This is a genomic window from Bartonella numerosa, from assembly GCF_037070845.1.
Lineage (GTDB): Bacteria > Pseudomonadota > Alphaproteobacteria > Rhizobiales > Rhizobiaceae > Bartonella.
In genome coordinates, this window is record NZ_JAYMZI010000004.1 from 1 (window position 1) to 57671 (window position 57671).

The window sequence follows — 57671 nt, forward strand, 5'->3', positions numbered from 1 at the left end:
TTGCTATGGATGTTTCTTTGATTGTTCCGATTGCAATGGAAGAAAAATTGCGTTTTGCTATTCGTGAAGGTGGTCGTACTGTCGGTGCAGGTATCGTTTCTAAAATTATTGAGTAGTAATGGTTTTTAAAAACAATCTAATTTTTTAGAGACGTTTTGCGTGACAGGGAAATAGAGATCATGAACAGTCAAAATATACGAATTCGCTTAAAAGCGTTTGACCATAGAATTCTTGATGCGTCGACGCGTGAGATCGTGTCAACCGCTAGGCGGACCGGTGCTGATGTCCGTGGTCCTATTCCGCTTCCAACGCGGATCGAGAAGTTTACGGTTAATCGTGGTCCGCATATTGATAAGAAGAGTCGTGAGCAATTTGAGATGCGTACACATAAGCGTCTTCTTGATATTGTCAATCCAACTCCGCAAACGGTCGATGCCCTCATGAAGCTTGACCTTTCTGCTGGCGTGGATGTTGAGATTAAGCTCTGAGGTTTGAGGACGGAAGGAACAGACCCGATGCGTTCAGGTGTAATAGCACAGAAGCTGGGCATGACCCGTATTTATAATGATGCTGGTGAGCATGTACCGGTAACAGTACTTCGTTTGAAGAATTGTCAGGTTATCGCTCAGCTAACAGTTGAGAAGAACGGCTATACTGCTGTTCAGTTAGGTGTAGGATTTGCCAAAGTTAAGAATGTTTCGCGAGCTCTTCGTGGGCATTTTGCTAGGGCTTTCGTTGAGCCAAAGGCTAAAGTGGCTGAGTTTCGTGTTACTCCCGATAATCTTCTTGATGTCGGTACCGAGATTACGGCAGGGTATTTCGTTCCGGGTCAAAGAGTTGACATAACGGGGACCACTATAGGTAAAGGGTTTGCTGGTGTTATGAAGCGGCATAATTTTGGTGGTCACCGCGCTTCACATGGTAATTCGATTACACATCGTGCTCATGGTTCGACGGGGCAATGTCAGGATCCGGGTAAGGTATTCAAAGGCAAGAAGATGGCTGGTCATATGGGGCAGGTGCGTGTAACTACGCAGAATATTGAAGTTGTTTCCACGGATGTAGAGCGTGGTTTAATTTTGGTGCGTGGTTCTGTTTCAGGTTCTAAAGGAGCTTGGATTTTTGTGCGGGATGCTATAAAAAAACGTGCCCCTGATAATGTTCCTGACGGGGCTATCATTCGTCGTTCTGTGAAGGATGGAGCGGGAGCGGTGTCTCCGGCGACAGAAACCTCTAAGTCTGAGGGGGTTGAGTAATGGATATTATAGTTAGAACTCTTGATGGTAGTGAAGCTGGTAAGGTGGAAGTTTCTGAGAGTATTTTTGGTCTTGCTCCTCGCGAAGACATTTTGCAGCGTGTTGTTCGTTGGCAGCTTGCCCGCCGTCAACAAGGAACACACCGGTCACAAGGGCGGTCGGATGTGTCACGGACGGGGGCTAAGATGTTTAAACAAAAAGGGACTGGGCGTGCGCGGCATTCGTCTGCTCGTGCCCCGCAGTTTCGGGGTGGTGGTAAGGCGCATGGTCCTGTAGTGCGGAATCATATACATAATCTTCCCAAGAAAGTTCGTGCACTGGGGTTGCGTCTTGCTTTATCATCAAAGCTAAAAACAGGTGACTTAGTTGTAGTTGAGAATTTAAGCATTAAAGACTTTAAGACGAAGACACTTGTTTCTAGTTTGTCTAAGTTTGGGTTTACTAATGCTTTAGTGGTTGGTGGTAAGGAAATTGATGTTAATTTTTCCCGTGCTGCTTTAAATATTCCTAATGTTGATATTTTGCCAATTCAAGGAATTAATGTTTATGATATTTTGCGTCGTAGCAAGCTTGTTTTATCAAAAACAGCTGTTGAGACCCTTGAGGAGCGTTTTCAATGATTGATCTCCGCCATTATGATGTAGTCGTCAGCCCGGTTGTTACTGAAAAATCGACTATGATTTCTGAATGTAATCAGGTCGCTTTTAATGTCGCGCTGGATGCAACCAAGCCTGAGATTAAATCTGCAGTTGAGGCGCTCTTTGATGTGAAAGTCAAGTCTGTTAATACGATGATCCGTAAGGGTAAAGTCAAACGTTTCAAGGGTATTGTTGGGCGGCAGAGCAATATCAAAAAGGCAATCGTTACGCTGGCTGAGGGCCAGTTCATAGATGTTTCTACAGGTATTTGAAATATTCGGAGATAAGAATAATGGCACTTAAGCATTTTAATCCGATTACCCCTGGGCAGCGTCAGCTTGTTGTTGTAGATCGTTCTGGTCTTTATAAGGGGAAACCTATAAAAGCTCTGACCGAGGGGCTGTCATCGAAAGGTGGGCGCAATAATCGTGGTCGGATTACAGCTCGATTTCAAGGGGGGGGACATAAACGGTGTTATCGTTTTGTTGACTTTAAGCGTCTTAAGCGTGACATTTCTGCAAAAGTTGAACGTTTGGAATATGATCCAAACCGTACTGCTTTTATTGCTTTAATTCGTTACGAGGATGGGAAATTGGATTATATCCTTGCACCACAGCGTCTTGGTATTGGCGATTCGGTGATTGCTGGTTCGAATGTTGATGTCAAATTGGGAAATGCTATGCCACTCGCTAATATGCCGGTGGGGACAATTATTCACAATGTTGAGATGAAGCCAGGGAAAGGTGGTCAGATTGCACGTTCAGCTGGAACTTATGCACAGTTGGTTGGGCGTGATCAGGGTATGGCTATTCTTCGTCTCAGCTCTGGTGAGCAACGTCTGGTACCTAGTGGTTGTTTTGCCACTGTAGGTGCTGTCTCAAATCCTGATCATGGGAATATTAGTAATGGTAAAGCAGGTCGATCTCGTTGGCGTGGCAAGCGCCCACATGTTCGCGGGGTTGCTATGAATCCTGTTGATCATCCGCATGGTGGTGGTGAAGGTCGTACGTCGGGTGGGCGTCACCCTGTGTCTCCTTGGGGTAAACTTACAAAAGGTAAACGTACGCGCTCTAATAAAGCTACTGATAAGTTTATTATGCGTACGCGTCATCAACGCAAAAAGTAAGAAAGGTAGTCTGAAGTGGTTCGTTCGGTTTGGAAAGGTCCGTTTGTTGACGGCTATCTTCTTAAGAAGGCAGAGAAGGTACGTACAAGTGGGCGTAATGAGGTTATAAAAATATGGAGTCGTCGCTCTACTATTTTGCCGCAATTTGTTGGTTTGACTTTTGGCGTTCATAATGGGAATAAGCATATTCCTGTTTCTGTTTCTGAAGAGATGGTTGGGCATAAGTTCGGCGAGTTTGCTCCAACTCGGACCTACTATGGGCATGGTGCAGACAAAAAAGCGAAGAGGAAATAGGGATGGGTAAAGCTAGGGTTGCGCGCCAGCTTAAGGATAATGAGGCGAGAGCTGTTACTCGCATGATTCGTGTTAGTCCGCAAAAGCTTAACTTGGTTGCGGCTATGATTCGTGGAAAAAAAATTAATGTTGCGTTGGCTGATTTGATGTTTTCGCGTAAACGCATCGCTGTGACGGTTAAAAAGACTCTTGAATCTGCGATTGCAAATGCGGAAAATAATCACGATCTTGATATCGATTCGTTGGTTGTTGCGGAGGCTTATGTTGGGAAGTCCGTGGTGATGAAGCGTTTCCATGTTCGTGGACGTGGTCGTGCTAGTAGAATTCAGCGTCCATTCTCACATCTCACTATTGTTGTTCGTGAAATTGCAGAAAAAGTGGAGGCTGCGTAATGGGTCAGAAGATAAATCCAGTGGGGCTTCGTCTTGGAGTTAATCGGACTTGGGATTCACGTTGGTATGCAAACAGTGGCGAGTATGGCGTTCTTCTTCATGAGGATTTGAAGATTCGTTTGTATGTTCTTGAGGAGTTGAAGCAAGCTGCTATTTCCAAGGTTGTTATTGAGCGTCCTCACAAGAAGTGTCGTGTAACGATCCATTCAGCGCGTCCGGGTCTTATTATAGGAAAGAAAGGTGCTGACATTGAAAAGCTTCGTCGCAGGCTTTCTGAAATGACGAATGCCGAGACTTCGTTAAATATAGTGGAAATTCGTAAGCCTGAAATTGATGCGACAATTATTGCTCAGTCTATTTCTCAGCAACTTGAGCGTCGTGTTGCCTTTCGCCGTGCGATGAAGCGTGCAGTTCAATCGGCTATGCGTCTTGGAGCGGAGGGTATTCGTATAAATTGTTCTGGTCGCCTTGGTGGTGCCGAGATTGCTCGTATGGAGTGGTACCGTGAGGGTCGTGTTCCGCTTCACACTTTGCGTGCCGATGTGGATTATGGTACAGCGGAGGCTAAGACTGCTTATGGCATCTGCGGTGTTAAAGTTTGGGTCTTTAAGGGTGAGATTCTTGAGCACGATCCTATGGCTTCTGAGCGTAGGGCTATGGAAGGTGATCATTCTGGCTCTTCGTCTAGTCGCCGCCGCGAAAGTGCTTAGTTTTTTTGATTGCATTAGAATTTGGAGTAAAGAGTAATGTTGCAGCCAAAGCGCACAAAGTTCCGTAAGCAATTTAAAGGTCGTATTCATGGCGTCTCAAAAGGCGGTACGGATTTAAATTTTGGCGCTTATGGTTTGAAGGCAGTTGAGCCGGAGCGTATCACTGCTCGTCAAATTGAAGCAGCGCGGCGTGCTATCACACGTTATATGAGGCGTTCTGGTCGTGTGTGGATTCGTATCTTTCCGGATGTTCCGGTTACGTCTAAGCCGACTGAGGTTCGTATGGGTAAAGGTAAGGGGAGCGTGGATTACTGGTCGTCCCGTGTTGCTCCAGGTCGCGTCATGTTTGAGCTTGATGGGGTTCCTGAAAGTGTGGCACGCGAAGCACTGAGATTGGGTGCTGCGAAGTTACCTATTAAGACGCGTTTCATTCAGCGTATTGCTGAGTAAAGAGGTTATGTGATGAAAGCTAAACAATTACGGGTTCAGTCTCTAGACCAAATGAAAGATGAATTGGCTAGGCTTAAGAAAGAGCAATTTAATTTGCGGTTTCAGAAAGCAACAGGCCAATTGGAGAAGACTTCGCATGTCAGGAAGGTTCGCCGTGATATTGCACGTGTTAAGACTTTTCTCCATCAAAAGATAAATGAAAGCAAGGTTTAAGGAAATAAAAGATGCCTAAACGCGTTTTGCAGGGTATTGTCATCAGTGACAAAAATGAGAAAACTGTGGTTGTTAGAGTAGAGCGTCATTATTCGCATCCGCTTCTCAAGAAAACTGTTCGGAAATCTAAGAAATATCAGGCGCATGATGAGAGAAATCAATTTAAGGTTGGGGATCGGGTGTTCATCGAAGAATCAAGGCCGATTTCGAGGAACAAGCGTTGGATTGCTGTTGAGGGCAGTGCGGTGTAGCTGAGCTTGTTGTTTAAGAAAATGACGGTGATTTTGTTTATGTTGATGGGTTTTTGGTGGTGATTTTATCGTTGTTTTGTGGGTGGTTTCGTGTATCCTTAGAAGCACGGTTTGTTGTTGGCATTTAGAGAAGAAGGTAGCCAGTTATGATTCAGATGCAAACAAGTCTTGACGTTGCAGACAATTCTGGTGCCCGTCGTGTTATGTGCATTAAAGTTTTAGGTGGTTCAAAACGGAAGTATGCTTCTGTCGGTGATATCATTGTTGTTTCGGTTAAGGATGCTATTCCTCGCGGTCGCGTTAAAAAAGGTGATGTAATGAAAGCGGTTGTTGTTCGTACAGCTAGAGATATTCGTCGTGCTGATGGTAGTGTGATTCGTTTTGATAATAATGCTGCCGTTTTAGTTGATAATAAAAAAGAGCCGATCGGTACACGTATCTTTGGACCGGTTCCTCGCGAGCTTCGTGGTAGGAGTCATATGAAGATCATTTCGCTCGCTCCTGAAGTGTTATGAGGAGTGATGGTTATGCAGAAGATTAAAAAAGGTGATAAAGTCATTGTTTTATCTGGTAGGGATAAAGGGTCCAGTGGTGAAGTAATTAAGGTAAATCCGAAAGAAAATAGCGCTTTTGTTCGCGGAGTTAATGTGGTTAAACGTCATCAGCGTCAAACGCAAAAGCATGAAGCTGGGATTGTTTCGAAGGAGGCTCCGATTCATTTGTCTAATTTGGCGATTGTTGATCCTAAAGATGGTAGGCCTTCTCGTGTGGGTTTTCGTGTAGGTGTTGATGGTGCAAAAGTCCGTTTTTCTAAGCGTTCAGGAGAATTGATCAATGGCTGAAGAAAAACAAGAGCCACGTATGAAGAAGCATTATTTTGAAGTAGTTCGTGGGGTGCTTAAAGAAAAGTTTGGTTATAAGAATGAAATGCAGATCCCGCGGCTTGATAAAATTGTGGTTAATATGGGAGTCGGTGAAGCGACTGTTGATTCCAAAAAACCATCTCTTGCTGCTGGTGATCTAGCATTGATAACCGGTCAGAAGGCTGTTGTGACTCGTGCGCGTAATTCCATTGCAAGCTTTAAGGTTCGCGAGGGGATGCCACTGGGGGCTAAGGTTACGTTGCGTAGGGATCGTATGTTCGAGTTTTTAGACCGTTTTATTACGATTGCGCTCCCGCGAGTTCGTGATTTCCGCAGTTTGAATCCAAAAAGCTTTGATGGTCGTGGTAATTTCGCTGTGGGAATTAAGGAGCATATTGTGTTTCCAGAGATCAATTATGATAAAGTCGACCAGATTTGGGGTATGGATATTGTCGTTTGTACGACAGCGAAGACGGATGATGAGGCGCGTGAATTGTTGCGTGCTTTTAATTTTCCGTTTCGTTCGTAACGGCAGGCGTAGTGAGGTGATGTTATGGCCAAAGTGAGTGCCGTTAAAAAGAATGAGCGTCGTGAAGTGATGGTTAAGCGTTATGCAGCGCGTCGTGCGCGTTTGAAAGCGATAGTTATGGATCATAGTATTTCTCTCGAGGAACGCTTTAAAGCTTCTGTTCAGTTGGCGGGTTTGCCGCGTAATTCTGCTAAAGTTCGAGTGCGTAATCGTTGTGAGGTTTCTGGTCGCCCACGGGCCTATTATCGTAAGTTGAAGATGTCGCGGATTGCATTACGCGAGCTTGGTTCTTTAGGGCACATTCCCGGTATAGTTAAATCTAGTTGGTGAGGAGAGATTATCTAATGTCTATGTCAGATCCTCTTGGTGATATGTTGACGCGTATTCGTAATGCGCTTCATCGTAAAAAGAGTAAGGTAGCTACGCCTTCTTCAAAGCTTCGCGCGCGTGTTCTCGATGTTCTTCAGTCCGAGGGTTATATTCGTGGGTATAGCCAAGCTAATCTCAGTGATGGTAGTTCTGAGATTGAGGTTGAGTTGAAATATTTCGAGGGATTAGCTGTCATTCGTGAAATTTCGCGTGTTTCGAAGCCTGGTCGTCGCGTATACGTTTCAGCTAAATCCATTCCTCAAGTAGCGAATGGTCTAGGGATTTCGATTTTGTCAACTCCTAAGGGGGTGATGGCGGATCATCAAGCGCGTGAACAGAATGTTGGTGGAGAGATTCTTTGTCGTGTTTTCTGATTGATTGTGGGAAAACAGAAGAAAATAGGTTGGTGTGATGTCTCGTATTGGAAAAAAGCCCGTTTCAATTCCTTCTGGGGTTACTGTCGCTGTCGAAGGTCAGCTGGTTAAAGCGAAGGGCCCAAAAGGTGAACTCAGTTATGTCGTGAACGATGAAGTTTTTGTCGAGCTTGGGGAAGGTTTTGTATCAGTTGCGCCACGTGATAAATCGAAGGATTCTCGCTCTAAATGGGGCATGTCGCGTTCAATGATTGACAATATTTTTTGCGGCGTGAAGGATGGCTTTGAGAAGAGACTTGAGATTAATGGTGTTGGTTATCGTGCTGCTTTGCAAGGTAAAGATGTCCAGTTATCGTTTGGCTTTTCTCACGATGTTATTTATAAGGTGCCATCGGGTATTGTTGTGACGGTTCCAAAACCAACGGAGATTGTTGTTTCTGGAGTTGACAAACAAAAAGTTGGTCAGGTTGCAGCTGAAATTCGTGATTATCGTAGACCTGAACCTTATAAAGGTAAGGGCGTTAAGTATGCAGATGAGCGTATTTTCCGTAAAGAAGGCAAGAAGAAATAGGGATTTTGTATTATGTTTTCATCTAAGGACATTATACAGCGTCGTGCACGACGTGTTCGTCGTCGGATTAAAATGACCTCTAACGCTCGTCCGCGACTCAGTGTTTATAGGTCAAATCAGAATATTTATGCTCAGATTATTGATGATTTTCGCGGGTTTACGCTTGTTTCTGCGTCCACTCTTGATAGCGATCTGAAGAAGTCTTTGAAGCGTGGCTCTGATAAGGAAGCTGCGTTTGCTGTTGGTGCGTTAATCGCTGAGCGTGCAAAAAAGGCTGGCGTTAGTGAGGTGGTTTTTGATCGCGGAGCGTATCTTTACCACGGTCGAGTGAGGGCCTTAGCTGAAGCTGCGCGTGAGGGTGGCTTAAGCTTTTAAGGTATCTTTCTTAAAAGTTTTTTTGTAAGGTATCTTCTTAGGTGTTCGTGTACGGGTTCTTTTGGTTTTATGTTGGAACTTTGTTGGCGTGCTTCCGGAAAAGAAAAAGGAATTAGGAATGGCACAAAAAGAGCGTAGTGAGCGGGATGAACGTGACGTTGAGTTTATTGATAAGCTCGTTCATATTAATCGTGTTGCTAAGGTTGTAAAGGGCGGTCGGCGTTTTGGTTTCGCGGCTCTTGTTGTTGTTGGAGACCAAAAGGGACGCGTTGGTTTTGGTCACGGCAAGGCACGGGAAGTGCCTGAGGCTGTTAGAAAAGCTACTGAAGCTGCGAAAAATGAGATGATTCACGTTCCACTTCGGTCGGGGCGGACACTGCATCATGATCTTGAGGGCTGTCATGGATCAGGTCGCGTTTTGTTGCGTTCTGCTTCTGCGGGTACTGGTATCATTGCCGGCGGTCCTATGCGGGCTGTTTTTGAAACTCTTGGTGTGCAGGATGTTGTTGCAAAGTCACTAGGGTCGTCGAACCCTTATAACATGGTGCGCGCGACATTTAATGCGCTAAAGAGGCAGATGCATCCCAGAGATGTTGCAGCGCAGCGTGGTATAAAATACTCGACTTTGCAAGAACGTCGTAAGAATTTGATTGATGCGGAATGATAATTTCTGAGGTTATTAGATAGAGGAATTAGGAAATGGTTCAGAGAAAATCTCAGAATAAGACTGTGACGGTGGAGCAGGTTAGGAGCGCAATTCGGAATTCAAACTCAGGTATTCAACGTGCGACTTTGAAGGGACTTGGATTGAACAAAATACGGCGTCGGCGCACCTTGGAAGATACGCTTTGTGTGCGAGGTATGATTGCGAAAGTTCGACATCTCGTTCGGGTTATAGATGAAGATTAAATAGGTCTTGGGAGTAAGGTTATGAAACTCAATGAGCTGCGTGATCGTGAAGGCGCAACCGGGGGTCGTAAGCGCGTTGGGCGCGGTATCGGTTCCGGGAATGGGAAAACTTGTGGTCGTGGGGTTAAGGGGCAAAGGTCTCGTTCTGGCGTTTCGCTTAACGGTTTTGAGGGTGGGCAGATGCCTATTTATCGTCGTTTACCAAAGCGCGGGTTTAAAAATTGTTTTGCTAAAGTCTATAATGAAGTTTCGTTAGGGCGTATTCAGTTGGCAGTGGATGCGGGGAAATTGGATGCTCGGATTCCTGTCGACTCTGTTGCACTGAAAAAGGCTGGTGTTATTCGTCGTATGAAGGATGGGATTCGCCTCCTTTCTGATGGTGAGTTAAAAGAGAAGATTACATTTAATGTTTCCGGTGCTTCTAAGGTTGCACGCCTGAAAATTGAGAAGGCTGGTGGTCAGGTCCTCTCTTCTTGAAGCTATTAGGTAGATTCTGTGTTAATGTGGTTTTAACGCGTGTACTTCTCCGCTGATTATATTTTCCGGGAGAGCTGTCCGGGATTTTGTTCATTTATGTGTGACAATGTAAATTTTAGGGTTGCGCTTCTGTGGTTCTAAGAATTGGAGTGTAGACTGGAGACGTTTTATGGCATCAGCGGCAGAGCAATTCGCTTCTAATATGAATTTTGGCACTTTTTCGCGCGCAACGGAATTAAAGAGGCGCATGTGGTTTACTTTAGTGGCGCTTCTTGTGTATCGGTTTGGTACATACGTCTCTCTTCCTGGAATTAACTTGGATGCTTTGCGGCAAACATTTGAACATCATGCATCTGGTGTCCTTGGGTTGTTTAACATGTTTGCTGGAGGCGCTGTTGGACGTATGGCGATTTTTGCTCTTGGAATCATGCCTTACATATCGGCGTCCATCATCGTTCAATTGTTGACTTCAATCATTCCTTCTTTAGAAGCTCTAAAAAAGGAAGGTGAGTTGGGTCGTAGAATTATTAATCAATACACTCGGTACGTTACGGTCATATTGGCAATTTTTCAGGCTTTTGGTATAGCTGTTGCGCTGGAGGCTGGTATAGGAACGGGGCTACAGATTGTTGCCGAGCCAGGTATCATGTTTCGTATTTCGTCCGTCGTTACACTAGTTGGCGGGACGATGTTTTTGATGTGGCTTGGTGAGCAGATTACATCGCGAGGTGTCGGTAATGGGGTTTCGCTTATTATTTTTACAGGGATTGTAGCAAATTTGCCTTCTACCTTTGCACAGCTTTTGACTGCGCATAGTCATGCTGATTTGTCAACTTTTTTGTTAATAGCAATTATTCTCATCGCTGTTTCTGTCATAGCGATTATTGTTTTTGTTGAACGCGCACAACGGCGGATTCTCATTCAGTATCCGAAGCGTCAGGTTGGTAATCAAATCTTCCAAGGTGATATGTCTCACCTGCCTCTAAAACTGAATACTGCTGGTGTCATTCCGCCTATTTTTGCCTCATCTTTGTTACTGTTACCCGCGACTATTAATAATTTTTCTGATAAAATGCCGTATTGGATTCAAGCTATTTCTCATTCTCTTGATCACGGACAGCCACTTTATATGATCGTTTATGCTGCTTTGATAGCATTTTTTTGCTTTTTTTATACGGCTATTGTGTTTAGTCCCAGCGATACAGCAGATCAATTGAAAAAACATTCTGGTTTTATTCCGGGAATTCGCCCTGGTGAGCGCACAGCTGACTATATTGATCATGTTTTAACGCGTATTACCGTTGTTGGTGCAGTTTATATCATTCTGGTCTGTTTGTTACCTGAATTTATGATATCCGCTTTGCAGGTTCCCTTCTATCTTGGTGGAACGTCTTTGTTGATTGTTGTCACTGTTACACTTGACACTGTCGCTCAAATTCAGGGGCACCTTGTTGCACACCAGTACGAGGGGTTGATAAAAAAATCAAGGCTTCGTGGAGGGCGAAGGAATTTATGAGAATCATTCTTTTAGGTCCTCCTGGGGCTGGGAAAGGCACACAGGCTAAAATTCTGACGAGGGAGTACGGCATCCCCCACTTGTCAACGGGTGATGTGTTGCGTGGAGTTGTTGCCAAAGAGACGTATCTAGGGAAAAAGGTAAAGTCTGTTATCGATTCCGGCTCTTTGGTGTCTGATGATGTTGTTAATCAAATTGTCTCGGATCGTATCGATGCTTGCGATTGTGCAGAAGGGTTTGTGCTAGATGGGTATCCGCGTACCATAGAACAGGCGGAGGCTTTACAACAGATTTTGCAATCAAAGGGCATGCGGCTTAACGCTGTCATTGAGCTGCTTATCGATGAAGATGTTCTTATTGATAGGATGAATAGGCGTGTCAGCGAAACGGTAGCTTCTGGTGGGTTGGCTCGTTCGGATGATAATCTAGTCTCTTTTTCCAGACGATTGGTGGAATATCGCGAGAAAACGGCACCTTTATCAAAATTTTACTCGGAGATGGGGTTGCTGAAAACAGTTAATGGGATGATTGATTCTGATAAGGTTGCTTGTATGATTAAAGAATTTCTTAAGTAAGATTTTTTTTTGAAATAGATTATAAAGAGTTGACTTTTGCGGTAAAATCCATCAGAAGCTGGTTTTATTTGTTTAGATAAAATGGTAAGTTGCGGTGTGTCTTTAATGCTAGGTGGTCTTTTTCCGTGGATTCATCGAGTATTTTGTGATTGGTTTATCAATATAGTTAAGGAGAACAGGAGTGGCTCGTATTGCTGGCGTCAATATTCCGACAAATAAGCGTGTGGTCATCGCACTTCAGTATATTCATGGGATTGGGCGAAAATTTGCGCAAGAAATTACTGAGAAGGTTGGTATCCCTGGTGGGCGTCGTGTGCATGAGCTCTCAGACGCGGAGGTACTGCAAATTCGTGAGGCAATAGATCAAAGCTACCAAGTTGAAGGTGACCTTCGTCGTGAAGTTTCTATGAATGTCAAGCGTTTGATGGATCTTGGGTGTTATCGAGGGTTGCGTCACCGTCGTTCTCTACCTGTTAGAGGGCAACGTACGCACACGAATGCGCGCACACGTAAAGGGCCAGCTAAGGCAATTGCCGGTAAGAAAAAATAATAAAGTGTTTTGTGCTCTGTTTCATGTTGAAGTTTTCAGTAGAAACAGAGGTGGTGGAGCTGCAGGTGTTACGGCAGTGAGGAGATCGTTGGAAGGAAGGTTATGGCAAAGGAAGCCACACGTGTTCGCCGTCGCGAACGGAAAAATATTTCGTCAGGTATCGTACATATAAATTCAACATTTAACAATACGATGATTACCATCACCGATGCGCAAGGGAATGCGATTGCTTGGTCGTCTGCTGGTGCGCAGGGGTTCAAGGGATCTCGTAAATCTACGCCCTTTGCTGCTCAAGTTGCAGCAGAGGATTGTGCTAAGAAAGCACAAGAGCACGGTATGCGTTCATTAGAGGTTGAAGTTTGTGGTCCTGGAGCAGGTCGTGAATCTGCTCTTCGTGCGTTGCAGTCTGTTGGCTTTACGATTGTTTCTATTCGTGATGTTACGCCAATTCCTCATAATGGGTGCCGTCCACGGAAGAGGCGGCGTGTTTGATTGGGCATCGTTTTTTCGTTATCAGAGTCTTCTCTGGTGTTCACATTGTTTGTCACGATTGAATGGTGGCGAAGCTAAAAGAACGGGAATAAAAATATGATCCAGAAAAACTGGCAAGAACTTATAAAACCCAATAAAGTTGAGTTTTATACGCACGATAATCCGAATGTTTCTAGTATGGTTGCGGAGCCTCTTGAGCGGGGGTTTGGTTTAACGTTAGGGAATGCGCTTCGTCGCGTGTTATTGTCGTCTCTTCGCGGTGCTGCAGTTACTGCTGTGCAGATTGATGGTGTGTTGCATGAATTTTCGTCAATTCCGGGAGTTCGTGAGGATGTTACGGATATCATTTTGAACATCAAAGAAATTGCTATCCGTATGGAAGAAGAAGGGGCTAAGCGCGTCGTTGTTTTTAAAGAGGGTCCTGGGGTTGTCAAAGCTGGAGATATAAGTGTTGTTGGTGATATGGAGATTTTAAATCCTGACCATGTTATCTGTACTCTTGATGAAGGCGCTGAAATTCGTATGGAGCTTATTGTAAATACGGGGAAGGGCTACGTTCCATCTGATCGTAATTGTGCTGACGATGCGCCGATAGGTCTCATCCCAGTGGATAGTCTGTATTCTCCAATTCGTAAGGTGTCTTACAAAGTGGAGAATACTCGTGAAGGTCATGTCCTGGACTATGATAAGTTGACGTTAACTGTTGAGACGAACGGCGCTGTTAATGGGGAAGATGCTGTCGCTTTCGCAGCGCGGATTCTTCAGGATCAGTTGTCGCTGTTTGTCAATTTTGAAGAGCCTCAAAAAGAGGTTGTTGAAGAATCTGCTTCTGAGCTTGCCTTTAATCCCGCGCTTCTTAAAAAGGTAGATGAATTAGAGCTTTCTGTTCGTTCAGCAAATTGTCTGAAAAATGATAATATTGTTTACATCGGTGATCTCATTCAAAAGACGGAAGCTGAAATGCTTCGAACACCAAATTTTGGGCGAAAATCGTTGAACGAGATTAAGGAAGTTTTGGCGTGTATGGGACTCCATCTTGGTATGGAAATTTCTGCGTGGCCGCCTGAGAACATTGATGATCTCGCTAAACGCTATGAAGATCAGTATTAAAATTAGGATTTAAGGAGAAAGAACTCATGCGCCATAATAGGTCAGGCCGTAAGTTGAACCGTACTGCTAGTCACCGTAAGGCGATGTTTGCAAATATGGCAGTTTCGTTGATCGAACATGAGCAGGTTGTAACGACTCTTCCAAAGGCAAAGGAAATTCGTCCTATAGTAGAAAAATTAGTTACGCTTGGTAAGCGTGGGGGGCTGCACGCTCGTCGACAGGCGATTTCAACCGTTCGCGATGTTGGAAAAGTTGCAAAGTTGTTTGATGTGCTCGCTCCACGTTATGCCTCGCGAAATGGTGGATATCTACGCATAATGAAAGCAGGCTTTCGTACCGGTGATAATGCCCCTATGGCCGTCATAGAGTTTGTTGATCGTGATGTTGATGCGAGGGGTGCTGTGGATCGTGTGCGTATAAAGGACGCGGTAAAGGAGAAGGAATCTTCTCAGTAAAGTGTTTTTTTGTATTTTAAAGGGCCGTCTTTCAAGGCGGTCTTTTTTTTTAATATTTGGAGTAACTTCCATTTTAGCAGTAAAAGCAAATAGAAAATTATACATATTGAATTATTTGACTAGTTATAATATTTGCTCTCAGATGGGGTGTCTTGCTCTAAACAGATGGATTAAGGCTTTCAGCTAGTGGAGGGGAAGAATTTTCATCCTATCGGAGACAACGTTGTTTTTTACGAGGAATGAATGATGAAACATTTTCTTTTTGCGTGGTTTTTAGCGGGTGTTATGGTACAAACATCACTTTGTAGCGCGTATTCTAAGGTTCCGCAAACACAGTCAGAGATTACTCTTTCATTTTCTCCTTTGGTTAAGAAAACCATTCCATCTGTTGTAAATATTTATGCAGCTCGACAAATTAGAGCGCGCTCGCCTTTTGACGGTGATCCATTTTTTGAACAATTTTTTGGCCGTTACCGGAGTAACCAGCCGTTACGTACTCAATCATCGTTGGGATCTGGAGTTATTGTTGATACACGCGGTCTGATTGTTACCAATTATCATGTCATTAAGGATGCAAACGAAATTAAAGTTGCCCTTTTTGATGGACGGGAATTCGAGAGCAAGGTTATGCTGAAGGATGAAGCAACAGATATTGCGGTGCTAAAAATTGATGCAAAGGATACTAAATTTTCTGCTCTTCCTCTAGGAAACTCCGACGTCGTTGAAGTTGGAGATCTGGTTCTTGCAATTGGAAATCCGTTTGGTGTTGGACAAACTGTTACAAGTGGGATCGTTTCGGCGCAAGCGCGTACACGTGTTGGTGTTTCTGATTTTGATTTTTTTATTCAGACAGACGCTGCCATTAATCCGGGTAATTCGGGTGGTGCTTTAATTGATATGAAAGGGCAATTAATTGGAATTAATACGGCTATTTACTCGCGTTCAGGTGGTTCCGTCGGAATTGGCTTTGCCATTCCAGCAAATCTTGTAAAAGTAATGCTCGATACTGTTGATCGTGGGGGAAAGTATTTTTTACCACCCTATATTGGTGTTTCATTTCAGGCCGTTACACCTGATATTGCTGAGAGTTTAAATTTAGAGCATCCTTACGGTGCTCTTGTTGTTGAAGTTATAAAGGATAGTCCCGCTGCAAAGTCTGGTTTGAAGGTAGGTGATGTTATTCTAAGTGTAGAAGGGATACGGGTTGACGGTCCTGATACCCTTGGATATCGTTTTATGGTAGCTGGTGTTGGGCAGAGCCTTTCCCTGGAATATTTGCGAAGTGGAAAAGTTCATAAAGCCAAAGTGACTGTTTCATCAGTTTCAGAGTCTGCCTTTTTAAAATCTGAAAAAATTGTTGATGGGGGGCCCCTTTCTGGTATTGAAGTGTTGGATCTAACACCACAAAATAGCTGGCGTTTTCATCTTCCCACGAGCGTGAGGGGGGTTGTGATTGCCAATATCGACGAAATGAGTGGTGCTGCGGAAATTTTTCATTCTGGTGATATTTTGCGTGTAGTGAATGGCCAGAAAATTCAAACAGTCAGTCAGTTAAAAAAGATTCTTGTAAAAAATCGTCCGCATATTTGGCAATTGGAATATGAACGCGACGGAATGTATATTCGCCAATTTATTCGATGAGGTTTTTTTGAATAAGGATCTTTTTACTTCATTTCCCGATCTTCACGTTGATAAAAATCGGCCGTTGGCAGAAAGAATGCGTCCTCGCTCTCTTAATGATGTGACGGGACAGAGGCATCTGGTTGGGGAAGGGGGGGTGCTTTCGCGCATGGTAAAAGCTGGTTCGTTTAGTTCAATGATTTTTTGGGGTCCTCCAGGGACGGGAAAAACAACAGTTGCACGTTTATTGGCACTTGAAACGAATTTTGCTTTTGAGCAAATCTCCGCTATTCTTGCTGGAGTTAACGAGCTTAAAAAAATTTTTGAGGGAGCCCGGGATCGTTTTGCATCTGGACACAAAACGCTCTTATTTGTCGATGAAATTCATCGCTTTAATCGTGTTCAACAGGATAGTTTCTTGCCTTTTGTGGAAGATGGTACCGTGGTTCTTTTAGGTGCAACAACTGAAAATCCTTCGTTCGAGCTTAATGCTGCTCTTCTTTCTCGTGCACGTGTTTTGACATTCTTTCCCCATGATGATGAAAGCTTGGGGGAGCTTTTAAAACGTGCTGAAGAAGTGGAAGGAAGACCTCTGCCGCTGGATGATAATGCTAGGAATGTTTTGATAAGGATATCTGATGGTGATGCACGGGCAGCGTTAACGCTAGCGGAGGAAATTTGGTGTTCTGCAAGACCAGAAGAAATATTCGATGCTGCAGCCTTGCAAAAAATTACTCAGCGTCGTTCTCCAATTTACGATAAAGGGCAAGATGGTCACTATAACCTCATTTCTGCATTGCATAAATCCATTCGTGGATCTGATCCTGATGCTGCACTCTACTATTTGGCGCGTATGTTTGACGCAGGCGAAGACCCTTTATACATTGGACGAAGGTTAGTTCGTATAGCTGTGGAAGACGTTGGTTTATCGGATCCACAGGCTCTCGTTGTTTGTAATGCAGCAAAGGATGCTTATAATTACTTAGGGTCACCTGAGGGGGAATTAGCTTTAGCACAGGCATGCATTTATGTAGCGACTGCACCAAAATCAAATGCAGCATATCTCGCTTATAAGGCAGCTATGCGCTGTGCGCGTGAAAATGGTTCTTTGCCTCCCCCCAAGCATATTCTTAATGCACCTACAAAATTCATGAAGGAAGAAGGGTATGGGCATGGTTATCGCTATGACCATGATGAGCCAGACGCTTTTTCAGGGCAGGAATATTTTCCTGAAAAGCTCGGGCACCAAATTTATTACCGGCCACAAGAGCGTGGTTTTGAACGTGAGATCGCTAAGCGTCTCGAGTGGTGGAAAAAATTGCGAAAAAAACGCAGCAATTGAAGTTTAAAAACATGCTTCAAAATAAAATACTATCTAGGATAAATTTCATTACTTTAGAGCTTTTGCTTCAGCTACGTGGCTGTTGTTTCGCCAGAAAGCTAGTTCCCTAGTCAACTTTTATTTTTTTAAAACAGAAGTTTTGCTTTTTGTACGATCAGAGTATTATAAAATCGTTTGTGCATCTATAATTGCATGGGCTACTACATTTAGTGATTTAAGTCGCGCGCTGTGTTACATGTTTTTTGTGATTGATATCTTTTCATTATCAAAGATACAGTTAAAAAGTGAGCTTATTTTTATGAGAAAGCGTTAAAACCGTATATGTAAAGCATTTTATAAAAGTCTAAACTGTTTCTTCTGGGAGGAAGATTATGAGCGTATAAAGTTTCTGTTCTTTACTGAAACTCGCTTTTTGTCGTAAAAGAGGGGGGTGGTCTTCTTTGAAGGTGTTGATCGGGGATATGGGTGCGATATGTGGTAAGAAAAATTGACATAGCCTGTGAAAATCTGAACTCAAGGCTTTGGCCGAGTTAAAACGACAGTGTACATTGGATATTGGATTACTTTGATTTAATAAGGATATAATTGTGGATAAAAAAAAGGCTCTGGATGCTGCTTTGTCACAGATTGAGCGTTCTTTCGGTAAAGGTTCTATTATGCGCCTTGGGCAGAAGGAACAGGTCGTTGAGATTGAAACAGTTCCGACAGGTTCGTTATCGTTGGATATTGCTTTAGGTGTAGGTGGGTTACCAAAGGGGCGCATTGTTGAAATTTATGGACCAGAAAGTTCTGGAAAAACGACACTGGCCCTTCATGTTATCGCCGAAGCACAGAAAATTGGTGGGGTTTGTGCTTTTATAGATGCAGAACATGCACTTGATCCAATTTATGCGCGTAAGCTTGGTGTTGATTTAGAAAATTTGTTTATTTCTCAGCCAGATACTGGTGAGCAGGCGCTGGAAATTACCGAGACACTTGTCCGTTCTGGTGCGGTGGATGTTCTTGTTGTTGATTCAGTTGCTGCTTTAACGCCACGCGCAGAGATAGATGGTGAAATGGGAGATGCTTTGCCGGGTTTACAGGCTCGATTGATGAGTAAGGCTCTGCGAAAATTAACGGCATCGATTTTTCGCTCTAATTGCATGGTTATTTTCATCAATCAAATTCGCATGAAAATTGGGGTGATGTTTGGCTCTCCTGAAACGACGACGGGTGGAAACGCATTGAAATTCTACGCTTCTGTTCGTTTAGATATTCGTCGCATTGGGGCGATTAAAGATCGGGATATGGTTGTTGGAAATCAAACACGTGTCAAAGTGGTAAAAAATAAATTAGCACCTCCATTCAAGCAGGTCGAATTTGATATTATCTACGGTGAAGGCATTTCCAAATTAGGTGAATTGATTGATTTAGGAGTTAAAGTTGGTGTTGTTGAGAAATCCGGCTCGTGGTTTTCTCATAATTCTCAACGTTTAGGGCAAGGGCGCGAGAATGCAAAACAGTTTTTACGCGAACACGCTGAGGTTGCTGCGGAGATTGAGGCGGCTTTGCGCCAAAACGCGGGTTTGATCGCTGTTGAATTATTAGAAAATACAGGGGCAGAAAATATAGAGACTGATGAAACGGTTTGACGGGGTATTTGTTTGAATAGAGCTCTTTTATTGGGGGGCCTGTTTTATTTTTTTTAATTCTAAAAATTCTTGTTTTTCAATGTATTTTCTGTTTTTGATCGAGTAACTCTGCGGACGGCAGAGAGGATATTTGGTTAGAGGCATTTTTTTATACTGTATTTTGCAGGTATCAATATGAATAGTGTTAATAGCATCCGGTCAACTTTTCTGGATTATTTTCGTCGTAATGGGCATAAAGTTCTCCCTTCTAGTTCGCTTGTTCCACGCAATGACCCAACGCTGATGTTCACAAATGCGGGAATGGTGCAGTTTAAAAATGTATTCACTGGATTTGAGCAGGGTTCTTATAAAAAAGCAACAACTGCACAGAAGTGCGTCCGTGCGGGTGGAAAGCACAACGATCTTGATAATGTTGGATATACGGCGCGCCACCATACTTTTTTTGAAATGTTAGGAAATTTTTCCTTCGGTGATTATTTTAAAGAAGAGGCAATTTTTTTAGCATGGCGCCTTTTGACGGAGGAATTTTGCCTTCCAAAGGACAAATTATTGGTGACAGTCTACCATAGTGATGATATCGCTGCGAAATTTTGGCAAAAAATTTCAGGTCTTCCAGACGAAAAAATTGTCCGTATTGCAACGGCTGATAATTTTTGGGCAATGGGAGAGACAGGCCCGTGTGGTCCTTGTTCAGAGATCTTTTATGATCATGGTGATGCAATTTGGGGGGGACCACCCGGAAGTGCTGATGAGGACGGGGATCGCTTTATTGAAATTTGGAATCTTGTTTTCATGCAATATGAACAAGTGACTAGGGAGGAATGTGTTGAGCTGCCTCATCCTTCTATTGATACGGGGATGGGATTGGAGCGTGTTGCCGCTGTTTTGCAAGGTGTTCATGACAATTATGACATCGATCTTTTTCGTGCGTTAATTTCTGCGTCACAGGAGCTGACAGGGGTTAATGCAACCGGTGATTTTTCTGCTAGCCACCGTGTAATTGCTGATCATCTCCGTTCGTCCGCATTTTTGATCGCTGATGGTATTCTCCCTTCTAATGAAGGTCGGGGGTATGTTTTACGTCGTATCATGCGCCGTGCTATGCGCCATGCTCACCTCCTCGGAGCTAAAGAGCCTTTAATGTGGCGCCTTTTTCCGACTTTAATTCGTGAAATGGGGCAGGCTTATCCTGAGTTGGTGCGCGCTGAATCCTTAATTTCAGAAACGTTAAAGCTGGAAGAAGTACGTTTTCGTAAAACTCTCGAACGTGGACTTAATTTGCTGAACGAAGAAAGTATAAATCTCGAAGAAGGGGACCACTTCAGTGGTGAAACCGCCTTCAAACTTTATGACACCTATGGTTTTCCACTCGATTTGACGCAAGATGTGCTCCGCCGCCGCGGTATATCAGTTGATGTTGATGCATTTGACAAAGCAATGCAGCATCAAAGAGAAGAAGCACGTGCCAATTGGTCTGGTTCTGGTGAGGCTGCGACCGAAGCGATTTGGTTTTCTGTTCGAGATCAGGCTGGAGCCACAGAGTTTTTAGGCTATGAAACAGAAAAAGCCGAAGGCGTCATCACAGCTTTTGTTTGCGATGGGAAAATCATTGATCGTATTTCTCTAGGTCAAAGAGCTATGCTTGTCACCAACCAAACACCTTTTTATGGAGAATCTGGTGGGCAGGTCGGCGATAGCGGCACAATTTCCGGTGAACACTTCATCTTTGAAGTTCACGACACCCAGAAAAAAGCTGACGGTATTCTCGTACATGTCGGAGAAATTAAGTCTGGTCAAGCGAAGATGTCTGATCGTGTGGAGTTGGTTGTTGATATCGCTCGTCGTAGAAAAATTCGCGCGAATCACTCCGCTACCCATTTATTGCACAAAGCCTTACGTCAAGTGTTGGGATCTCACGTTGTACAAAAGGGTTCTCTTGTATCACCGGACCGGTTGCGGTTTGATTTTTCTCATCCAAACGCAGTTTCTTCACGAGAACTGAAAGAAATAGAAGACCTAGCAAATGATATTGTTTTGCAAAATAGTATAGTAAAGACACGTCTCATGACAGTTGATGATGCGATTTCTGAAGGGGCGGTAGCGTTGTTTGGTGAAAAATACGGAGATGAGGTTCGCGTTGTTTCTATAGGAGAGAAATTAGGGATAGGAAAGCCTAAAGACTATTGGTCGGTTGAACTTTGTGGGGGTACACATGTGAAGAGAACAGGGGATATTGGTTTGATTTATATCACTTCTGAGAGTTCTGTGTCTTCCGGTGTTCGCCGTATTGAGGCTTTGACGGGTGAAACCGCGCGTCTTTATCTTCGTCTCCAAGATAAACAAATCTGTGAAATTGCTGATCTTCTGAAAACGTCCCCTGTTGACGTAGAAAAACGTGTGCAAATTTTGCTTGACGATCGTCGTAAACTTGAGAAACAGTTAAACAATGCACGCAAAAAAATTATGTTGAATGGTAAGTCCTCGAAGGATGATCAAGAAGATATCGCCATCGTTAATGGTATTTCTTTTATAGGTCGTGTTGTTGAAAATATTCCACCACGGGACCTCAAGGCTGTAGTTGACTCTGGGAAGAAGAAGATTCGGTCTGGAGTTGTCTCTTTCATCAGTATTTCGGAAGAAGGAAAGGCGAGTGCTGTTGTTGGCGTTACTGATGATCTAACCAATAGATTTAATGCTGTTAATTTAGTTCGCATTATTTCTGGTATCTTGGGTGGTCAAGGTGGTGGCGGTCGTCCTGATATGGCGCAAGCTGGTGGACCTGAAGGAGGGAAGGCTGAGGAGGCTATTTTGGCGCTAAAAACTTTTCTTGGGGGATAAAACTTCGCTTTTTTATTATACTTTCCATGAAAGTAGAATAATTTATTACCGGTTGTTTCGCGGTCTGCGTTGTGCGATAGTGTGCAGAGAGGGCTGTTGGGCATGTCGTGCTGTTAGCAGTATGTGGGTTACGCTAGCGATTTAACTGAGGCAGTCAGATAGCGCCTCTACACTAGGCGATCGGTGTGTTCTTTGGTAACAAGAATGCGGGAAATAACGTTAAAAATACAAAAAAGTCGAAATGCTAAGATCGTGAAAGCAGGAATGACCTCTGATTTGCTAGAAACAGAATTGATCACATGCTTAGCTGTAGCAGGTTCCGCGGCGATGGAATCGGAAGACGGTCAATACAATACAGGGATGGCACGGATAAAAAGGGGCACGTTTCTTCCTATTTAGATGAATGAATGCATGAATACAGTTTTTAACGGGGACACAAACAATACCTTTGGACGAACATCGTTAGCATGATGATCCTCAATCGTTATAATTATCTTTGAGCTAATAAAATTAAAAGATAGATAGGTACAACCTAGTGTATTAGCTGTATGTTTGCTTGGCGATGCTAATTCTGTTTTATTTATAGGATATAGATTTTCCGTTCGTAGGGATTCGGAAAAAAGCTGATGGATCCAATTGATATGGCAAGGAAGTCATCGTGGTCGGGATAAAAACAAAGAAGATTAAAACAGATGAAACTGGAATGCGCTTAGATCGCTGGTTCAAAGTGCATTACCCAGGACTTGGGTTTGGACCTTTACAGAAATTGCTGCGTTCTGGTCAAATACGGGTTGATGGTTGTCGTGTAAAAACGTACACGCGCCTCCTCACAGGGCAAACTGTTCGCGTTCCGCCTTTATCAATTAATAAAGAGGAGAGACTTTCTGTAACGGATAAGACTATTCGTGAGCAAGATGATAGAATCATTTTAAAAAAAATGTTGCTCTATGAAGACCAAAAAATTTTTGTTTTTAACAAACCTGCCGGGTTGGCTGTACAAGGCGGTTCTGGTTTAACACGACATATAGATAGTATGCTCGAGGCGTGGCGTAATAAGAAAGGTGAAAAACCACGCTTGGTCCATCGTCTCGATCGTGAGACATCGGGTGTCCTTGTTGTTGCTCGATCGAGGGGGGCTGCTCAAGCTCTGACCGCTGCTTTTAGAGCGCGAGAAACAAAAAAGGTCTATTGGGCGCTCGTTCGGGGAATTCCTAAAAAAAAGCAGAATAAAATTTCGACATGGATGGTTAAAGATATAAGTGCACAGGGTGATAAAATGCGTGTTTGCGAACATGGAGAACCGGATGCCAGCCATGCAGTTTCCTATTATCGTGTTTTGGATACGCGGGGGCGGGCTATTTCATGGCTTGAAATGGAGCCTTATACAGGTAGAACACACCAACTGCGTGTACATGCTGCACATATGGATCATCCTATCATTGGTGATTCAAAGTATTTTTTTTGTGATAATAACTGGAATCTGCCGGGGGGAATTCAAAATCGGCTTCATCTCCATGCACGTCGTATTCGTATACCTCATCCTTCGGGAGGTATATTGGATGTCGTTGCGCCTTTACCTCCTCATATGGTACAAAGCTTCAATCTTTTGGCCTTTAATGAAACTGATGGTGAAGCAGAATGAAAAAAGGTGCAGATTACATCATCTCATAGTAGGAGAAAGTCCTCTGCTATCAAGATGTTTATCTTCGTTACGCGTGTGAAGTATGCTAGTATAACCGCGGTTATATATCTTCAGGGTTGTCAAATTTGTTTATCTTGCGGAGACAAGCGCGGTTCTTTGTCGAAGAATCAGTGAATTTGTTAAAAAAGCGATAGGTAAAGCAGTATGCGTGAAATTTTTGATCATCTTGATAACCCTTTAGACGGCGATGACGTTGTCAGCAAAACACAAAAATCATTACGTCGTCCATTGCCAAAACGGTTTTATAGAGAAGTAAAAATTACGTGCGAAGAAGGAAGATTCTCTATATTATTGGATAAAGTCCCGATTCAAACGCCGGCAAAGCGTTGTTTTTTCGTGCCAACAGAATCGCTGGCAGCGTTAGTAGTACAGGAATTTGAGAGCCAAAAAGAAGTTATCGATCCGGCAAAAATGCCGATTACGCGTCTTGTTAACACTGTCATTGATGGCATAGCAGATGATATGCAGCCTGTTTTTGAAGATTTACTGCGTTTTGTCGCATGTGATATGGTTTTTTATCGTGCGCAAACACCAAAAGAACTGGCGCAAAAACAACGTGAGCAATGGGATCCTTTACTAGATTGGGTAGAAGAAAAAATTGGTTCGCGTTTCAATTTGACAGAAGGACTCATGCCTGTTGAACAACCAAGGGAAGCTATTCAAGCGGTGAGTAACTATTTGCGCAGGATAGAATCTCCTTATGTGCTTGCAGCATTTCACACGATGACGACTTTGACAGGATCAGCACTTATTGCTCTTGCTGTTTTTGCGGGAAAAATTGACCCAGATCATGCTTGGGATATCGCACATTTTGACGAAAACTGGACGATGCGACAATGGGGCGCTGATAAAGAGGAGACATCACGCCTGGCCAACAAAAAAGCCGAATTTAATGCAGCTGCCGTGATTTTTAAGACTTTGTTGTAAAGCAGTACATACGTGCTAATTTTTCTGGTGCAATGGATCAGTTCTATTACCGCCGAGATAGGGTGGTTTTTGTTTTCCGAGTGTGTGAAATATTTTATCGGTTCCGTTGGAACTTTTTAGTGTAGCTATTGTTGCAGAAAACGACAACGACTCCAATCTAGGTAGGGCGACTTTAACACTTATTGCTGAAAGCCTAATTAGTTTGATTGGCTTTTGTCTGAGCTTTTAAAAGGGCGCTTTGCTTTCTTAGAAAAAACACCGGATAAAAATGGAGACTTTTTATGGATCTCCATTTGTTCACAGCTTTAAAACAGAACTAATCCCTTAAGTGGAGTAGTACATATCAAATTCGATGGGGTGTGGTGTTGTTTCGTAGCGCAAGACTTCTTGCATCTTTAATTCGATAAAGGAATTAATTTGATCATCATCGAAAACATCGCCGGCTGTGAGAAAGCCACGGTCTTTATCGAGCTCTTCAAGCGATTCTCGCAGGCTTCTCGAGACCTTTGGGATTCCTTTGAGTTCTTCTGGAGGAAGATCATAGAGGTTTTTATCCATAGCCTTGCCAGGGTGAATCTTATTTTTTATACCATCGAGGCCAGCCATTAAGAGTGCTGAAAAAGCTAGATATGGATTTGCCGTTGGGTCCGGAAAACGAATTTCTATACGTTTTGAATTTGGCGAATGACTTATTGGAATGCGGCAAGACGCAGAGCGGTTGCACGAAGAATAAGCAAGGAGGATGGGGGCTTCATAACCAGGAACCAAACGTTTATAAGAGTTTGTAGATGGGTTGGTAAAGGCATTGATTGCTTTTGCGTGCTTAATAATGCCACCGATAAAGAATAAGCATGTCTTTGATAATCCAGCATATTCATCGCCTGAAAAAGTCGGTTTACCATCTTTCCAAATGGATATGTGCACATGCATACCCGAGCCATTGTCACCGAAAACTGGTTTTGGCATGAAGGTTGCTGTCTTTCCATAACTATTTGCTATTTGGTGCACAACATATTTAAAAATTTGCATCTTATCGGCTTCGCGAATTAAAGTATCAAAACGAATTCCAAGTTCGTGTTGTGCTGCAGCTACCTCGTGGTGGTGCTTTTCAACTTGGACACCTACGCCTTTCAGTGTGGTAAGCATTTCAGAGCGCATATCTTGACAGGAGTCTATCGGAGGAACAGGAAAATAACCTCCTTTCATCCGTGGACGATGAGCAAGGTTTCCCATCTCGTATTCGGTATCGTCGTTTGATGGCAGTTCATTAGAATCGAGTCTAAATCCGGTATTGTAGGGATCGGTTTTATAACGTACATCATCAAAGATAAAAAATTCAGCCTCTGGGCCTACATTAATCACATCTCCTATTCCTGAGGACTTCATGTAAGATTCAGCCCTCTTGGCTATAGAACGAGGATCCCTGCGGTAGAATTTTTTAGAAACAGGGTCAAATACATCACAAAATATAGCCAAAGTAGATTGAGCAAAAAAAGGATCGATATGCGTTGTCTCTGTGTCCGGCATTAGCACCATGTCAGACTCGTGGATTGTTTTCCACCCAGAAATGGAAGATCCATCAAACATGACGCCATCGCTAAACGTATTCTCGTTGATTTCTGCAATATCCATTGTAACATGATGCAACTTTCCCCGTGGGTCGGTAAAACGTAAATCGACAAAACGTATATCGTTATTCGCAATCTGTTTGAGAATATCTGATGCTGTTGTCATATTCTTTTTCCTTTTTGGGTTGAGGAGGATAAAAGGGTAAAAAATTTGCGAAGTCAAAGAGCTTTAATTTCTGATTCTTTAGTGCCGGTACAGTTGGTTCCGTCAATAAAAGAAACAACACCCCCCGTATTTGGCACCAACCTTCTAAGTTGCTTTGCACACCACGCCGGCAAATCTTCCTAACTCTCCACCAGCAAAAACAAATTTGATTTTTACCTTGTACAAAAGACCAACGACGTATTTGGCCCACAGAGCCCCATATGCTTCCCTGGATAGCAAACCCCCCTTCATTCCATTGATTAAGGCCAATGTGGCTCGATTTTTTCATACCAAAATTATTTCCAACTTTATTTTACCTTTTCTGCTTCTGCGCTATCCTACATTCATATTAGCGGTGTATGCTAACAGACGCTCTACTATACGAGAAAGCAAAAAATCACAGAATAATGCGTTCTTTCTTTTTGAAAAAGAATCACATTACAAATAAAAGCAAACTATTATTTATTCATAATGCAGGAATTTTATAATAATTGCAAAAAACAGGGGTAACATGATAAAAGCGCTTAAATTTACGTTTTGTCGTTCACTATGTATCCTATAACTCCACTAATTTTTTAAATCCCGCGGTTATGTAGCTGCTGACGTAGTAAAACTTTTTTTAAAAATTTTCCAGTATGAGATGTGGGAACGTTGATTATATCTTCGGGGCGCCCGCTTGCGACGATTTCACCGCCACAATCGCCGCCTTCTGGTCCTAAATCAATGATCCAGTCAGCCGTCTTTATCACATCGAGGTTATGTTCAATCATTGCAATTGTATTACCTTGTTCGACGAGTTCATGCAGTACCTCAAGGAGTTTAGCAATATCGTGAAAGTGCAGACCGGTTGTTGGCTCATCTAAGATGTAAAGTGTGTGTCCCGCTGTTCTACGCGAAAGCTCTTTGGCAAGCTTTACACGTTGGGCTTCACCACCAGAGAGCGTTGTAGCCTGTTGTCCCACTTTTATATAGCCAAGCCCAACTTTTATAAGAGTTTTCATTTTATTGTGGATAGCAGGAATAGCTTGAAAAAATTCCTCCGCTTTTTCGATTGTCATATCCAGAATATCTGCAATAGACTTCCCTTTAAATTTTACTTCCAACGTCTCTCGATTATAACGTTTTCCTTGGCATATATCGCAAGTTACGTAGACGTCAGGCAAAAAATGCATTTCGACTTTGGTAACTCCATCACCCTGGCATGCTTCGCAGCGCCCTCCTTTAACATTAAATGAAAAACGTCCGGCTTTATAACCACGAGCCTTCGATTCCGGTAGTTCAGCAAACCATTCGCGGATTGGGGTAAATGCACCTGTGTATGTTGCAGGATTAGAACGTGGAGTACGACCGATAGGTGATTGGTCGATATCAATGACCTTGTCAATAAATTCTAATCCTTCAATTTTATCGTAAGTCTCTGGGTTATGGTGACTGCCCATGATATGATGTGATGCAGCTTTGAAAAGAGTCTCGATGAGCAACGTTGACTTTCCTCCTCCTGAAACTCCTGTTATGCAAGTGAAGGTACCAAGAGGGATACTTGCACTTATATTTTTGAGATTGTTGCTTTTCGCACCTATAATTTTAATCATTTTTGATTTTAATATCTCACGTCGTTGAGCTGGTACTGTGATCACCATTTTTCCTGAAAGATATTGACCTGTGATAGACGAGGTATTTTCTATAATTTCCTGCGGCGTACCTTGAGCTATGATTTCTCCGCCATGAACGCCCGCAGCGGGGCCAATATCAATGACATGGTCCGCGGTGAGAATGGCGTCTTCATCATGCTCAACGACAATAACTGTATTACCGAGATCTCGCAGATGATGCAGCATTTTTAGGAGGCGCTCATTATCGCGTTGGTGTAGACCAATGGATGGTTCATCCAGAATATAAAGGACCCCCGTGAGTCCTGAGCCAATTTGTGATGCTAACCGAATACGTTGACTTTCTCCGCCCGAAAGTGTGCCAGAACTCCGAGATAAGGTGAGATATCCAAGCCCTACGTGATTTAAAAAAGCCAAGCGTTCGCGTATTTCCTTTAAAATGCTGACCGCTATACTACGTTGCTTTTCAGTTAAATATTGCTGAACGTTAGAAAACCAATCATCTGCTTTTAAGATGGAGAGTTCTGATATTTGTCCAATATGCGCTCCATGTATTTTGACAGCCAGTGCTTCTGGTTTTAGGCGGTAACCGTGGCAAGCTGGACAGGAAAAAGAAGACATATAATGCTCGATTTCTTCACGCAGCCACATGGAATCTGATTTTTGCCACCATCGTTCCATACTCGGGACGATTCCCTCAAAATATTGGATTGCTTCATCTTCGTGCAAATTATTCTTACGGTTAGGAAGATTTTTTTTTCTTTTTGTGCCATACAAAATGGCGTGTTGCGCTTCATCTGAAAGTGAGCACCACTTATCTTCAAGATTGAAGTTATAAATTTTTCCCAGTAGTTCTAAGTTATTGTTACGAGAAAATAAAGAGGACTTAAACCAGGGAACGATTGCTCCAGCTTTTAAGGTAAGATCTTTATCGGGGATGATTTTATTTAGATCTATCACCTTTTTTGTTCCTAACCCGTCACAAACAGGGCAAGCACCAAAGTGGTTATTAAATGAAAATAATCGTGGCTCGATCTCAGGGATAGAAAATCCTGATATGGGACAAGAAAATTTTTCCGAAAAAACAAGCCGCTTATGTGTTTCATTGCTTGATCTATTGGCGGAATCTTTTGCGTTTTCTTGTCGCATCAGAGGGTGATCTGCCATTTCGGCGATAACAATTCCATTTGCCAAGTTTAAGCACGTCTCTACACTATCAGCCACGCGAGATGCAATACCACCGCGCACAACGAGACGATCGACTACTACATCTATGTCGTGTTTGTATTTTTTATCGAGGGGAGGGACATCAGAAATTTCGTAAAATTTTCCGTCAACTTTAGCACGTTGGAAGCCTTTTTTTAAAAGTTCTGTCAGCTCTTTTTTGTATTCTCCTTTTCGCCCTCGGACTAGGGGAGCCATAATAAAAACTCGCGTACCTTCTGGTAAATCCATAATTTGATCTACTATCTGGCTTACCGTCTGGCTTTCGATGGGAAGTCCTGTAGCAGGAGAATGAGGGGTGCCGGCGCGCGCAAAGAGGAGGCGCATGTAGTCGTAAATTTCCGTGACAGTTCCTACTGTCGAGCGGGGATTTTTACTGGTGGTTTTTTGTTCAATAGAAATAGCGGGAGAAAGTCCCTCTATTTTATCGACATCCGGTTTTTGCATTACTTCTAAAAATTGACGCGCATAAACAGAAAGGCTTTCAACATAGCGGCGCTGTCCTTCGGCGTAGATTGTATCAAAGGCTAAGGATGATTTTCCGGATCCAGAAAGCCCCGTTATCACAATCATTTTGTCACGAGGAAGGTCCAAGCTGATATTTTTAAGGTTATGCTCACGTGCGCCATGAATAGAAATATATCTTTGATGGGTCATGTCTATCCTTGACATATATGACAAAATTAACATCCAGGACAGAATAGGACTGTTTATTTAGAATTACAATATTAGTTAAAAGAAGAGTAGGGTGCAAATTTCGTAAGAAAATAGAGCGAAGGTAGCAGCTTTTTGTTTTCATCAATAGAATAAACTGTATGTTGTTGTCATATTTTGTTATAATAATAAAATTTACAATTTTGGAGTTTATACCATGGCTGGCAGCCTTAATAAAGTTATTTTGATTGGTAATTTAGGCGCGGACCCTGAGATCCGCCGTTTGAACTCTGGCGATCAGGTGGCGAATTTGCGTATTGCTACTTCAGAAAGTTGGCGCGACCGCAGTACAAGCGAGCGCAAGGAGCGTACGGAGTGGCACAGCGTCGTCATTTTCAATGAAAATCTCATAAAAATTGTAGAACAATACGTAAAAAAAGGAAGTAAAATTTACGTTGAGGGTCAATTGCAGACACGCAAGTGGCAAGATCAGAACGGAAATGACCGCTATACGACAGAGATTGTTTTGCAAAAGTATCGTGGTGAATTGCAAATGCTTGATGGGCGGGGGGCAGCAGGTGGGGAACAACCGCAAGGAACAAATCAGCAGAGCGGGAATTACGGCAGTGGCGGCTTTGGCGAGAGTGGTCCAGGTCAGAGAAATGCTTTTGGTCAAAATAGTGAATTTTCCGAAGAAAGTTTTTCACACAAGCTAGATGACGATGTGCCATTTTGATGGTAATTTTAGGTTTACTATTGTCGTTACTTTCATTTTTTTCTTGCTTGGGCTCAAAAAGAATATGTGGGGGTCGTTTTGCCTAAAATTTTCAGTGCAGATAGATCCACTTATTGAATATTGTTGAACTTTTTCTCTATTGTAGGAGGGAAGTTGGTATTTTGATACATTTTTAGATATAAAAAAGGGTGAAGTGATTCTTTTTTTGAAAGTCTTAAAATTGTGACTGATTTGACTCCACTATCAGAACGTGATGCGCTAAATGGTGTTGAACCAGTTAGCATAGTTGATGAAATGCAGCGCTCTTATCTCGATTATGCGATGAGTGTGATCGTGTCGCGTGCACTTCCTGATGTGCGTGATGGGCTTAAACCTGTTCATCGACGCATTTTGCATGCTATGAACGAGATGGGACTTTCATTCAATAAGTCCTATCGTAAATCTGCGGGTGTTGTTGGCGAAGTTATGGGGAAGTTTCATCCTCATGGCGACGCTTCCATTTATGACGCGCTGGTGCGCATGGCGCAGGATTTTTCTTTGCGAAATCCGTTGATTGATGGTCAGGGAAATTTTGGTTCTGTCGATGGCGATCCACCCGCTGCAATGCGTTATACGGAGTGTCGTTTAGAAAAAGTTTCAGAAGAGCTTTTAACTGATATTGATAAAGATACTGTCGACTTTCAGGATAATTACGACGGGCGTGAGCGTGAGCCCGTAGTCTTACCGGCACGTTTCCCTAATCTTTTGGTCAATGGGTCAGGGGGTATCGCTGTGGGGATGGCGACGAACATTCCACCTCACAATCTTGGTGAGGTTGTTGATGGCTGTGTCGCGTTGATTGACAATCCTAATATAACGCTTGATGAAGTGATTGAAATTATCCCTGGCCCCGATTTTCCCACAGGTGGTATTATCCTTGGTCGTTCTGGTATCCGCTTGGCTTATGAAACGGGGCGCGGTTCTATTATCATGCGCGCCAAGGTTGATATTGAAGAAATCCGTAATGGCCGCCAGGCGATTATTGTAAGCGAGATACCTTATCAAGTTAACAAAGCGGCGATGATTGAAAAAGTAGCTGAATTGGTGCGGGAAAAACGCATCGAGGGAATTTCTGATTTGCGTGATGAATCTGATCGCGATGGGTATCGTGTCGTTATTGAGCTGAAGAAAGATGTTGTCGCAGATGTTGTTCTAAATCAACTATATCGTTATACACCGCTGCAAACTTCGTTTGGCTGTAATATGGTTGCGTTAAATGGGGGGAAGCCTGAACAAATGACGTTGCTTGATATGCTTCGTGCGTTTGTTCTTTTCCGGGAAGAGGTTGTAAGCCGGCGAACGAAATATCTATTACGCAAAGCGCGTGAGCGTGCGCATGTTTTGGTTGGTCTCGCAATTGCTGTCGCCAATATTGACGAGATTATAGCATTAATTCGCAAAGCGTCTGATCCACAGGTAGCACGTGCGCAGTTGATGGAGCGACGTTGGTTAGCTGCTGATGTAGCGCCCTTAATAAAACTTATTGATGATCCTCGTCACGTCATTCATCAGGATAGCACCTATAATTTATCTGAAGAGCAGGCGCGTGCTATCTTGGAACTGCGTTTGCAAAGGTTAACAGCGCTTGGGCGTGACGAGATTGCTGATGAATTGAACAAAATTGGGACAGATATTACTGATTATCTTCATATCTTGGCGTCACGTTCGCGCATCATGGATATTGTTAAAGATGAATTGAACACCCTTCGCGAGGCGTTCGCAACTCCTAGGCGTACGATATTTGGCTCTGGTAGCGCCGAGGTGGGCCACGAAGATCTGATTGCATCAGAAGATATGGTGGTAACAGTTAGTCATAGTGGTTATATTAAGCGCGTACCTCTCAGTACGTATCGTGCGCAGCGACGCGGGGGAAAAGGGCGTTCTGGTATGTCCACAAAAGACGAGGACTTTGTGACGCGTCTATTCGTGGTTAATACGCATACACCAGTTCTTTTCTTTTCATCTCGTGGTATCGTCTATAAGGAAAAAGTTTGGCGTTTGCCTATTGGTACGCCGCAGTCTCGCGGGCGGGCTCTGATCAATTTGCTTCCCTTGCAGCAAGGTGAGCGCATAACGACTATCATGCCTTTACCAGAAGAAGAGGGAAGTTGGCGCGCGCTTGATGTCATGTTTGCGACGACGCGTGGGACCGTGCGTCGTAATAAACTATCAGATTTTGTTCAGGTCAATCGTAATGGCAAAATTGCAATGAAACTTGATGAGGAGGGAGATGAGATCCTTTCCGTAGAAACTTGTACGGAGCAAGACGACGTGGTCCTTACTACTTCCAATGGGCAATGCATTCGTTTTCCGGTTACCGAGGTCCGCGTATTTGCTGGTCGTAGTTCGGTGGGAGTACGCGGTATCAATTTGGCGCAGGGCGACAAGGTCATCTCTATGACTATATTACAACATGTTGAGGCAACATCAATTGAACGGTCTGCTTATGTTAAACGTGTAATTAATGAGCGGCGCGCAATTAGTGCAGATTCCGAGGATATTTTAACTCTTGATGAAGATGATGAGGGAGTCGAAATAGAGTTGACAGATGAGCGCTATGCAGAGCTAAATTCTCGAGAGCAAATGCTTTTAACCGTTAGCGAATTTGGCTATGGAAAGCGATCTTCCTCGTATGAGTTTCGTATTTCTGGACGTGGTGGAAAGGGAATTCGTGCAACTGATACGTCTAAAACAGCAGAAATTGGTAAGTTGGTGGCAGCGTTCCCAGTAAAGGCACAAGATCAAATTATGTTAGTGTCAGATGGGGGGCAGCTTATTCGCGTTCCCGTCGCCGGTATCCGTATAGCTGGCCGCTCGACTAAAGGTGTAACAATCTTTAATACAGCTGAGGGAGAAAAAGTGGTGTCTGTTGAGCGTATTTCTGAATCTGAAGATGATGTTAATCAACTAGACAACGAGTGCGGCGAGGGTCCCGGTACAACTGACTCTGATTGAATACAGATAGTTTTTTAGGTGATGAGGTAAGTAATGAGAATTGCACTTTATGCAGGTTCTTTTGATCCTCTTACAAACGGCCACCTTGATGTTTTAAAGGGTGGTTTGGTTCTAGCTGACAAGGTTGTTGTCGCTATAGGTATTCAGGCTAAAAAGACGACGCTATTTAGTTTTAAAGAACGTGTTGATTTGATTGTACAAGTGAGGGAGGATTTGTTAAATGTAGGTCCTGACCGGGTGCAGGTTATCCCATTTAATAATCTCCTAATTGATAAGGCCCGCGAAATTGGCGCTTCGTTTCTTATTCGTGGATTACGCGATGGTACTGATCTTGATTATGAAATGCAAATGGCAGGGATGAACGGCATTATAGCTCCTGAATTGCAGACTATTTTTTTGCCAGCGAGTGTTTCTGGGCGGGCGATAACCTCTACGCTGGTGCGTCAGGTTGCCTCTATGGGTGGAAATGTTTCGCCTTTCGTGCCCCAAAATGTTGCGCGAGCCTTGCGCTCAAAATTTCAATCTCTCGGAGAAAGTGGTCGTGTATCGTAAAATTTTTGCTATTTGGGCATGTATTTTTTTCTTTTTTTCATTTAGCACTTTAGCAAATGATTCTAACGTTCTTGTTTTGTCTATGAAAAGTGGCGATGTTTTTATTCGTCTGCGTCCCGATTTGGCTCCCAAGCACATTGAGCAAATCAAAAAATTAGTAGAAGAAGGTGCCTATAACAACGTCGTATTTCACCGCGTTATTCCTGGCTTTATGGCTCAGACTGGTGACGTAAAATTTGGAAAAAAAGGTAGTGCGAATTTTGATTTCAAGCGTGTTGGAACGGGGGGATCAAATTATCCTAATATACCGGCAGAATTTTCGAAGCAGCCATTTAAGCGTGGCACTGTTGGTATGGCGCGTTCGCAGGATCCTAATTCAGCAAATTCTCAATTTTTCATTTGTTTCGATGATGCTGATTTTTTAAATGGTCAATACACCGTCGTTGGAGAAGTCGTAAAGGGAATGGAGGTCGTTGATAGAATTAAAAAAGGTACTGCTAGCAACAATGGGGCTGTAAAAAATCCTGATGCGATCGATGCTGCCTATTTACAAGCTGAATGAGTGAGTTAAAGGAGTGGAGCTTTATGGTGGAAACTAAAAATACGGAAAACATATTAGTTTTTGAAACAACAAAAGGCAAAGTTGTTATTGAGCTTTTTGCTGATTTAGCTCCGGGCCACGTTGCACGTGTTAAAGAACTTGTACGTGAGGGCGCTTACGATAATGTTGTATTTCACCGTGTCATAGACGGTTTTATGGCTCAAACTGGCGATGTAAGATTTGGAAAAAGAGACGGCAAGGATTTTAATTTGTCACATGCTGGCATGGGAGGATCAAACAAGCCGGATTTAGCAGCAGAATTTTCAAATCTCTCTCACGAACGTGGAACAGTTTCTATGGCTCGCAGCCAAAATCCGAATTCCGCTAATTCACAATTTTTTATCTGCTTTGCAGATTCTCCTTGGCTGAATCGCCAGTATTCCATATGGGGGCGAGTCATTGAGGGGATGGAAAATGTCGATAAATTAAAGCGAGGTGAGCCTGCTGCAGATCCCGATACACTTATTAAAGCTACAATCGCTTCGGACATGGGATAGTGCAAAGTATCGTAGAAATGCCCTATCTGTTACTGTTTTAAACGTCGTAAAAAATGTAATTTATCCCGTTTGAATATGGCAAATTAATTCTGGCTTTCTCATTGAAGGGATTGGTGTTGTCCTGGTTCGTGTTTTTTAAAACGGATACAACACGATTTTTCGACTGTTTTCTTTAATTATTTGCTTATAAAAGGAAGACGTCAGTTCTAGGGTCGTGAAGATTGTTGGGGCGCTGTAATTGGATTCTTCGTCGGTGTTTTCTGTGATCTCAGAAATATATTTTCTGTTTGTTACATAAGAGCAGAAAAAAATCATGGGCCTTTTGTGGCGGCTAAAATTTTAGAGCTAACTTTTCTTTGATTAAAGAGGTTTCAGGTCCACTTAGAAATTGTTCTCGTTGCAAAAATAAACGCAAGGGCCTTCTCACTCATAAAAGTAAAAAATGCGCTTCGGTTTTGTGCGCCAATAAATTGCTTTAGCGTCATTTTTGGTAAAAAAGTACAAAAGCAAGGTTAAGATTTGCTGTTGCTGAAACAATAGATATGCGTTTATTTACTGTCGCTGCGGGTGAGTGTAAGTGTTTTCTTATATCACGCTGTCAAGTACTGTTTATGGCTTTTTGTGGTTGGATTATTGCCAGCGTTCTAGTGATTTGTACGACGGAAGATATTTATTTGTACTATTATCCATTTCTCATGTTGATCACAGTATTTAGGAATCGAAAATAAAGTTAACTAGTAAAATTCGTAATGACGCTATCAGAAAATGGCTTTCTTCTTCCAGTGGCAATGTGGATCCATGGAGCGATAAAGACAAAAGTGACGATAGGAACATTTTACTATAGAAAAATCGCATAATATGTACACCGCAAGGTGGGGAAAAATTATAACGGGACGCGGGCGTATCGCCCATATCGTGTTGGTTGGTACTGCGATAACTTTTCAAGGCTATGATATGTACCAGCTACGTGCTCTTGAGACAGATACCATTTTTGGGTGATGGCTATCATTTTGTTGCAATTGGGAGAAGAATTCGTGGCACGTTGGCCTGGATCTATTTTGGCAGATTCTGGTGGATTTCCAGTTATATCGCTTGTGGGAATTCGCAAAATTAGGGAAAGGGGCGTGATTTTCGCTCTTACATTATGATGGATCACTCTATGAAATGATTCAAAGCGTTTTATTGAAGTTCGAGCGCTTCCTGATCTTGATACTCAGATGCAGCCATAGCTTTATTTTGCTAACGGCCAAAAGTTGTTTTACAATATTGCGCCCACCAAAATGAAAATTCTATTCCAGATTCTGTTTTCTTTTCACTCGCGGGAAGCGCAATACATCAATCCGGCTGATATCGTTCGGGGTAGTATGAGCCTGCGTGGACGTTCTTCCCAAACATGAAAAGAAACCGACTCAAAAGCGTGATATTGAGGGGCTCGCTGTTGGTGGACCACAGAGCATCATAATGGCTGTATTATGCGTTATTTTTTCGATTTTGCCAGAGGATAAGCCATATTATTTCATGGATGTAGGAGCGCCCGATGATATTCTAGAAAGTGTTTCCCTTGGCGTTAACGTTGATATGTTTAATTGCGCCATACGAATGCGTACGATGGGACGCTACGGTTTGGTTTTACGCGCTTTGGTCGGGTTAATTTACGCAACTCATATTATGCAGAGGACAAACACCCACTTGATCCGAAGTCACTTTATCCTGCTGAACACGATGACAGTTGTGCGTACCTGCATTATTTGACCAAATCCGAAGAGTCTCTTCCCGGTATGTTATTAACATGGAATAATATCTATTATCAATAAGTTATTCGAGTAATTTGTGATTCCGTTGAGGCGGGATGTTATGTTGGTTTCTGTGCTGAAACGTGTACTTTATGGATGTAAAGGCGATGAAAAATTGGTGATAATGCTATAATGTTTGTCTTTTTCACGGTTCTTAACTCGCTCATCAAAGGCTATTTTTTATTAAGGGTATGGTTGCTTGATGATGCTTTCTAAAAGCGCAAAACTGCGCGGCTCAAAAAGATGCTGCGCAGTTTTGTCCGTGCTATTTTTTTTACAGCTGTATTCCCGAACGGAAACTACTGCTCCAGTACGCGCTACCAGACCCAGAGAAAAACAGCCTGTTTCCGTTTCTGGTAGTCATTCTAGATCAACAACGTTAATGAGGAGTTAGTGAAGCTTTAAAGAAACGTAAAAATTACATTTTGGTGAATATTTTTCATTCTTTATTGTGAATAGTGAAATATAGACAGAATATATGGTAATGAACTTCACTAAGGGTAGAATAGTTTTGGTTAACTTACTGTTTAATTAGAAATTTTATAAATTTTTGTGTAACACTGAAAGTCGCCTGATTTTTACGGGAGCGGCATCTCGATGATTGAAATTTTCTCTGGATAGAGGGGTATCGTGGTCGCGTTCTTGTATCACCATAAAAAATTTAATATCCTTTCTTTTACGAAAAAAAATACTTTTGTGTATCCATAAAAAACTTTGGATGTGGGGACGTTCCAGCTTATTTATGTCGCAGATTTCATGATTAAAGCACGATTATACAAAATGGTAACAATGAAAAATTTTCATAAAAAAGTTCTATTTCATCTTTTGGGATTGATCCTAAAATGCAGCGTTTAGCATTTTTCTCTCTTGCAGTTGGAAGCTTTTCTATCGGTACTGCTGAATTTGTTGCAATGGGTTTACAGCCAGAGATGGCCAAAAGCTCATATGTTGATATTCCAACAGCCGGCCAGTATATTTCTGCTTATGCATTGGGAGTTGTTTTTGGAGCTCCTCTTTTGGCTGTCGCGACAGCTAAGCTATCACGTAAAACTGTTCTGATAGGATTGATGTTTTTTTATGCGATAGCAAATGCTTCTAGTGCCCTTTTTTCTAATTTTAATGTATTGGTAATGTTGCGATTTATTAGTGGTCTTCCACATGGAGCTTATTTCGGTCTCGCAACTATGGTCGCGTCTTCAATGGTTGAAGCAAAGGAAAGTTCTAAAGCTGTTGGCAGTGTTATGCTTGGTTTGACGATTGCAACAGTTTTGGGGGCTCCAGGCGCGACATGGATCGGACAGCTAATTGGTTGGCAGGTCGCTTTCGTTCTGGTAGGAGCTATCGCTTCATTGTGTTGTTTGCTCATTTGGAAGTTTTTGCCTGCTGTTTCGAATGTTCCGCAAACGAGTCCTCTTCGCGAGTTGAGAGCATTAAAGCAAAAGCAGGTGTGGATACTCTTAGTAATGGTATCGGTTGGCTCATCGGGGCTATTTTCCATTTTCGCTTACATTAAGTCAACGTTAATTCATGTTTCAGGTATCTCGATTGATTGGGTTCCATTTATTATGCCGTTAATTGGGCTTGGAATGGTTGTTGGCAATCTTTTTGGTCCTAAATTCGCAGTTAAAGTCGGTACTTCGAGGATGATTTTTTTCTCTATGCTTTGGAGTGCGTTTGTTTTTTTTCTTTTCTTCTTTTTATCTCAAACTCCGTCGACAGCAGCGTTAGGATGCTTCCTAATCGGTACTTCTTTTGCATCCATGCCTTCTATACAAACTAAAATTATGGATGTCTCTGTGCATGGAAAGATTTTAGCAGGTGCACTAATGCAGTCTGCTTTCAATATTGCTAATGCTCTTGGGGCGGAATCTGGGGCGTTGGTTTTAAAGTTAGGTTATAGTCATAAATACACTGCTGTTTTGGGAGGTGTTTTGGCTTTGTTTGGACTGTTGATTTTTTGCTTTTCATGGTGCGTAGAAAAACGCGATCAATGCTCACAGAAATGATGAGCATTTTGCAAAGAGGAAAATAATTAGCCACCTGATTTCCCAGTTGGGTTTCTGGACATACTGCGGGCAATGCGCAGAGAGAGTGGTATACCAAGGCAAAATAAAAGTCCGACGAGTGTTGCAAGAAGGGCTTTTGCTGCGAAAATCATCCCGGGAATTCCTCCAGGATTAATTAAGCCAGCAAGATTGGTAATTGTCCCTGCTAGTGTTGCACTTAAAGCTGCCGAAAATAGCTGTACAGATGTAAGAGATTCGCCAGCACGTAAAGCGTCTTTGTCGCTTGCGCATCGTAATATTCGCGTTAACAAATGTGGCCACGCTACACCAGCGCTGATTCCTATAGCAAATAATGCTACGCAAATGATGGGAGTATAGCCGGGGATGGTAACTTCCGTCGGGACAATCCATAAAAGAGCACTTATGCTCAAAAGTGTTAATACAGGGGAATAAGTAATGATATTGCGAATTTTTTTCTCGGACGCACTAGAACTTGATACAGAACCGCATGTCCAACCAAAGCTTATCAACGACGCTATATAACCAGCAATGAGCGGATCCTGTCCATGAAGCACTTGGAGAAAAAGAGGAAAATATAACTCTATACTATAGGCTACAATAGTCATAACGAGTATTAATAAATAAACAGAAAAGAAATCAGAAGAGAAAGAAAAAGTTTTATGTGGCAGCATAGGATGAAGCGCGGATGATTCGATTTTTGCTAAGGCAAAGAGTAGGATAAATCCAATAACTAAACCAGAAATTTGTGCAATTGTAGTATCCATCATTCCACCAACGGAAATACTGAAAATTAAAGAAACAAGTGTGAGGAGCTGCAGAAAGGGGAGTGGGGATTTTGGAATATGATTTTCATTTTCTTTTGGTAGAATCTTCGATGCTAGGAGCAAGAAAACTATTGCTAATGAGCCGATCACCAAAAAGGATATTCTCCACATACCACATTGCACTGAAATGCCACCAATGGCCGGTCCCAATAAAGTCGATATTCCCCATATCGCAGAAATAATGCTAAATACGTGCGACCATAAAGATGGACTGAAAATGATGCGGACCATAGAATAAGATAAAGACAGCAAAGAGCCGCTTCCAAAGCCTTGGATAAGACGTCCTACTAAAAACAATGGCATAGTTGGGGAGATACTACAAATGAAGGTACCAATGGTAAAAACAAGCCCCGCGACAATATAAGCTCTGCGGGGGCCCATTTGTTCTAACATCTTTGTCGATAAAGAAGTACCGAGGAGGGAGGCTGTAACAAAAACAGTCACGACCCAGGAATAATACAACCCGCCGCCAATATCTTCTAAAAGAGAGGGCAAAATAGTGATAACAACATAAACATTGATAGCGTGCAAAGCAACACCGCCCGTAAATGTCAAAGAGCGGACACCATCCTTCCCCCCTAAAAGCACAGACCAGCCTCGTTTTTTCACTATTTTTACTATTCAATAGAGTATCAATCTCTCCCACTTATAAGGCAGTTATTTAAATTTTCCAAGAAGAAATTCAAAGCTCTTCTTTTGTAGAGCTTTGAAATTTAAATTAATTGCAGTTCAATCAAGAACTGTTTTTTGAAGGTTTTCAGCAATTTTATCAAGAAATCCCGTCGTGGAAAGCCATTTTTGTTTAGGTCCTATCAAAAGCGCAAGATCTTTCGTCATAAAACCTTCTTCAACAGTTTTGATACAGACCTCCTCCAACGTTGTTGCGAATTTTTTTAATTTTGCATTATCGTCTAGCTTTGCACGGTGTGCCAATCCGCGTGTCCACGCGAAAATAGAAGCAATGGAATTGGTCGATGTTTCTTCATTTTTTTGATGCTGGCGATAATGACGCGTCACTGTACCATGCGCAGCCTCTGCTTCGACGGTTTTACCGTCTGCTGTCATGAGAACGGAAGTCATAAGTCCCAAGGAGCCAAAGCCTTGAGCGACGATATCTGACTGAACGTCACCATCATAATTTTTGCACGCCCAAACATAACCACCGGACCATTTAAGCGCAGAAGCAACCATGTCATCAATCAGACGATGTTCATAATACAATTTACGGCTTTCAAATTCCTCTTTAAATTCTTTATCAAACACTTCCTGAAAGATGTCTTTAAAGCGTCCGTCATAAGCCTTCAAAATAGTGTTTTTTGTAGAAAGATAAACCGGAATATTTCGTTGTAACCCATAATTGAAAGATGCGCGAGCAAAATCACGAACCGATTCATCAAGATTATACATAGCCATGGCGATACCCGAACTTGGTGCATCAAAGACGTCATGTTCGATGATTTTGTTGTCTTCCCCAACAAACTTAATAGTTAATTTTCCTTTACCAGGAAACTTGAAGTCAGTGGCTTTATATTGATCACCAAAAGCATGGCGCCCGACAATAATTGGCTTTGTCCAGTTAGGAACGAGGCGCGGAACATTTTTGCAGATAATGGGCTCACGAAAAATCGTTCCTCCTAAAACATTGCGGATCGTACCATTAGGTGATTTCCACATTTTTTTTAGATTAAATTCCTTAACACGCAATTCATCAGGAGTAATGGTTGCACACTTTATACCAACCCCGTGTTGTTTGATAGCATTAGCAGAATCAATCGTTACTTGATCATCAGTCGCATCGCGATTTTCTATGGAAAGATCGTAATACTTCAGATCGATATCGAGGTAGGGATGAATTAGCCTTTCCTTGATATATTTCCAGATAACACGAGTCATTTCATCTCCGTCGATTTCCACAACAGGATTTTCTACTTTTATTTTGGTCATTGATGGTCCTTTTCCTGAGACGATATTACTTTAATATGGGTTATCATAAAAAGTAAGCAATAGGAATGATAGAAGTACTATCAAATGTGATCTTGTTAAAATCTCTTTTGTGAAAAGAGATAAAAGATTGCTCTTACAGAGGAGCGGTGGACACGGTACGTGTCCATTTATTGTATGTTTTATGAAAAAGTTGATTTTGCCAAAAATCGTATGTGAAGATTTATCGAGGATATAGAACTTAAGTTTCTTGATGAGGTACTTTGTTCAGTTATTTGATAATGTTTTGTCATTTTAATTACAAAATCATGAAACGCCGGATTATATGGGCGAAACAGAAAATCATTATTAAATCGCTATTGGGTTTTTGCATCATTTTATTTCCAAGACTACAGGCTCACAGGTTATTCCAGCGTAGCGCTGAACACACCAAGATGGCTCGCGGGTTTTTGTCCATAAAAACACTGTGAACCTTTGTTTTAACTTAACTTTGACCTCTGATAATTATACACACAAAAACACTATCCGCTTCTCAGAGAGATGATAGGCGATATCACACAACAACCTGTGTGACTTTTTGTACGCAACAGCGCTAAGAAAAAGCCATCCTTTGATTATTCACGGAAAAAACAAATACAACAACACAATGGTACGCCCAAGGGGAATCGAACCCCTGTTTCCGCCGTGAAAGGGCGGCGTCCTAACCGCTAGACGATGGGCGCAAACCGATGATGAGGCTTATAGAGAGTATCTTTTTACTTCGCAAGCCCCATATGTAATTTTTTTTAAAAAACGTGCTTCATTGAATTGTTTTTGAATGTGCCTACATTACTTCCATCTAGGTCGCTTCGTCTTTTAAAGTTTTGAAGTATACGACAGGCTAAAAAAGCTATGGTATTGGCGAAATTATGGCCTAGTGGTGTTTTTTGTATTTTTAATTTGAGGGATAGAAAAATGATGAAATCAGCGGCTTCCGCGTTGCGCGTATTTTCCTACTTTACTTTACTCTTCATTGTGGGGTGTGTGCAAGATGGGAATATGGATTCGCATACCGAAAGTTTTTCATTTACCCGGGGATATTCTGTAACAAAAGAGCGTGGTCATTCGGATTTTTTGGAAAAACCGAGAACTGCTGCAGAACATTTTACTGAAACAGAGAGACGGAGAACTGTTAACAAATTAACGGAGAGTGCAGAGCACGTAAAAACTTTTTCCAGAGAGAAAAGCACGAGTTCACATTTTTCAATTAAGTAAGGCGGGAAGGGATGCACATAACGAAGCTGAGGAAGCACTAAGGAAGATTGAACAGGGCATAGGTCGGTAATTATTCTTTTTTGTATTCTCGGTGTGACCAACTGAAACATTAAAAAGAGACCCCGGAGTGTTTTCTCCGGGCGAAGGTCCCCGATGTGGCGGGTTTTGCTGATTTTTGCAAATTCTTCCTTGTAAGTGGGAATATTAAAGCAATCGTTGTTTTTTCATGTCATCTCGCATTCTGAAATTGGGCTATGCATAAGGGGGGGATACGCGCTGCGTTATTGTGAGCATTGGTGTACAATGGTGTTCTGCATTCTATTACTGTTATTATTTTAGAAGGCACGGATTTGTATTTTCGAGAATTAATTGAGGAGGCGGGATCTTTGAATTGGAAGTAGGTTTTGTGTTTCATAAAGGAGCAGAAGTCTCTTTCCACATTTGTTTCACATTGATTATTGATAAACATTCTTTACCTTGTATTGCAATAGCTTAGGTGTCTTTTTTAAAGATAAAGGATAGGCAGTTTAATAATGGCAGAAGCTTTAAAAATTGGTGTTGGAGGTCTTGGTACGGTTGGGACTTCGGTCGTTCGGATTTTACACGAAAAAGCAACTAGTTTAGCCTGCCAGTGTGGACGGCCAATCAGGGTTGTTGCCGTTAGTGCGCGTGATAGAGACCGTGATCGTGGAATAGATTTAAGTAACGTAAAATGGTTTGACTCTCCTGTAGATATGGCTGTTTCTGATGAGATTGATGTCTTTGTTGAGCTAATTGGTGGTGGGTTAAGCATTGTACACGAGGCGGTCAAAAGGGCGATAGAGGCAGGTCATCACGTCGTCACTGCAAACAAGGCACTCCTTGCGCAGCACGGGGGAGAACTCGCTGTTAGTGCGGAAAAAAAAGGCGTCTTCCTCAACTTCGAAGCTGCTGTCGCCGGTGGAATTCCCATCATAAAGCCAATAAGGGAATCTCTCTCTGGTAATCACATATCGCGAGTTTATGGCATTTTAAATGGGACCTGTAACTATATATTAACGCGTATGCTTGCCGAAGGTACTTCATTCAAAGATTGTTTGGAAGATGCACAGAGGCTCGGTTATGCTGAGGCTGATCCGTCTTCTGATATTGGAGGAAAAGATACAGCCCATAAACTCGCTTTATTAACAAGTTTGGCATTTGGAACAGCTATTTCACTAGATGATGTTTACATTGAAGGAATTAATAACATCTCACAGATTGATATACGTGCAGCTGACGAATTAGGCTATCGCATTAAACTTTTAGGGGTTGCGCTAAAAACAAATTCTGGAATTGAGCAGCGTGTTCATCCAACGATGGTCCCGATATCATCGGTGGTTGCGCAAATTAATGGTGTAACTAATGCTGTTTCTATTAAAAGCGATTTGTTAGGCGAGCTATTGTTTTCCGGTCCCGGTGCTGGAGGAATGGCGACGGCATCGGCGGTTATTGGCGACTTAGCTGATATCGCAAAGGCGCGCCTCAGTTTTCGATACACACCTGTTTTAGGGGTACCGACATCGGCGCTCGCTCCTTATAAGAGGGCACATATCACCAATCATGCAGGTGGTTATTTCATCCGTTTAAGCGTTCATGATCGCGCTGGTGTTTTTGCGGCGGTTGCAAGGCACATGGCTAACAATAATATTTCATTAGAGTCAATCGTACAAAAACCTTTTACAAAAAGCCAAGTTGTAAAAACAATCATTCTAATAACACACGAGACAACAGAGATGGATGTACGGCAGGCACTTGCTGCAATTGAAAAAGATGGTCATCTCGTTGCAAAATCTCAATTTATCCGTATTGAACGTATGACCTGAGAGATTTATGATTCATTGCATAATGACTGGCGAGAATGGATGAAAGTTTTGGTCTTTTTCTTTTGTGGAAAATTTTTATCTTTGCAAAAATCTTTATCTTGATGTTTTATGATAAATGCTAATGTTTTCCCCAGTGTTTATTTGATAGGATTTTTATATGCTCACAGCTCAGAAAAGTTTAAATGGACTTGATCGTGTCTTAACGCTTGAATTGGTACGTGTTACCGAACGTGCTGCTGTTGCATCTGCGCGCTGGCGCGGACGTGGTGACGAAAAAGCTGCTGATAAAGCTGCTGTGGATGCAATGCGCTGGGAACTCAATCGTTTGCCTGTTGATGGTACAGTAGTGATTGGCGAAGGCGAGCGCGACGAGGCCCCGATGCTTTATATTGGCGAAAAAGTAGGGCTAAAAAACGGATTAGCAGTTGATATCGCGCTTGATCCGCTTGAAGGAACCACAATTTGTGCGAAAAATCTTCCCAATTCTTTAGCTGTAGTTGCGATAGCTGAAAAGGGGAATTTGCTTTATGCACCCGATGTTTATATGGAAAAAATTGCTATTGGTCCTGGCTATCCGAAAGGGGTGGTTGATATAGATGCTGATCCTGCTGATAATATCCATGCCCTTGCAAAAGCCAAAGGAGTGGCTGTCAATCAGATTACTGCTTGCATCATGGATCGACCTCGTCATGCGAAGTTGATCAACAGAGTGCGTGCAACGGGCGCGTCAATTCGCTTAATTGGCGATGGTGATGTTGCAGCTGTCATCCATACAACTGATCCATATGAAACGGGTATAGATATTTATATGGGTATTGGCGGGGCACCGGAAGGCGTATTAGCTGCTGCAGCTTTGCGCTGCGTTGGTGGGCAGATGCAAGCGCGCCTACAACTTGATACAAAAGAAAAAATTGTGCGTGCAGCCAAAATGGGAATTCATGATCCGAATAAAATTTACACGATGGAAGAAATGGCGAAGGGAGACGTCCTATTTTCCGCCACGGGCGTAACTGACGGCAACATGCTTTCGGGCGTCAAGTTCACTCCAGACTATATCCAAACAGAAACTCTCGTCATGCGTTCACACACAGGAACAGTGCGTAATATTAAAGCGCAACATAGAGACCTCTCGAAGTTCGGTTAATGCCCTTTATGGTTACACCACAAAAGTACACCTACAACCATCCTCTACAAGGCGCAGGAAACTCCTGAAAATGCGCGCTGAGAGCATCCTAATCATCACGATAATTGGACAGAATATGTCCAACTATTTGTGTCTTCGATATTTCCTCTTTGTAAATCAATTAATTGTTCACGAAGCTTTTCTGTGACCTTTCCGATCGTTTCGTTCCCAATAGAGAACTCTCCATCTTTATATCTAAAACAACCAATTGGCGTGACAACAGCAGCAGTTCCACAAGCGAAAGCTTCTTCAAGATGGCCGCTTTGCGCATCTTTTTTGAGTGATTCAAGAGAGTAAGGGCGCTCTTCTACCGTTAATCCCATTTGTTGTGCCAACTTTAAAATTGAATGACGCGTTATTCCTGGGAGAATAGTTCCATTCAGCGGAGGTGTAACAAGTGTCTTATTTTTCATAATGAAACAAACGTTCATGCCACCTAATTCTTCAATCCACTTATGCTCAACCATATCCAGGAAGAGCACTTGGTCGCAACCATTTTGCGCAGCACTACTTTGCGCAAGCAAACCTGCTGCGTAGTTGCCGCCACATTTTGCAGCCCCCGTTCCACCTGGACCAGCGCGGCTATAATCTCCTTCGATCCACACTCTGACAGATCTTCCTCCCCCTTTAAAATACGATTCAACAGGAGACGCTATAATACAAAAAACACACTCTCGGGAAGGATGAACTTTCAAAATATTTTCGTTGCCAAACATAAATGGGCGTATATAAAGACTCATATTCGGACGGTCCGAAACCCAACGCTGATCGATTCTTACTAAGTGGTTAATCGCATCTAAAAAAACATTCTCCGGTAATTCAGGCATGGCCAACCGTCGCGCTGATTCTGTAAAACGCTTTGCATTGGCATCAGGGCGAAATAACAGGATACGCCCATCTCTTGCGCGGTAGGCTTTTAAACCTTCAAAAATTTCTTGACCATAATGAAAAACAGTACTTGCTGGATCAACTTCTAAAGATTTGTATCGAGAAATGACAGCACTGTGCCAACCTTTGCCTTCGGTCCAACGAACAACACCCATGTGATCCGTGAAAAACTGACCAAAACCAGGATTTTTTAAAATTTTCTCTCGGTCTTCATTTGATAAAGGCGATGGATGCTTTTCTATTTTAAACGTAAGCGACGATGCAGAAGATTCCATATGCAAAATTTTCCAAAGTACACAATTGATTTCATTTCAGCAGAAAAATAACCTCATTATGATATTATGATGATTATTTCTTTTAAATCAATATATTATTGTAAATTCTAAAGCGTAAACCATTGTATTATACTTCTACCCTGGATTTATTGTCACGATTTTTTTACCAAATAATTCAAAATTTTTTGCAACAAACTTTACTTTGCAAAGCAGGGGTCCGGGTCCGCTATCATAGTGTACTACCCGGATGATGGGATATGAAAATGACAAAAAACCCCCCCTCATAATTCACAATTAACAAAAACCGCAAAAACACGATAAACCCAACAATTACAGGGAAAATAGACCGTGAATGCAGAATAATTTAGTTCAGAAAAACATTATCACTTCCGCTATGGCTTTATTCATTTTTCTCTAAGCCTTGAGGATGCTCGAAGAAAGCACCCCATCAAAAATGCTGCCAACGTTAAGGATTTTGTAAAAAAACACAACCTAAATTTCCAAAACAAACCACCACTGATGCGGCGATTACCGAAATCATCATGCTACCTTTAACGTGTGATGAAACAATTTCCACCAGAACTTTTAATATCCTCACAAAGGTTTATAGCCTCATTACGATTTTGAGTTAGTATCCTAACACGGTAATAAGTCCCCTTTCCAGATATAAAAGCAGGTTGAATGTTTAAAGGACGTGACCCAATAAGATATCCAAATTTATACTTTATATTCTGCAAAGAATCCTGAGCTAATGCTGATGTGGGCTGGGATGCGACTTGCACGTAATAATTTTCCGAACTCTGCGCCGCCACTTGGGTGGTCGAATTTAAATGAGAGGCAGAATGTCCTTGCACATCTGGGTCAAATTTTGCACGCGAAGGAATTGGCACAGACGCGATATCAGGGACAGCAGAAACATCTGTATCCATTTCATCTGTAGAAGCTGAAAGACTACGGCCCGCTTCACTTTGATCTTCTTCAGAAAATTTCGGAGAAGTCGAAAATGCATCCTTATACTGATCTACGGTAGAATCTTCAATTACTTCGTGATCATCAACAGATTCTGTTCCTTGATCATACACCGGACTTGATACGATTTCACCATCTTTCTCTATAACAACGGCTTGGACTTCCCGTGTTGGAACGGTACGGTCCGTAGCTTCCTGAATTGCATCTTCAATGCCATCCTCATCGAAAAAAGGAGGCAAAATATCCTCGGAATCTTGCTGGTTCAATGATGTCAAATCTTCAGGCGCTTCGGAATCATCAATAAGAAATCTTTGCGCAGTTTCCTGCTGCTCATTTTGTTCAGTTGCTTGTTTATAGACATCCAAATTATGGGGAAAAGCATTTTCAACCTCGGTTGTTTCTGGCTTCAATTTAAAAGGAGCATCATCCGCATGGATAATAAGCGAGCCTTCGCTTTGTCGTGATGACACAAAAAAACGAGAATAACCGATGAAACTAATTACTATCAACGCGAGAAAAACAGTACTTCTTACAACAATTTTCTTTTCCATAAAAGTTCTCGGAGAGAGAACTGCCGAAGTACCAACAACCGACTCGCTCTTATCCTCGTGTGACGAATTCCCAGCAAAAGAAGGAGGATAATATCCCATTTCATCGGCAGAAAAATAACCAGTGGCATTTTTCTCTTCGGCACCCACATGCACATCCGCCACTGGATTCTGCGCGGCTTGGTGAAAAATGTCGTTTAAGCCTTTATCTTCTTGTTGCCGTGAGAACTTCTTTTCCGAGGCATTTCCCACGTTAAAAACATCAGCAAATTCCTCCTGAAGGTTATCAACTGGCACATCGTATTCCGGAGCTGTGTACGGAACCTCTGGAACCATAATTGGTCCAGTCTTTTCTACCATCTCTTCTGCAAATTTGTACGTATCAACACAGGGGGAAAGATTATCTCTGTGGGTGCGACCCTCCACGTGAAAAGCTGTTTGCGCAGCACCAAAAACACCCTTGGACGAACGTAAACCATCCAAATTGCTCTGATCATAAAAAAACTCTCTTCCACTGCCCTCATCGTGGGAGAGCTCCGCGTTACCGATTCGCTGAGTCCGAGGGCCACTATACTCTGACTCCGAGTTTCCTGCAATCCGGGGGTCTCGACCCAAAGACTTCTCTTCGTCAAATTTAGGGTAGTTGTCGGCATCAACCCTACGCGGATAGTTCACGGAAGCACTGTGAGATGTCTGATCACTGTCATAACTTTGTCGCAAACTACCAGTTTCTGGGTGTCTCGCAGAAACTTGCGAGGAAGCGGGAGTTCGCTCGCTGGGGGCCGTGTGCACGTTGTTGTCCCGCGAACTCAGACCGCCAAAAAAAACTTCTGGTTGTGTGCCGAAGCTGCCTTCTCCGAGAAGTGATGTTGTTCCGCTTCGGGCCTGCTGATTCTTTTGAATAGGTAACGGAGATAGCGCGTCTAAAATTTGCTCTTCATCCTGATCCGTATTTCCGGAGTGTAATTCCCTAGATGGAGAAACACTCTGTTCTGTAAACCTAACATCAGCCATTTTCGCGTTTGCTGAAGAAGATGGTTCACTTGGATAAACCTGCGGTTCCCAGCGCTGATTCTTACCACCAAACGATACATCATCACTTAAATCATTCTCAAGCTCTTCCTCCAGGAACGATAAATCAAAATCTTTGTCTCGGAACGAAACTTCGGGGGTTTGAGGTGTTGATTGACCAGATCGTAGCGGAGGCAAAGCACTTCTATCTCCGCTTCGTTTTTCTGAATTAAAATTCTGCGCAAGTCCCTCTACAGGATCATATAACTCACTCTTCCGTTCTGTTTCTTGCAAATTTTTGCGATTATCATCGCCCATGGCTTCTCTCACATAATGTAGCAAACGCTTAATTTTAATTTATTATATCTTAAATATCTTCACGAAAGAACATACAAAAAATACCAACGGCCCCCTCCATTTTATGAATTTATGGAACTTTTTCAACGCATTTCTTCTGTTGCTTCTACTCCGACAATTGCAAGTCCTGATGATAAAATATTCATGACAGCTTTTATCAATCCTAATCTGGCAAATGACAATTCCTGATCATTAGGTCTAATAAAGCGCAAATCAGGAGATTCGCTTCCTTTATTCCAATGTGCATGGAAAATTGAAGCAAGATCATAAAGATAAAACGCCAACCTATGCGGTTCTCTGTAAATTACTGCTTGCTCGATAACGCGCGGATATTCAGCGAGTTTACGTATTAAAAATATCTCATTGTCATTTGTTAATCGACCAAGGTGTTCAATCAGTATGTCGTTTGAAAAATTTTCAATAAGAAAAGTTTCTTTCGCCTGACGAAAAACCGAGTGGCAGCGTGCGCTCGCGTATTGTACGTAGAAGATAGGATTATCTTTTGATTGCTCTGTCACCTTTAAAAAATCAAAATCTAGAGGTACTTCACATTTACGGTACAGCATCATAAAACGCACTGAATCACGACCAACTTCTTCCACGACATCACGCAAAGTAACAAAAGAACCAGCTCTTTTTGACATGCGCACAGGCCGGCCGTCGCGAAAAAGTTTTACCAATTGACACAAAAAAACGCTTAATTTGGCCTTGTCACCAGAGATAGCCTTTGCCATCGCCTCTAATCGCTTCACATAGCCAGCGTGGTCTGCACCCAAGATATAAATCATTTCATCAAAATGACGGTTAAATTTGTTGCGAAAATAAGCTACATCAGTAGCAAAATAGGTATAAGAGCCGTCAGCCTTAACCAAGACACGGTCCTGGTCATCCCCAACATAAGTCGAACGAAACAAAGTCTGCTCACTCGATTCCCAGTCGTCTACACTTTGTCCTTTTGGTGGTGGCAGTTTACCCTTATAAATATAGCCATTCAAGGTAAGTTCGTTAATCGTGCTACGTATAGCCTGCGCATCGTCTACATAAAGTGTTTGCTCCGAAAAAAAGACATCATGGCGAATGTTAAGAGCGGATAAATCTTTTCGAATCATCGACATCATTGCATCAACTGCACGTTTTTTTATTATGTACAAGGCCTCACCTTCATCCATGGTAATTAATTTATCACCGAATTCTTGAGCAAGTGATTGACCCAATGGTACTAGGTATTCGCCTGGATATAAGCCTTCTGGAATTTCATTAATTTCTTGCCCAAGGGCCTCTCGATAGCGCAAAAATACGGAACGGGCGAGTGTTTCGATTTGTCCACCAGCATCGTTAACATAATATTCCCTCGTGACGTTATAGCCAACAAATTGCAACAAATTGGAGAAGACGTCTCCAACAACAGCGCCTCGGCAATGCCCGACATGCATCGGACCGGTTGGATTCGCTGATACGTACTCAACATTGACGCATTTTTTCTGTCCCATTGGAGTACTACCGTAGGAAACACCTAACTCAAGCATGGATTTTACCGCGTCCTGCCAAAATGACTTTGTAAGTTTTATGTTGATAAAACCGGGACCGGCAACCTCAATATTTTCAACAGAGGAATCATTTCTAAGGAATTTTATAATTTCTTCGGCAAGCGCGCGTGGGCCTAGCCCAATGGGTTTTGCGAGCACCATAGCAGCGTTAGTTGACAAATCGCCGTACGAAGAATCTCGCGGGGGGTCCACAGTGATTTTTGATAAATCCAAACCTTCACCATTTTTCCCTTTCAGACCAGATAATTCGAGAGATTTTTTGATTTTTTTCTCGAATTTTTTAAAAATATTCATATCCAACTTCCGTAATACATTTAAAGTCAATTAAGCAAAATTATCTGTATGATTAAATAAGCGGTGGTACTCACGTAGAGCATAGTTATCGGTCATACCTGAAAGAAAATCGGCAACGAGACGCGCCGATTCTTGACTCGTTAGGTGAGCCGCCTTGTTCCTCCAGCCTTCGGGCATTAGATCTGGGTTTTTATAATAACAGTCAAACAGATTTTCTACAACGCATTTCGCCGTGTTTCGGCGATCGAGGACTTGATCATGGTTATATAGATTCTTAAACAAAAAATCCTTCAATTCTCTTTCATATGTGGCCATCGTATGGGAAAAAGCAATAACGGTCTGTCCTGCTTGGCGTATGTCGTCTACACTCTTGGGCTTAATATGTTCCAAATTTTCTTGCGATTGTTTAACGACGTCTTCAACCATAACCGCTGTTTGCTTGCGCACCAGTTGGTATCCTAGTCGATTTTGATCAAGCTTTGGATGTTCTTGCTTTATGTCCTTCAATAACGACGCGGTCAGGAACACCTGCTCGAATTGATCAATTGTTAGGAAGTTAGAACGTAAACCATCATCAATATCGTGAGCATTGTAAGCAATATCGTCCGCAATAGCGGCACACTGCGCCTCGAGCCCTGCAAAGTGGCTAAGTTCAAGATCATGCTTTTCGTTATATCTCAGAATATCAGGTGGAACTTCTCTTCCGTTGGCATAAGGACCTAAAAGAGGACCATTATGCTTCACGAGTCCTTCAAGCGTTTCCCAGGTAAGGTTAAGCCCATCGAAATCTGCATAACGCTGCTCTAGTTCTGTAACAATACGCAGCGCTTGTGCATTATGATCAAAACCGCCATAATCAGCCATTATTTCATTCAGGACGTCTTCTCCTGCATGTCCAAAGGGTGTATGTCCGAAGTCGTGAGCAAGGGCAATTGCTTCAGAAAGATCCTCATCAAGGCACAATGCACGGGCTATCGTCCGCGCAATTTGGGCCACCTCTATCGAATGTGTAAGCCGGGTACGGTAGTAATCGCTTTCATTTGCAGTAAATACCTGTGTTTTATGTTTAAGGCGCCGGAATGCGTTGGAATAGATGATACGATCTCTATCTCTTTGGAAGGGCGATCGCAGAGAGGTCTCGGTTTCGTAGAATAATCTGCCTCGGCTGGTTTTTGGGTCGGCACTGTATACCGCCCGGAATCGGTCGCTGACATTATTGCGTATATCCATTGCAAGCTATCCATTTTTAGCCTAAATTCAAACCAGCTTATCGCTAATAAGCTTTTATTCGTCCAGGATACCTCTTCTTGACAGTTTAATGCAAGGATAAAGGAATATGAAAAATGGGTGTGGATATTTCAGATTTTGCTGCAAAGCAGATTGCGCAGATACTCTCAAATGAGCCAGACAAAGTAGGTCTACGCATTTCTGTTGAAGGCGGCGGATGTTCCGGTTTTTCCTATAAATATGATTTGGTTTCTGAAAGCAAAGAGGATGACTTCATTCTTAAGAAAAATGGAGCAGTCGTTTTGATCGATTCATTGTCTCTCTCGTTCATGGATGGAGCTCAAATCGATTTTGTTGACGATCTTATGGGACAGTCCTTTCAAATCCGTAATCCTAACGCTGCTTCATCGTGTGGTTGCGGCGTGAGTTTTTCTATTTAAAATGGTAATCATGTGACATTATTTCTTGCAAAAATTAGCACTCTCAATGATAACCGGGTAATGGTTGATATTACAAAAATACTGCGTCGGTTTTTGTGTCCGCTTGTGATATGCGTTTTGTTGTTCGGGGGTGATTGTGCGTCTGCTGAGGAAGAAATAGGGCAGAATCACCAGCAAAAAGGACCGACGAGCTTTACCGTAAAGTCTCGAGATCATGAAAAAGAAGATTTATTTTCTCAAGCTCAGTTAGTATTGCATGCTCGGTTAACGAGTGGTGGAGAGAGTATCACACAGGGATTGGTGTGGCGTGTTTACACCTCCGCTATAGGGGTTGATAATAAATTACCACTGATTGCGACCTCTGAGGGCGGAAGCGCGAGTTTTAATTTGAAAGCAGGGAGTTATCTGGTTCACGTTTCATTCGGTCGTGCAACTTTTGCTCAGCGTGTAGATCTAGAAAATGGACAAACCCTCACCAAAAATTTTGTTCTCGATGCTGGGGGAGTTATTTTTGATGCCACACTGCTTAATGGTGCAATTAACAAGAAGGATTTGCTTTTCACCTTATATGAAGATGCGAAGGAAAACGACGACACTGGTGTGATTTTATCAAATATCAAACCTCAATCGATCGTACGTTTAAAAGCTGGTCGTTATCACGTTGTTTCCTATTACGGCTCTATTAATGCTGTCGTTCGTTCAGATATTCAAGTTGATGCAGGTAAAATTACCGAAGTTAGTCTTGAACATCAAGCTGCTCAAGTTATCCTAAAATTAGTGCGTCAAAAAGGTGGCGAAGCGCTAGCAGATACAAGTTGGTCTATCACCAACGATTCCGGTGATATCATTTATGAAACTGCTGGCGCTTATGTTTCGCTTGTGTTAGTTGAGGGCGATTATATTGCAATCGCCAAAAATAAGGACAAAATTTATCAAAAAACTTTTTCGGTTTCCTCCGGTCATGATAAAGATGTGAGTGTTGTGGCAGATACGCAGAATATGCAAAAAATTGAAAATACAGTAGATTGATGATCTCTTCGAGTGCAGTTTTAGATTGAAAATAGGGGCGTTTTGGTCATGGAACTTTCAACAGTTGGTGTGTTTTTTGCTGGCGCATTGTCTTTTTTATCACCGTGCGTTCTGCCGTTGGTACCCCCGTACCTGTGTTATATGGCAGGGATTGGAATTGACGACTTTCGTTCAGAAAAACATAATGAAAAGTCGTTAATACGCCGGTCTCTTTTATTTTCCGTTTTTGCCTTTGTTCTCGGCTTTACGACTGTTTTTGTTAGTTTAGGCGCCAGTGCAAGTACAGTCGGAAAATTTATTAGTTATTATCGTGACTGGTTCGCTATTGCTGCTGGAATCGTCATAGTTATTTTTGGTTTAAATTTTTTGGGTCTTTTCAGGATTGCTTTTTTATTCCGTGATGTGCGGTTTCAAACGCACAAAACGCCTGCTGGTCCTGTAGGAGCATATGTTATCGGTTTGGCTTTTGCATTTGGCTGGACACCGTGTATCGGACCAATTCTAGGTCCCGTAATAACACTTGCCGGAACAAAGGAGACTGTAAGCGAGGGAGCGTTACTTTTAGGGGTTTACGCATTAGGCCTCGGGGTACCCTTTATTTTGTCCGCTTTATTTTCGAGTGGCTTTATGAAGTTTTTTGGAGTTTTTCGAAGGCATTTAGGAAAAGTCGAGAAAATCATCGGAATCCTTTTGGTTATTACAGGGGTCTTATTTTTAACGGACTCTATGCAAAGTTTTTCTTTTTGGCTTTTAGAACATTATCCTTCACTTAGCAATATCGAAGCCACTCGTTGGCGCGATGTTGTAAGTTTTTTTGGGTTATCTTATTAATTTTCTCGTTAATTTGTGTGTTTTTATGGATAGAAACTGCCTCTTTATCATTCTTGCAGCCGGTGAGGGAACGCGCATGAAGTCACCTCTTCCAAAAGTGCTCCACAAAATCGCTGGCCTACCACTTGTATGCCACGTTGTAAAACAAATAGAGAAAACGGGCCCCCTACAGTTAGCGGTAGTGGTCGGATCTGGAGCTGAAGAAGTAACTAAAGTTGTTCGATCGTTCACAAAAAATGTGACTATTTTTGAGCAAAAAGAACGTCTCGGAACCGCTCATGCGGTCCTGTCCGCTCGTACAGCATTGCAGGGAGTGGATGATATTCTCATTGTCTTTGGCGATACCCCTTTCATTGAAAAAGATTCGTTACTGGAAATGCGTGCACAACTTGCTGATGGTGCGGATGTCGTTGTTGCTGGTTTTCATGCAAAAAATCCGACAGGGTATGGGCGTCTTGTCAGAAAAGACGGCAAACTCATCGCAATTGTGGAAGAAAAAGATGCGAGTGATGAACAAAAAGATATTTCTTTTTGTAATGGGGGAATCCTTGCCATTAATGGGAAGCGTGCAATTTCTCTCTTAAATAAGATTGGCAATAACAATTCGAAACAGGAATATTACCTAACAGACATCGTTTCTATTGCATCGCGCGAAGGGTTAAATGTCCGAATCGTGGAGGTTCTTTTTGACAACATCATAGGGATTAATGATTGCGTTGAGCTTTGTAGGGCTGATTTTTTGTGGCAAAAGCGCAAAGCGCGTGATCTAATGTTGTCCGGTGTAACGATACTTAAACCAGAGAGTGTTTATTTTTCTCATGATACAGAAGTTGAGCCAGGGGTACTGATCGAACCAAATGTTTATTTTGGGTTGGGTGTCAAGGTGCAATCCGGTGCGGTTATCCATGCATTTAGTTATTTGGAAGGTGCCGTGATTGGTCGGGATTCCCGGGTCGGTCCTTACGCGCGTTTGCGTCCTGGAACAGAGCTAGCACAATCAGTAAAGATTGGAAATTTTTGTGAAATTAAAAAAGCTAAAATAGGGGAGTCATCAAAGATTGGTCATTTGAGCTATATCGGTGATGCAGAAATTGGTGTGCATACGAATATTGGAGCCGGTACAATTACCTGTAATTACGATGGCTTCCGAAAATACAGCACTGTAATTGGTGATAATTCTTTTATAGGATCTAATTCGGCGCTTGTTTCTCCGGTAATTATAGGAAAGGACTCTTATGTTGCTTCTGGGAGTGTTATCACTGAAGATGTTCCTGAGAATAGTTTGGCTTTAGCACGTGCGCGACAAGTTACAAAAGAGAATTATGCGATTAAATTACGCTCAAAGCTGTCAGAAGATAAATAGTAAAATAATCATTTCTGATCTATTTTTTGTTTCATGCTAATTTAACCATTGCGTGAGAAGCTTATTCAGAAACAATGCCGCACTATATACACGTTGGATTTATATGATCACTTAAAATTTTTAACAAAAGCCGTTAGATTCTTTTACGGCATTACGTAAATTTCAGATATGGGCTGGAGCTTTTTGATGTGCGGAATTATTGGGATTCTCGGAAATAGGCATGTTGCATCTTCTTTAGTTGATGGTTTGAAGCGTCTTGAATACAGAGGCTATGATTCATCTGGTGTTGCAACTGTGCACAATGGTCGTCTTCGTCGCGTGCGGGCTGAAGGTAAGCTCGTGCATTTAGAAGAAAAGTTGAGGAAAACATTTTTAAAGGGAAGCTTAGGAATTGGTCATACACGTTGGGCCACCCACGGAGCTGCAGTGGAACGGAATGCTCATCCTCATATGACGGAACGACTCGCGGTTGTCCACAATGGTATCATTGAAAATTTTGCAGAATTGCAAAAAGAGCTCATCGAGGATGGCTACAGTTTTGAAACAGAAACCGATACAGAGGTCATTGCTCATTTAATTACACGTGCGTTAAAAAGTGGTCTTTCTCCACGAGAAGCAGTGCGCACAAATTGGAAAAGATTAAGAGGAACCTTTGCTATTGTTCTTGTTTTTGAAGGTGAAGATAACCTTATGATTGCTGCCCGTTCTGGTCCACCATTGGCAATTGGCTATGGACAGGATGAGTTTTTCGTTGGATCAGACGCGATCGCCTTGGCACCATTTGTAGATCGTATCAGCTACATGGAAGATGGAGATTGGGCGGTTATTAC

General features: G+C 42.5%; 56 protein-coding genes, 1 tRNA gene and 2 pseudogenes (1 of these 59 running past the window's edge). 50 read left to right on the top strand and 9 right to left on the bottom strand.

Features of this window, described 5'->3' with window-relative positions; genetic code table 11:
* The 35 genes from WCP75_RS02600 to WCP75_RS02770 form a co-directional block, all read left to right on the top strand.
* A partial coding sequence (locus WCP75_RS02600) for an EF-Tu C-terminal domain-related protein (RefSeq protein WP_455578898.1) occupies window positions 1-116 on the top strand: 116 nt, incomplete at its 5' end.
* Between the two features lie 63 nt (window positions 117-179).
* On the top strand, window positions 180-488 hold the full coding sequence (gene rpsJ, locus WCP75_RS02605; protein WP_336276704.1) for a 30S ribosomal protein S10: 309 nt from the start codon (window positions 180-182) through the stop codon (window positions 486-488).
* Between the two features lie 27 nt (window positions 489-515).
* The gene (gene rplC, locus WCP75_RS02610) at window positions 516-1256 is read left to right on the top strand and encodes a 50S ribosomal protein L3 (protein ID WP_336276705.1); all 741 of its coding nucleotides are present in this window, start codon (window positions 516-518) and stop codon (window positions 1254-1256) included.
* Window positions 1256-1876 (top strand): 50S ribosomal protein L4, encoded by a 621-nt coding sequence (gene rplD / locus WCP75_RS02615; RefSeq protein ID WP_336276706.1) that lies wholly within the window; start codon window positions 1256-1258, stop codon window positions 1874-1876. Before rplC ends, rplD begins: the two co-directional genes overlap by 1 nt.
* Window positions 1873-2166 (top strand): 50S ribosomal protein L23, encoded by a 294-nt coding sequence (locus WCP75_RS02620; RefSeq protein ID WP_336276707.1) that lies wholly within the window; start codon window positions 1873-1875, stop codon window positions 2164-2166. The genes rplD and WCP75_RS02620 overlap by 4 nt, the downstream gene beginning before the upstream one ends.
* 20 nt (window positions 2167-2186) lie before the next feature.
* A complete protein-coding gene (rplB, locus tag WCP75_RS02625) occupies window positions 2187-3020 on the top strand; it encodes a 50S ribosomal protein L2 (protein WP_336276708.1) in 834 nt (277 codons plus the stop codon).
* Between the two features lie 15 nt (window positions 3021-3035).
* Window positions 3036-3314: a 30S ribosomal protein S19 gene (gene rpsS / locus WCP75_RS02630; protein WP_336276709.1), complete on the top strand. Its 279-nt coding sequence runs from the start codon at window positions 3036-3038 to the stop codon at window positions 3312-3314.
* 2 nt (window positions 3315-3316) lie between these two features.
* Window positions 3317-3706, top strand: a complete 390-nt coding sequence (gene rplV / locus WCP75_RS02635; RefSeq protein WP_336276710.1) for a 50S ribosomal protein L22 — start codon at window positions 3317-3319, stop codon at window positions 3704-3706.
* Window positions 3706-4416 (top strand): 30S ribosomal protein S3, encoded by a 711-nt coding sequence (rpsC, locus tag WCP75_RS02640; RefSeq protein WP_336276711.1) that lies wholly within the window; start codon window positions 3706-3708, stop codon window positions 4414-4416. Before rplV ends, rpsC begins: the two co-directional genes overlap by 1 nt.
* 36 nt (window positions 4417-4452) lie before the next feature.
* Window positions 4453-4866 carry a 50S ribosomal protein L16 gene (gene rplP / locus WCP75_RS02645; protein ID WP_336276712.1) on the top strand — a complete coding sequence of 138 codons (414 nt, stop codon included), beginning with the start codon at window positions 4453-4455 and terminating at the stop codon, window positions 4864-4866.
* A gap of 12 nt (window positions 4867-4878) precedes the next feature.
* Window positions 4879-5079: a 50S ribosomal protein L29 gene (gene rpmC / locus WCP75_RS02650; protein ID WP_336276713.1), complete on the top strand. Its 201-nt coding sequence runs from the start codon at window positions 4879-4881 to the stop codon at window positions 5077-5079.
* Between the two features lie 11 nt (window positions 5080-5090).
* Window positions 5091-5330 (top strand): 30S ribosomal protein S17, encoded by a 240-nt coding sequence (rpsQ, locus tag WCP75_RS02655; protein WP_336276714.1) that lies wholly within the window; start codon window positions 5091-5093, stop codon window positions 5328-5330.
* Between the two features lie 146 nt (window positions 5331-5476).
* Window positions 5477-5845 carry a 50S ribosomal protein L14 gene (gene rplN, locus WCP75_RS02660; RefSeq protein ID WP_336276715.1) on the top strand — a complete coding sequence of 123 codons (369 nt, stop codon included), beginning with the start codon at window positions 5477-5479 and terminating at the stop codon, window positions 5843-5845.
* Between the two features lie 12 nt (window positions 5846-5857).
* The gene (rplX, locus tag WCP75_RS02665; protein ID WP_336276716.1) at window positions 5858-6172 is read left to right on the top strand and encodes a 50S ribosomal protein L24; all 315 of its coding nucleotides are present in this window, start codon (window positions 5858-5860) and stop codon (window positions 6170-6172) included.
* Entirely contained in the window at window positions 6165-6722 is a 558-nt protein-coding gene (gene rplE / locus WCP75_RS02670) for a 50S ribosomal protein L5 (RefSeq protein ID WP_336276717.1), read from the top strand. The genes rplX and rplE overlap by 8 nt, the downstream gene beginning before the upstream one ends.
* Window positions 6723-6746: 24 nt before the next feature.
* Window positions 6747-7052, top strand: a complete 306-nt coding sequence (gene rpsN, locus WCP75_RS02675) for a 30S ribosomal protein S14 (RefSeq protein ID WP_336276718.1) — start codon at window positions 6747-6749, stop codon at window positions 7050-7052.
* Between the two features lie 14 nt (window positions 7053-7066).
* A complete protein-coding gene (gene rpsH / locus WCP75_RS02680; RefSeq protein WP_336276719.1) occupies window positions 7067-7465 on the top strand; it encodes a 30S ribosomal protein S8 in 399 nt (132 codons plus the stop codon).
* Window positions 7466-7502: 37 nt separating this feature from the next.
* A complete protein-coding gene (gene rplF / locus WCP75_RS02685; RefSeq protein WP_336276720.1) occupies window positions 7503-8036 on the top strand; it encodes a 50S ribosomal protein L6 in 534 nt (177 codons plus the stop codon).
* Between the two features lie 12 nt (window positions 8037-8048).
* On the top strand, window positions 8049-8411 hold the full coding sequence (gene rplR / locus WCP75_RS02690) for a 50S ribosomal protein L18 (protein ID WP_336276721.1): 363 nt from the start codon (window positions 8049-8051) through the stop codon (window positions 8409-8411).
* Between the two features lie 118 nt (window positions 8412-8529).
* Window positions 8530-9075, top strand: coding sequence for a 30S ribosomal protein S5 (gene rpsE, locus WCP75_RS02695; RefSeq protein WP_336276722.1), 546 nt, complete (start codon window positions 8530-8532; stop codon window positions 9073-9075).
* A 35-nt stretch (window positions 9076-9110) separates the two neighbouring features.
* Window positions 9111-9320 (top strand): 50S ribosomal protein L30, encoded by a 210-nt coding sequence (rpmD, locus tag WCP75_RS02700; RefSeq protein ID WP_336276723.1) that lies wholly within the window; start codon window positions 9111-9113, stop codon window positions 9318-9320.
* 21 nt (window positions 9321-9341) lie between these two features.
* Window positions 9342-9797, top strand: a complete 456-nt coding sequence (rplO, locus tag WCP75_RS02705) for a 50S ribosomal protein L15 (RefSeq protein ID WP_336276724.1) — start codon at window positions 9342-9344, stop codon at window positions 9795-9797.
* Window positions 9798-9966: 169 nt separating this feature from the next.
* A complete protein-coding gene (gene secY / locus WCP75_RS02710) occupies window positions 9967-11313 on the top strand; it encodes a preprotein translocase subunit SecY (protein ID WP_336276725.1) in 1347 nt (448 codons plus the stop codon).
* The gene (locus WCP75_RS02715) at window positions 11310-11888 is read left to right on the top strand and encodes an adenylate kinase (RefSeq protein WP_336276726.1); all 579 of its coding nucleotides are present in this window, start codon (window positions 11310-11312) and stop codon (window positions 11886-11888) included. The genes secY and WCP75_RS02715 overlap by 4 nt, the downstream gene beginning before the upstream one ends.
* Window positions 11889-12069: 181 nt before the next feature.
* Window positions 12070-12438, top strand: coding sequence for a 30S ribosomal protein S13 (gene rpsM, locus WCP75_RS02720; protein WP_336276727.1), 369 nt, complete (start codon window positions 12070-12072; stop codon window positions 12436-12438).
* Window positions 12439-12540: 102 nt separating this feature from the next.
* Window positions 12541-12930, top strand: coding sequence for a 30S ribosomal protein S11 (rpsK, locus tag WCP75_RS02725; protein ID WP_336276728.1), 390 nt, complete (start codon window positions 12541-12543; stop codon window positions 12928-12930).
* Between the two features lie 96 nt (window positions 12931-13026).
* Complete coding sequence (locus WCP75_RS02730) at window positions 13027-14040, top strand: DNA-directed RNA polymerase subunit alpha (RefSeq protein WP_336276729.1); 1014 nt, start codon at window positions 13027-13029, stop codon at window positions 14038-14040.
* 26 nt (window positions 14041-14066) lie between these two features.
* Window positions 14067-14495, top strand: a complete 429-nt coding sequence (rplQ, locus tag WCP75_RS02735) for a 50S ribosomal protein L17 (protein WP_336276730.1) — start codon at window positions 14067-14069, stop codon at window positions 14493-14495.
* Between the two features lie 285 nt (window positions 14496-14780).
* On the top strand, window positions 14781-16136 hold the full coding sequence (locus WCP75_RS02740; protein WP_336276764.1) for a DegQ family serine endoprotease: 1356 nt from the start codon (window positions 14781-14783) through the stop codon (window positions 16134-16136).
* Between the two features lie 7 nt (window positions 16137-16143).
* The gene (locus WCP75_RS02745) at window positions 16144-17457 is read left to right on the top strand and encodes a replication-associated recombination protein A (RefSeq protein WP_336276731.1); all 1314 of its coding nucleotides are present in this window, start codon (window positions 16144-16146) and stop codon (window positions 17455-17457) included.
* A 587-nt stretch (window positions 17458-18044) separates the two neighbouring features.
* Window positions 18045-19088 carry a recombinase RecA gene (recA, locus tag WCP75_RS02750; RefSeq protein ID WP_336276732.1) on the top strand — a complete coding sequence of 348 codons (1044 nt, stop codon included), beginning with the start codon at window positions 18045-18047 and terminating at the stop codon, window positions 19086-19088.
* A gap of 174 nt (window positions 19089-19262) precedes the next feature.
* The gene (gene alaS, locus WCP75_RS02755) at window positions 19263-21926 is read left to right on the top strand and encodes an alanine--tRNA ligase (protein ID WP_336276733.1); all 2664 of its coding nucleotides are present in this window, start codon (window positions 19263-19265) and stop codon (window positions 21924-21926) included.
* A gap of 204 nt (window positions 21927-22130) precedes the next feature.
* Window positions 22131-22325 carry a hypothetical protein gene (locus tag WCP75_RS02760; protein WP_336276734.1) on the top strand — a complete coding sequence of 65 codons (195 nt, stop codon included), beginning with the start codon at window positions 22131-22133 and terminating at the stop codon, window positions 22323-22325.
* Window positions 22326-22629: 304 nt separating this feature from the next.
* Window positions 22630-23568, top strand: coding sequence for an RluA family pseudouridine synthase (locus WCP75_RS02765; protein ID WP_442894942.1), 939 nt, complete (start codon window positions 22630-22632; stop codon window positions 23566-23568).
* Between the two features lie 204 nt (window positions 23569-23772).
* Window positions 23773-24555: an ATP12 family chaperone protein gene (locus tag WCP75_RS02770; RefSeq protein ID WP_336276736.1), complete on the top strand. Its 783-nt coding sequence runs from the start codon at window positions 23773-23775 to the stop codon at window positions 24553-24555.
* Window positions 24556-24879: 324 nt separating this feature from the next.
* On the opposite strand, the gene glnA is transcribed toward WCP75_RS02770, so the two are convergent.
* Window positions 24880-26289 carry a type I glutamate--ammonia ligase gene (gene glnA / locus WCP75_RS02775; RefSeq protein ID WP_336276737.1) on the bottom strand — a complete coding sequence of 470 codons (1410 nt, stop codon included), beginning with the start codon at window positions 26287-26289 and terminating at the stop codon, window positions 24880-24882.
* Between the two features lie 614 nt (window positions 26290-26903).
* Complete coding sequence (gene uvrA / locus WCP75_RS02780) at window positions 26904-29819, bottom strand: excinuclease ABC subunit UvrA (protein ID WP_336276738.1); 2916 nt, start codon at window positions 29817-29819, stop codon at window positions 26904-26906.
* 214 nt (window positions 29820-30033) lie between these two features.
* Between uvrA and ssb the strand changes: the two genes are divergently transcribed.
* The 7 genes and pseudogenes from ssb (at window position 30034) to WCP75_RS02815 (ending at window position 38995) form a co-directional block, all read left to right on the top strand.
* Window positions 30034-30552: a single-stranded DNA-binding protein gene (gene ssb / locus WCP75_RS02785; RefSeq protein ID WP_336276739.1), complete on the top strand. Its 519-nt coding sequence runs from the start codon at window positions 30034-30036 to the stop codon at window positions 30550-30552.
* A 222-nt stretch (window positions 30553-30774) separates the two neighbouring features.
* Window positions 30775-33546 carry a DNA gyrase subunit A gene (gene gyrA / locus WCP75_RS02790; RefSeq protein ID WP_336276740.1) on the top strand — a complete coding sequence of 924 codons (2772 nt, stop codon included), beginning with the start codon at window positions 30775-30777 and terminating at the stop codon, window positions 33544-33546.
* 33 nt (window positions 33547-33579) lie between these two features.
* Complete coding sequence (coaD, locus tag WCP75_RS02795; RefSeq protein WP_336276741.1) at window positions 33580-34098, top strand: pantetheine-phosphate adenylyltransferase; 519 nt, start codon at window positions 33580-33582, stop codon at window positions 34096-34098.
* A complete protein-coding gene (locus tag WCP75_RS02800; RefSeq protein ID WP_336276742.1) occupies window positions 34088-34660 on the top strand; it encodes a peptidylprolyl isomerase in 573 nt (190 codons plus the stop codon). Before coaD ends, WCP75_RS02800 begins: the two co-directional genes overlap by 11 nt.
* A gap of 23 nt (window positions 34661-34683) precedes the next feature.
* A complete protein-coding gene (locus WCP75_RS02805; protein ID WP_336276743.1) occupies window positions 34684-35196 on the top strand; it encodes a peptidylprolyl isomerase in 513 nt (170 codons plus the stop codon).
* Between the two features lie 788 nt (window positions 35197-35984).
* Window positions 35985-37091: pseudogene (locus WCP75_RS02810) on the top strand (tRNA-guanine transglycosylase).
* 678 nt (window positions 37092-37769) lie between these two features.
* A pseudogene (locus WCP75_RS02815) lies at window positions 37770-38995 on the top strand (MFS transporter).
* Window positions 38996-39021: 26 nt separating this feature from the next.
* Here WCP75_RS02815 and WCP75_RS02820 read toward each other — a convergent pair.
* From WCP75_RS02820 to WCP75_RS02830, 3 genes are all read right to left on the bottom strand, one after another.
* A complete protein-coding gene (locus WCP75_RS02820; RefSeq protein WP_336276744.1) occupies window positions 39022-40449 on the bottom strand; it encodes an MFS transporter in 1428 nt (475 codons plus the stop codon).
* A gap of 120 nt (window positions 40450-40569) precedes the next feature.
* Window positions 40570-41784, bottom strand: coding sequence for an NADP-dependent isocitrate dehydrogenase (locus WCP75_RS02825; RefSeq protein ID WP_336276745.1), 1215 nt, complete (start codon window positions 41782-41784; stop codon window positions 40570-40572).
* 644 nt (window positions 41785-42428) lie between these two features.
* Window positions 42429-42503 (bottom strand) — tRNA-Glu (locus WCP75_RS02830).
* A 232-nt stretch (window positions 42504-42735) separates the two neighbouring features.
* Here WCP75_RS02830 and WCP75_RS02835 point away from each other — a divergent pair.
* From WCP75_RS02835 to glpX, 3 genes are all read left to right on the top strand, one after another.
* On the top strand, window positions 42736-43035 hold the full coding sequence (locus WCP75_RS02835) for a hypothetical protein (RefSeq protein WP_336276746.1): 300 nt from the start codon (window positions 42736-42738) through the stop codon (window positions 43033-43035).
* Window positions 43036-43568: 533 nt separating this feature from the next.
* Window positions 43569-44879: a homoserine dehydrogenase gene (locus WCP75_RS02840; RefSeq protein ID WP_336276747.1), complete on the top strand. Its 1311-nt coding sequence runs from the start codon at window positions 43569-43571 to the stop codon at window positions 44877-44879.
* Window positions 44880-45036: 157 nt separating this feature from the next.
* On the top strand, window positions 45037-46023 hold the full coding sequence (glpX, locus tag WCP75_RS02845; protein ID WP_336276748.1) for a class II fructose-bisphosphatase: 987 nt from the start codon (window positions 45037-45039) through the stop codon (window positions 46021-46023).
* A gap of 95 nt (window positions 46024-46118) precedes the next feature.
* Here the strand turns inward: glpX and WCP75_RS02850 are convergent, their stop codons facing one another.
* The 4 genes from WCP75_RS02850 to WCP75_RS02865 all read right to left on the bottom strand — a co-directional run bounded on the left by WCP75_RS02850 (window position 46119) and on the right by WCP75_RS02865 (window position 53181).
* Entirely contained in the window at window positions 46119-47225 is a 1107-nt protein-coding gene (locus WCP75_RS02850; RefSeq protein ID WP_336276749.1) for a branched-chain amino acid aminotransferase, read from the bottom strand.
* Between the two features lie 551 nt (window positions 47226-47776).
* Window positions 47777-50071 carry an SPOR domain-containing protein gene (locus WCP75_RS02855; protein WP_336276750.1) on the bottom strand — a complete coding sequence of 765 codons (2295 nt, stop codon included), beginning with the start codon at window positions 50069-50071 and terminating at the stop codon, window positions 47777-47779.
* 122 nt (window positions 50072-50193) lie between these two features.
* Window positions 50194-51951 carry an arginine--tRNA ligase gene (gene argS / locus WCP75_RS02860; protein ID WP_336276751.1) on the bottom strand — a complete coding sequence of 586 codons (1758 nt, stop codon included), beginning with the start codon at window positions 51949-51951 and terminating at the stop codon, window positions 50194-50196.
* A gap of 30 nt (window positions 51952-51981) precedes the next feature.
* Entirely contained in the window at window positions 51982-53181 is a 1200-nt protein-coding gene (locus tag WCP75_RS02865) for a deoxyguanosinetriphosphate triphosphohydrolase (protein WP_336276752.1), read from the bottom strand.
* 113 nt (window positions 53182-53294) lie between these two features.
* Between WCP75_RS02865 and erpA the strand changes: the two genes are divergently transcribed.
* The 5 genes from erpA to glmS all read left to right on the top strand — a co-directional run.
* Window positions 53295-53618 (top strand): iron-sulfur cluster insertion protein ErpA, encoded by a 324-nt coding sequence (gene erpA, locus WCP75_RS02870; RefSeq protein ID WP_336276753.1) that lies wholly within the window; start codon window positions 53295-53297, stop codon window positions 53616-53618.
* 12 nt (window positions 53619-53630) lie between these two features.
* Window positions 53631-54647 carry an RgsD C-terminal domain-containing protein gene (locus tag WCP75_RS02875; protein WP_503623850.1) on the top strand — a complete coding sequence of 339 codons (1017 nt, stop codon included), beginning with the start codon at window positions 53631-53633 and terminating at the stop codon, window positions 54645-54647.
* Between the two features lie 42 nt (window positions 54648-54689).
* A complete protein-coding gene (locus WCP75_RS02880) occupies window positions 54690-55478 on the top strand; it encodes a cytochrome c biogenesis CcdA family protein (protein ID WP_336276754.1) in 789 nt (262 codons plus the stop codon).
* Between the two features lie 25 nt (window positions 55479-55503).
* Complete coding sequence (gene glmU / locus WCP75_RS02885; protein WP_336276755.1) at window positions 55504-56841, top strand: bifunctional UDP-N-acetylglucosamine diphosphorylase/glucosamine-1-phosphate N-acetyltransferase GlmU; 1338 nt, start codon at window positions 55504-55506, stop codon at window positions 56839-56841.
* Window positions 56842-57027: 186 nt separating this feature from the next.
* Window positions 57028-57671 carry the start of a glutamine--fructose-6-phosphate transaminase (isomerizing) gene (glmS, locus tag WCP75_RS02890; protein WP_336276756.1) on the top strand. 1186 nt of this gene lie beyond the right edge of the window, so 644 of the gene's 1830 nt are visible here — the first part of the coding sequence; its start codon is at window positions 57028-57030; its stop codon lies off the right edge, out of view.

Excerpts from the sequence above, each read along its gene's own strand:
- rpsJ (WP_336276704.1), top strand. The coding sequence starts at position 180 with ATGAACAGTCAAAATATACGAATTCGCTTAAAAGCGTTTGACCATAGA.
- rplC (WP_336276705.1), top strand. The coding sequence starts at position 516 with ATGCGTTCAGGTGTAATAGCACAGAAGCTGGGCATGACCCGTATTTAT.
- rplD (WP_336276706.1), top strand. The coding sequence starts at position 1,256 with ATGGATATTATAGTTAGAACTCTTGATGGTAGTGAAGCTGGTAAGGTG.
- WCP75_RS02620 (WP_336276707.1), top strand. The coding sequence starts at position 1,873 with ATGATTGATCTCCGCCATTATGATGTAGTCGTCAGCCCGGTTGTTACT.
- rplB (WP_336276708.1), top strand. The coding sequence starts at position 2,187 with ATGGCACTTAAGCATTTTAATCCGATTACCCCTGGGCAGCGTCAGCTT.
- rplV (WP_336276710.1), top strand. The coding sequence starts at position 3,317 with ATGGGTAAAGCTAGGGTTGCGCGCCAGCTTAAGGATAATGAGGCGAGA.
- rpsC (WP_336276711.1), top strand. The coding sequence starts at position 3,706 with ATGGGTCAGAAGATAAATCCAGTGGGGCTTCGTCTTGGAGTTAATCGG.
- rplP (WP_336276712.1), top strand. The coding sequence starts at position 4,453 with ATGTTGCAGCCAAAGCGCACAAAGTTCCGTAAGCAATTTAAAGGTCGT.
- rpmC (WP_336276713.1), top strand. The coding sequence starts at position 4,879 with ATGAAAGCTAAACAATTACGGGTTCAGTCTCTAGACCAAATGAAAGAT.
- rpsQ (WP_336276714.1), top strand. The coding sequence starts at position 5,091 with ATGCCTAAACGCGTTTTGCAGGGTATTGTCATCAGTGACAAAAATGAG.
- rplN (WP_336276715.1), top strand. The coding sequence starts at position 5,477 with ATGATTCAGATGCAAACAAGTCTTGACGTTGCAGACAATTCTGGTGCC.
- rplX (WP_336276716.1), top strand. The coding sequence starts at position 5,858 with ATGCAGAAGATTAAAAAAGGTGATAAAGTCATTGTTTTATCTGGTAGG.
- rplE (WP_336276717.1), top strand. The coding sequence starts at position 6,165 with ATGGCTGAAGAAAAACAAGAGCCACGTATGAAGAAGCATTATTTTGAA.
- rpsN (WP_336276718.1), top strand. The coding sequence starts at position 6,747 with ATGGCCAAAGTGAGTGCCGTTAAAAAGAATGAGCGTCGTGAAGTGATG.
- rpsH (WP_336276719.1), top strand. The coding sequence starts at position 7,067 with ATGTCTATGTCAGATCCTCTTGGTGATATGTTGACGCGTATTCGTAAT.
- rplF (WP_336276720.1), top strand. The coding sequence starts at position 7,503 with ATGTCTCGTATTGGAAAAAAGCCCGTTTCAATTCCTTCTGGGGTTACT.
- rplR (WP_336276721.1), top strand. The coding sequence starts at position 8,049 with ATGTTTTCATCTAAGGACATTATACAGCGTCGTGCACGACGTGTTCGT.
- rpsE (WP_336276722.1), top strand. The coding sequence starts at position 8,530 with ATGGCACAAAAAGAGCGTAGTGAGCGGGATGAACGTGACGTTGAGTTT.
- rpmD (WP_336276723.1), top strand. The coding sequence starts at position 9,111 with ATGGTTCAGAGAAAATCTCAGAATAAGACTGTGACGGTGGAGCAGGTT.
- rplO (WP_336276724.1), top strand. The coding sequence starts at position 9,342 with ATGAAACTCAATGAGCTGCGTGATCGTGAAGGCGCAACCGGGGGTCGT.
- secY (WP_336276725.1), top strand. The coding sequence starts at position 9,967 with ATGGCATCAGCGGCAGAGCAATTCGCTTCTAATATGAATTTTGGCACT.
- WCP75_RS02715 (WP_336276726.1), top strand. The coding sequence starts at position 11,310 with ATGAGAATCATTCTTTTAGGTCCTCCTGGGGCTGGGAAAGGCACACAG.
- rpsK (WP_336276728.1), top strand. The coding sequence starts at position 12,541 with ATGGCAAAGGAAGCCACACGTGTTCGCCGTCGCGAACGGAAAAATATT.
- WCP75_RS02730 (WP_336276729.1), top strand. The coding sequence starts at position 13,027 with ATGATCCAGAAAAACTGGCAAGAACTTATAAAACCCAATAAAGTTGAG.
- rplQ (WP_336276730.1), top strand. The coding sequence starts at position 14,067 with ATGCGCCATAATAGGTCAGGCCGTAAGTTGAACCGTACTGCTAGTCAC.
- WCP75_RS02740 (WP_336276764.1), top strand. The coding sequence starts at position 14,781 with ATGGTACAAACATCACTTTGTAGCGCGTATTCTAAGGTTCCGCAAACA.
- alaS (WP_336276733.1), top strand. The coding sequence starts at position 19,263 with ATGAATAGTGTTAATAGCATCCGGTCAACTTTTCTGGATTATTTTCGT.
- WCP75_RS02760 (WP_336276734.1), top strand. The coding sequence starts at position 22,131 with ATGCGGGAAATAACGTTAAAAATACAAAAAAGTCGAAATGCTAAGATC.
- WCP75_RS02765 (WP_442894942.1), top strand. The coding sequence starts at position 22,630 with ATGCGCTTAGATCGCTGGTTCAAAGTGCATTACCCAGGACTTGGGTTT.
- WCP75_RS02770 (WP_336276736.1), top strand. The coding sequence starts at position 23,773 with ATGCGTGAAATTTTTGATCATCTTGATAACCCTTTAGACGGCGATGAC.
- glnA (WP_336276737.1), bottom strand. The coding sequence starts at position 26,289 with ATGACAACAGCATCAGATATTCTCAAACAGATTGCGAATAACGATATA.
- uvrA (WP_336276738.1), bottom strand. The coding sequence starts at position 29,819 with ATGACCCATCAAAGATATATTTCTATTCATGGCGCACGTGAGCATAAC.
- ssb (WP_336276739.1), top strand. The coding sequence starts at position 30,034 with ATGGCTGGCAGCCTTAATAAAGTTATTTTGATTGGTAATTTAGGCGCG.
- coaD (WP_336276741.1), top strand. The coding sequence starts at position 33,580 with ATGAGAATTGCACTTTATGCAGGTTCTTTTGATCCTCTTACAAACGGC.
- WCP75_RS02805 (WP_336276743.1), top strand. The coding sequence starts at position 34,684 with ATGGTGGAAACTAAAAATACGGAAAACATATTAGTTTTTGAAACAACA.
- WCP75_RS02825 (WP_336276745.1), bottom strand. The coding sequence starts at position 41,784 with ATGACCAAAATAAAAGTAGAAAATCCTGTTGTGGAAATCGACGGAGAT.
- WCP75_RS02835 (WP_336276746.1), top strand. The coding sequence starts at position 42,736 with ATGATGAAATCAGCGGCTTCCGCGTTGCGCGTATTTTCCTACTTTACT.
- WCP75_RS02840 (WP_336276747.1), top strand. The coding sequence starts at position 43,569 with ATGGCAGAAGCTTTAAAAATTGGTGTTGGAGGTCTTGGTACGGTTGGG.
- glpX (WP_336276748.1), top strand. The coding sequence starts at position 45,037 with ATGCTCACAGCTCAGAAAAGTTTAAATGGACTTGATCGTGTCTTAACG.
- WCP75_RS02850 (WP_336276749.1), bottom strand. The coding sequence starts at position 47,225 with ATGGAATCTTCTGCATCGTCGCTTACGTTTAAAATAGAAAAGCATCCA.
- WCP75_RS02855 (WP_336276750.1), bottom strand. The coding sequence starts at position 50,071 with ATGGGCGATGATAATCGCAAAAATTTGCAAGAAACAGAACGGAAGAGT.
- argS (WP_336276751.1), bottom strand. The coding sequence starts at position 51,951 with ATGAATATTTTTAAAAAATTCGAGAAAAAAATCAAAAAATCTCTCGAA.
- WCP75_RS02865 (WP_336276752.1), bottom strand. The coding sequence starts at position 53,181 with ATGGATATACGCAATAATGTCAGCGACCGATTCCGGGCGGTATACAGT.
- erpA (WP_336276753.1), top strand. The coding sequence starts at position 53,295 with ATGGGTGTGGATATTTCAGATTTTGCTGCAAAGCAGATTGCGCAGATA.
- glmU (WP_336276755.1), top strand. The coding sequence starts at position 55,504 with ATGGATAGAAACTGCCTCTTTATCATTCTTGCAGCCGGTGAGGGAACG.